Below are 57,671 nucleotides of genomic sequence, written 5' to 3'. Positions count from 1 at the left end.
CGGGCGGGAACGGCTGCGGATTGTCGAGGGGGAGACCCGCCCCCCCCTGCGGGACGTCTCGATCCCGGCCAACACCACCTACCTCAGCGAAGATTATTTTCTCAAGGCCCGCAATCTCCCCCCGGGGGAGATCCATGTTTCCCGTGTCACCGGCTGGCACGTCAACCGTCAAGAGCAGCTGCGCGGCGCCGGAACCCCCGAGGAAGCGGTCGAGGGGGGGATCTACCGCGGGGTGGTGCGCTTTGCCGCCCCGGTCCGGGACCCCGCCGGCACCCTTCAGGGGGTCGTCGTTCTCTCCCTCGATCATCGCCATCTGATGGAATTCACCCAGCACATCCTCCCCACCGCCGAGCGCTACGTCGTCTTCCCCTCCTACGGCAGCGGCAACTACGCCTTCATGTTCGACGACGAGGGGTGGATGATCGCCCACCCCAAATACTGGGACATCCGCGGCCTCGACCGCTCCGGGCGCCTGGTTCCCCCCTATCGGGCCGGATCGAGCGAAGAGGACATCCGACTGGGAAACATCCCCTACAACCTCTATCAGGCGGGTTTCATTCATCCCAATTACCCTCTGGTCGCCGAAGCCGTGCTCGAGGGGCGCAGCGGGGTGGTGGACGTCACCAACGTCGGCGGCTCGCGCAAGATCATGGCCTATGCGCCGATCCCCTTCGCCTCGGGTGAATACGGCCGCCACGGTTTCTTCGGCGGCGTCACCATCGGCGCCGAAGTCCGGGTCTTTCACAAGCCGGCGGCGGAAACCTCGGCGGTCATCCGCCGCCAGTTCACCCGTTTCGTCAGCGAAACCTGGATGCTGATCACCGTCACCGGCCTCCTGGTCTTCATGGTCGCCTGGCATCTGGCGGGGGGGATCGTCGACCCCCTGACGCGCCTCATCGAAGGGACGAAGGCGATGGCCCGCGGCCACCTGGCGACTCCGGTGCCGGTGACGTCCCAGGACGAGGTCGGCGAGCTCGCCGCCTCCTTCAACGCCATGGCCCGTGAACTCGTCCTGCGCCGGGAACGTCTCCTCAAGACCCTCAAGGACCTGCGCCGTTCCCGCCAGGACATTCTGCGGGAGCGCAACTTCAAGGAAACCATCGTCGAAAACATCGAGACCGGAATTCTCACCCTCGACGAGGAGGGGGGGGTGACTTCGGTCAACGGGCCGGCGCAGCGCCTTCTCGATCTCCTCCCCCGGGACGGGGTGATCCCCGTCGACGACCTCCTCTCCGCCTGGCCGGAAATCCTCGGAGCACTCCAGGAAAGCATCGCCGCGCCCCAGGAAACGCCGTGGAGCCGCTACGTGGAACTCGAACGGCAGGGGAAGAGCCAGACCTTCCGCCTGGCGACCTTCCCCCTGGTCTTCGGCAACGGCGGCGGCCGCATCGTCACCGTGGAGGATCTGACCGAACGGACGGGGATGCGCCATCGGATCGCCCGGATGGAGCGCCTGGCCTCCCTGGGGCGGCTATCGGCGGGGCTGGCTCACGAGATCCGCAACCCCCTCACCGGGGTCAGTCTCCTGCTCGACGAACTGCACGACCGCCTCCTCGGCCAGTCCGGCGACCAGGACCTGATCCGCAGGGCTCTCGGCGAGATGGAGCGTCTCGAAGGGCTGGTCAACGAACTCCTCAATTTTGCCTCCCGCCCCCAGGCCCGTCTCGAAAAGGGGGATGTGGGGGGGGTGCTGCGGGATATCCTCTTCCTGGTCAAGAAGCAGTGCCAGAATGCCGGAATCGTCCTCGAAGAGACGGTGGCCGGGGATCTTCAGGCGATGCAGCTCGATTCCGCCAAGCTCAAGCAGGCCTTTCTCAATCTCCTGACCAACGCCATCGACGCCATGCCCGGCGGCGGCCTCCTGCGCGTCGAGGCGCACAACGAACAGGGGGGGGTGCAGATCGTCGTTTCCGATACCGGCGTCGGTATCCCCGCCGACCGCATCCCCCTGGTCTTCGAGCCCTTCTACACCAGCAAGGGGGAGGGGACCGGCCTCGGTCTGGCCATCACCCACAACATCGTCTCCGACCATGGCGGTCGGATCGAGGTCCGCAGCCATCCCGGCCAGGGGAGCACCTTTCTCCTCTGGTTCCCCGGCACACCCTCCTGACCTCCCTTCTTTTTTCGCCTCCCCCTCCTTTCGAGCCGCGCCGCAGGTGGCGAAAATCCACCATTTTTTTATTGCCTTTACCGCCCCCCCTCCCTAGTATGAACGGGTCTACGACAAGTATTAAAAAAAACGTTTGTTCCCCTTCCCCCCTGCTGCGGAAGGGGACCGGAGTAGTTATGGACAAAATCCTGATCGTCGATGACGAGGCATTCATCCGTGAAAACCTCGAGCGGATACTGACCGAGGACGGCTATCGCCCCATCTCCACCGAAAGCGGCGACGAAGCGGTGCGCCAGGTCGGCGAGGAGGATGTCGACCTCGTCCTTCTCGACCTCAATCTGGCCGGCAAGAGCGGTCTCGACGTCCTGCGCGAACTGAGGGAGGTCGACCCCGAGGTGCTGGTGATCATCATCACCGGCTACGGCACCGTCGAGAGCGCCGTCGAGGCCCTGAAAATGGGGGCCTACGACTACATCAAAAAGCCCTTCAAGGCCGACGCCATCCGCCTTATCGTCCGCCTGGCCCTGGAGACCCAGAATCTGCGCCGCGAGGTGCGGAGCCTGCGGCGCAAGACCAAGGAGGGTGACCTGTCGGGGACCGGCGACATGGTCGGCTCGAGCCCCGAACTCCTCGATGTCTTTCGGCAGGTGCGGGAGGTCGCCAAGCACGAGACCTCGACGGTGATCATCACCGGCGAGAGCGGAACCGGCAAGGAGCTGGTGGCCCGCGGCATCCACAACCTCTCTCCCCGCCGGGACCGGCCCTTCATCGAGATCAACTGCGGATCGCTCCCCTTCAACCTCCTCGAGTCGGAGCTCTTCGGCCATGAGCGCGGCGCCTTCACCGATGCCAAGACCCGCAAGATCGGCCTCTTCGAAGAGGCCGGCGGCGGGACGATCTTCCTCGACGAAATCGGCGAGATGGATCTCGGGCTGCAGGTCAAGCTGTTGCGGGTCCTCGAGGATCGCAAGATCCGCAGGCTCGGCGGCATCCGCAATATCGACATCGATGTGCGGGTGATCGCCGCCACCAACCGCAATCTCAAGGAGGCGATCGAGGAGAAGGTCTTCCGTGAGGATCTCTACTACCGCCTCAACGTCTTCCCCATCCATGTGCCGCCGCTGCGGGAGCGGCGCCCGGATATCCCGCCGCTCCTGCACTCCTTCCTGCAGCGCTTCAATCGGGAATTCAACAAGCACATCCGGGAGATTTCCCGGGAAGCCCTGGATCTGCTGACGCGCTATGCCTGGCCGGGAAACGTCCGCGAGCTGCGCAACGTGGTGGAGAGGATCTGCATCATGAACCAGGGAGACGTCATTCGTCCCGATGTCCTCCCCCGGGAGATTCGCGGCGAGATCGCTCCCCGGGAGAGCCTCATTTCCTTCGAGATTCCCCCGGAGGGGATTCTCCTCGAGGCGACGGTCGAACAGCTGGAAAAGGAGTTGATCGCCCAGGCGGCGAAAATCACCGGCGGAAATGTGGCCAAAACGGCCCGTCTGCTCAACGTTCCCCGGGGAACGTTGCGCTACAAAATGGAAAAATACCAGCTCTCCGGCGTCGATTGAGCCCCTGGCGGCAGTGGCCGATTTCCGCCAGGGCCGCCAGGGGCCGTCTATCCCCGCCCGGCATCCGATCCTTTATTAAAGCGGCCAAAATCGGCCGCTTTTTCTTTGTCCGCCCGGCCGGAACCGGGAATGATTTTATAACGGAATTTTAAATTCGGTTTTTTTGTGTACACGACAAGTCACCGAAAACGATAAGAATTATACGGAATGTACTTCGCCGTCGGGGTCGCTCTATCCAGGCTTGGCACCTGTGTTGCTAAAAGTGAAAAGGTGTCTCGTCAAATCAGGTCGAAACTTAAAATCCCTGACCGAAGGAGTCTGTAAACGATGATGGCTTCAGTATGGAATCGCCTCTGGAAAATGCACGACGAAACCAAAGGGCTGGTCCTCTTCAGTCCCCGGGCTCTTCTCAAGGGGCTTGGCAGGCATCTGGCCTTCAGTAACGGCAGGCAGGAGCATGAAGTCGACCTGGCCGACGAGATGGAGGAGTCCCCGGCGGAGCACACCCGCCGCGTCACCTCCGGCCCCGGCGGCGTCGAGGAAGGGGAACCGCGGGAGTACACTACCCGGCAGAAGATCGGTCTCGTTCTCGGTCCCGTCCTTTTTTCCCTGATGCTCCTCATCCCCACTCCCGCCGGGATGGAGCCAGCCGCCCAGAAAATGGCCGCGGTGGCTCTGCTGATGGCCTGCTGGTGGATGTGCGAGTCGATTCCCATCCCCGCCACCAGCCTTCTCCCCATCACCCTCTTTCCCCTGATGGGGATCATGCATACCAGCAAGGCGACGGCACCCTACGCCAGTCATCTGATCTTCCTCTTCATGGGGGGGTTCATCCTCGCCCTGGCGATGCAGCGCTGGAACCTCCACCGGCGCATCGCCATGAACATCGTCAGAATCGTCGGCTTCTCTCCGAGCCGGCTGATCTTCGGGTTCATGGCGGCAACCGCCGTCCTCTCCGCCTTCGTCTCCAACACCGCCACCGCCGTCATGATGATGCCGATCGGTCTGGCGATCATCGCCCACGTCATCGAGGAGGGAAAAAAGGAAGGCCTCGACAAGGAGATCGATTTTTCCCCGGACAAGTTCGCCTTCGGCCTCAACCTCATGCTCGGGATCGCCTACGCCGCCTCCATCGGCGGCATCGCCACCCTCATCGGCACACCGCCCAACACTGTTCTTGCCGGGTACCTGCAGAAGACCTACGGCTACGAGATCACCTTTGCCAGGTGGATGCTCGTCGGTGTCCCCCTGGTGGTCATCCTCCTCCCCCTGACCTGGCTGTGGCTGACCCGTTTTGCCAACCCCATGAAACTCAAGAAGGTCCCGGGCGGCCGCGCCCTGATCAACGAAGAACTGCGGGCGATGGGGAGCATGAACACCGGTGAGCGCTGGACGGCCCTGGTTTTCGGCCTGACCGCCCTGGCCTGGATCTTTCGCGCCCAGATCAGTTTTCTCTTTCCCGATCCGAAACTGGTCACCGACGCCGCCATCGGCATGACCGGGGCCCTCGTCCTCTTCCTGATCCCGGTGAACATGAAAAAGAACACCTTCGTCATGGACTGGCACTGGGCCTCGAAGATGCCCTGGGGGGTGCTCATTCTCTTCGGCGGCGGCCTCGCCATGGCCGACGGCTTCAAGGTCACCAAGCTCGCCGAATGGGTCGGCAGCCAGGTCACCCTCCTCGAGCATGCCCCGATCCTCGTCCTGGTGATCGCCGTGACCACCCTGATCATCTTCCTCACCGAGCTGACGTCCAATACCGCCACCGCCGCCATGGTCATGCCGATCCTTTCGGCGGTCGCCATCGGCCTCGGCCAGAACCCTCTGCTGCTGGTGATTCCGGCGGCCATCGCCGCCTCCTGCGCCTTCATGCTCCCGGTGGCCACCCCCCCCAACGCCATCGTCTTCGGCTCCGGGTACGTGACGATCCCGCAGATGGTGAAGAGCGGCTTCGGCCTCAACGTCCTCGGCATCGTCCTGGTCACGGTTTTGACCTATGCCCTGGTCATCCCGGTCTTCGACGTGGTCCTCAACGAAATCCCCGCCTGGGCGACGATGGTCGTCAAGTAGCCGTCCGCAACCGTTTCTCCTTGGCCCTGCTCCCCCAGGGCCCCTTGCCCCGCCCGGACCCTCCTCCGGAGCGGGGCGTTTTTTTTAGGAAGAATGTAGAATACAGAATATAGAATACAGAAGGTAGAAGGAGGAATACAGAAGGAGAGGGAAGGGAAAACCGCTTTTTCAGCTGTCTTCTATATTCTATATTCTGTATTCTATTTTCTATGTTCTGTTTCCAGAAAAAGGAGTGCAAGTTGCAGCGAAAACGCATTGTCATCGAAGGGATCGTGCAGGGGGTCGGCTTCCGCCCCTTTGTCTACCAGCTCGCCCTTCGCAGCGGGGTGGACGGCTGGGTTTTGAACGACAGTTCCGGCGTGACCGTCGAGGTCGAAGGGGAGGGGGCGTCCCTGGCCTCCTTCGTCGCCGCCCTGCAGAGCGAGCTGCCCCCCCTGGCCTCCATCTCCCGCTGTGAAATCATCCATATCCCCCCGCGGGGGGAGAGGGGTTTTTCCATCCGCAGCAGCGCCGGCGACGGGCCGAAAACGGCCCAGATCGCTCCGGACAGCTGGGTCTGCCCCGACTGCCTCGCCGAGCTCTCCGACCCCCTGGACCGCCGGTATCGTTACCCGTTCATCAACTGCACCAACTGCGGCCCCCGCTACACCATCGTCACCGGTATCCCCTACGACCGACCCAACACCACCATGGCCCCCTTCCCCATGTGTCCTGCGTGCAGCGCCGAGTACCGGGACCCCGCCTCGCGCCGTTTTCACGCCCAGCCCAACGCCTGCCCGGTCTGCGGGCCGCGTCTGCAATTGAAGAACGGGGCGGGGGACGGAATCGCTGGAGAGCCGCTGGCGGAGTCGGTGGCCCTGCTGCAGGGCGGGGCGATCCTCGCCGTCAAGGGGCTCGGCGGCTACCACCTGGTGGTCGACGCCGCCAACGACCGGGCGGTATCTGAACTGCGGCGGCGCAAGGCCCGGGACGAAAAGCCCTTCGCTCTGATGGCCCGCTCTCTAGAGGACGCGGCCCGCCTGGCCGATTTCGATCCCCTGGAAGAGTGGCTGCTGACAGGGAGCGAGCGTCCCATCGTCCTGTTGCGAAAGAAACCGGGTCATACCCTCTCGCCCCTGATCGCTCCGGGGAACGGTTACTTCGGGATCATGCTCCCCTACACCCCCCTCCACTTTCTGCTCCTCGAAGAGTTCCCGGCCCTGGTGATGACCAGTGCCAACCTCTCCGACGAACCGATCGCCTCTGGCGACGGCGAGGCCGAGACGCGCCTTAAGGGGATCGCCGACGCCTATCTGAGTCACGACCGGGAGATTTTCACCGGGACCGACGATTCCATCGCCCGGATCCTGGCCGGCAGGGCCCTGCTCTTGCGGCGCTCCCGCGGTTATGTCCCGCGGGGGATCGCCCTGGCCGCTCCCCAGGTGCAGGTTCTCGCCCTGGGGGCCGAGATCAAGAGCGCCGTCTGCTTCACCCGCGGCGACAGGGCCTTTCTCAGCCAGCATATCGGCGACCTGAAGAACCCCGAAGTGTTCGCCTCCTTCGAGAGGACCATCGCCCATCTCGGGACGATTCTCGAGCTGCAGCCGGCCATCGTCGCCCACGACCTCCATCCCGACTACTATTCGAGCCGCTACGCCGAAGGGCTCGGCGGCGTGCGCCTGGTCGCGGTGCAGCATCACCACGCCCACCTGGTGAGCTGTCTGGCCGAGAACGGTTTCGGCGGCACGGCCATCGGGGTGATCTTCGACGGCATCGGCTACGGCGCCGACGGCACCCTCTGGGGGGGGGAATTTCTCGTCGGCGGAGCCGACGGCTATCGGCGCGCCGGGCACTTCGTCCCCCTGGCCATGCCCGGCGGCGACGCCGCCACGGCCGAGCCGCTGCGCATGGCGGTGAGCGCCCTGCAGCACGCTTACGGCGCCGATCTCCCCTCCCTGCCGGTGCTCGACGGGATTTCGCCGCGGGATCTGAAGATTTACCTGCAGATGATCGAAAAGGGGATCAACGCCCCCCTGACGTCGAGCTGCGGACGGCTCTTCGATGCCGTGGCGGCCCTGGTCGGGGTACGGTTGAGGGTCAGTTACGAAGGACAGGCCGCCCTCGAACTGGAGATGGCTATCGGCGATACGGTCGACAACGGAATCTACCCCTCTCCCCTCGGCGGCGCCGGCGACCGCATCCTGGTCGATCCCGCCCCCCTGATCCGCGGCATCGTCGACGATCTCATGGCAGGCGTTGCCGTTTCCCGCATCAGCGCCCGTTTCCACAACACCCTGGCGGCGGTGATATCCGCGGTCTGCCTCCTCATCCGACAGGAGTCCGGCCTCTCCTGCGTCGCCCTCTCGGGAGGGGTCTTCCAGAACCGTTACCTGACGGAAAAGACCATTTCCCGCCTGGAGAAGGGGGAATTTACCGTCCTCACCCACTCCCTCGTCCCACCCAACGACGGCGGCATCGCCCTCGGCCAGGCCGTTGTCGCCGGCCGCTCGGCCTCCTAGTCTCCTGTCGAAATTCTTTACATCTCTTCCTCCTGCCCAACCCTCAGTCTAAAAATTCAACAAAAACAATATTTTAATGTTGTGGCACTCTTTATGCTCTCTATCAGGGCAACAGGTTCAGGATCCTGGAAAAGGGAAATCCGGCTTTGGAATATTTCTCGAAGGAGGAGCCGGTAACCGCGCAGGCAAAACATTTCAGGAAGAGGAGGCGTCATGAAAAGAATATTCGGGTTATTCGTTATTGTTCTCATGCTCGTCGGGGTGACATCGGCGGCTCATGCCCTGATGATCGTCGACCCCTTCGGGGCTGGATTCGGACCGAGCGGGACATTCTTCGCAGGGTCGCTGAATATCACGCCCCCGGCCTTAAGCACCGTCGCCGAAGCCGTGCCGCTGACGATTATTGAAACCGGATACAGCGACCAATGGCATTCCACGACCTTCACCCTGGGGGCAGGCACCCTGGCGCGCCTTCTGGACGGCGTCTTCCTGACGGTGGCTATTGTCGAAGAAGGGGACATCTTTATCCCGGTGAACGGCGAGCTTCCCCCCGACACCGACAACGGAGCGCCCGTTCCGGAACCCTCCACTTTCCTCCTTCTCGGTGCCGGACTGGTCGGACTCGGCATCGCCCGCCGGCAGCGGAGCAAAAAGTGAGCACTGCGAACGGGCGTTGAGAATTAAAGATTAAAGCTTCAACGCAGAGAGCGCGGAGAAGAACAGGAGAACGCGGAGAAGGGCAGGGGCAGAACCGAAAAGCTTGGTTGGGTTTAACCTTAAGACTGGACTTTCTCAGCGTTCTCTCTCTTCCCTCTGCGATCTCCAGTTGTCGGCCAGTACGGGTTATAGCCTGTTTTATGAACGAAAAACCCCCGCAGCAGCGGGGGTTTTTTTGTGGCAGGAAAGGGTCGGATCCAGTGGGGGAGGGGGGTAACTTTTGTTTCACCGCCGCCGATGGTTAATCCATCGGAAAAGGCTGATTAAAAGGAGGTTTGTCGTAGGAGAAGGGGCGGATTCCCCATCGGGGTTACCCCTCCGGTGTGAAATTTATGCGCCGACAAGTGGTAAAAATCGTTGTAAAAACAAGGACCTGTGGGATGTTATGTGTCTTGGCACCCCTGTTGCTCTTGTAAGCATTGTCGATGCGGAGCAAAATCCGCCCATGGCCTGCCGGGTTGGAGGCGTTTTATTGCAGGAGGTTTCCATGTCACAGGGAGAAAAGTTGAAAAACCGGGGAAAGGCCCTTCATCACCTCGGATTGCACGAGGACCGCAATGTCCACCCGGGGGTGGACGTGTTGCGCGTGCCGGGGGGATGGATCTATCTCTTGATCCGCCCCGACGGAGAGGGGTGTATCACCGATGCCGGGGTGTTTGTCCCCTATAACGAAGAATTCAAGGAGGGTTGAGGGGGCGAGGCGGACCCCCGATCAGATCCCCAGGGTCCTGGCCAGCTTGAGCATCATCTCCTCGATGGGGCGGCGGCCGACGGCAAAAACCTTCTCCAGGGGGGTCAGTTTCATTTCTCCGCAGGAAAGGCCGATCATCTTCCCCGATTCGCCGGCTTGCAGAGCCTCCACGGCGGCGACGCCGTAGCGGGCGCCGAGGATGCGGTCGAAGGCCGAGGGGGACCCGCCGCGCTGATAGTGACCGAGGACCATGATGCGGGTTTCGAAGCCGATGCTGTCCTTGATCCGGTCGGCGATCTGCTGGGCGGAGGCCGTCCCTTCGGCGACCATGATAATGGAATTGTCGCGCCCTTCGCTGAAACGCCGCCGCAGGTTGCGGCAGATTTCGGCGAGATCGTAAGGGGTTTCGGGGATCAGAGCGTACTCGGCGCCGCAGGCCAGAGCCGAGGCGACGGCCAGGTAACCGCAGTTGCGGCCCATGGTTTCGACGACGAAGGTGCGGTCGTGGGAGGAGGCCGTGTCCTTGAGACAGTCGACGGCGTAAATGATGTTGTTGAGGGCCGTGTCGACCCCGAGGGACATGTCGGTAAAGGGAATGTCGTTGTCGATGGATGCCGGTATGCCCATGGTGCGTATCCCCAGGCGGTGCAGTGCTTCGGCGCCGCGCAGCGAGCCGTCGCCGCCGATGACGATCAGCCCGTCGACGCCGAGTCCCTTGAGGTTTCCGGCGGCCAGAAGCTGCCCTTCTTTTTCCACCATCCGCTTTTCGCGGGCACTCTGCAGAAAGGTTCCGCCCCGCTGCAGGATGCCGCTGACCGAACGGGTGGTCAGGGTTTCATGGTGGCTCTCCGGCATCAGCAGGCCATGATACCCCTTCTGAAATCCGATCACCTCCAGGTTGGCCACCAGGGCCGCCCGCACCACCGCCCGGATAGTGGCATTCATTCCCGAGCAGTCTCCCCCGCTGGTCAATACGGCAATTCGTTTCACGGCTCTCCCTTTTCCCTCGTCGCATCGGGTCGAGGGAGATCCTCGCGCCCGGCGGCAGTCCTGTCCCTGGAGTAAACCACCCGGTGCGCCCATTGTCAAAGCCCATTTTTAGCGGTCTTGACACCCCTCCCGCCACTGTTATTCTAATCTTGGAAAGTTCGAAAAGATTCCTCTCGCAGCCTGAGTGATGAATCTAAATGAAACTGTCAATCGCTCGAATTTGCCACCAAGGCACCAAGCCACCAAGAAAAACTGTTTAAACAAAGAGGTTTTACCTTTGTGTCTTGGTGCCTTGGTGGCCAAAAAAAAGGTTTTCGCGACTGACCCTGGCAGGAGAGCGAGATGTTTACCAAGGAACCGCCGAACTTATCCGTCGTTCCTGTCTATCCCATGCGGGAACAGGTCATGTTTCCGCACATGGTTTTGCCCCTCTTCGTGGCCAGGGAGGGGATGGAAATCATCGACGCGGCCCTGCAGGGGGATCAACTGCTGGTTCTGGCAGCCTGCCTGGAAGGCAAAGAGCCCTGTCCCTGGGAGGGCCTGTCGCGCATCGGCACCGTCTGCCGCATCAACCAGGTGCTGCGCTTCCCCGAAGGGGGAGGGAAGGTGGTGGTGGAGGGGCTGCAACGCGCCCGCCTTCTCGGCGCGGCCCAGCGATTCCCCTGCATTCTGGCCCGGATCGAAACGGTCTCGGAGGTCGACAGCCGCGGTCTGGTGACCGAGGCGCTGGTGCAGAGCGTCAACGCCCTGCTCAAGATCGCCCTCGCCTACGGCCGTCCCCTGCCGGGGGACGTGGTCAAGATGATCGACCAGATCGAGGATTCCGGGCGCCTTGCCGACCTGGTCGCGGTCTATCTCAACCTGGGGATGAAGGAGCAGCAGCACCTCCTGGAGCTCCTCGATCCCCTGGAGCGTCTCAAGGAGGTCTACCTTCTCCTGACCGGCGAGGTACAGAAACTCCAGGTGCGGGGGGAGGTGCAGTCCGAGGTCGCCAAGCGCCTGGGGCGCACGCAAAAGGAATATCTGCTGCGGGAACAGATGAAGCAGATTCAGGAGGAACTCGGCGACGAGGATCCGCGGCAATCGGAAATCAACGAATTGCACCGCCGCATCCGCCAGGCGGAGATGCCCGAGGGGGTGCGCGCTGTCGCCGAAAAGGAGCTGGCCCGTCTCGAGCGGATCAACCCCTCGTCCCCGGAACACACGGTGGCCCGCACCTATCTCGAATACCTGTGCACCGTCCCCTGGAACCGCGGCACGGAGGATCACCTCGACATCGGCCGGGCCGAGGTCATTCTCGACGAGGACCATTATGACCTTGCGGAGGTCAAGGAGAGGATTCTCGAGTATCTGGCCGTCCGTTCCCTGCGCAAGACGACCAAGGGGCCGATCCTCTGCTTCGTCGGACCCCCCGGGGTCGGCAAGACGTCCCTGGGGCGTTCCATCGCCCGCGCCATGGGGCGCAAGTTCATTCGTATCTCCCTCGGCGGGATGAAGGACGAAGCGGAGATCCGCGGCCACCGGCGCACCTACATCGGCGCCCTCCCGGGACGGATCATTCAGGAAATCTGCCGGGCCGAGTCCAGCAATCCGGTCTTCATGCTCGACGAGGTCGACAAGATCGGCCAGGATTTTCGCGGCGATCCCGCCTCGGCCCTCCTCGAGATTCTCGACCCGGAGCAGAACGACACCTTTACCGATCATTACCTCGACGTCCCCTTCGACCTCTCCCGGGTCATGTTCATCACCACCGCCAATATCCTCGACCCCGTTCCCCCTCCCCTCAAGGACCGGATGGAGGTCATTCGTCTGGCCGGCTACAGCGACGAGGAGAAGCTCAAGATCGCCTTCCGCTACCTGATCCCCAAGGAAGTGGAGGAAAACGGCCTCGAAGCCGCGGGAGTCTCCTTCGAGGAAGGAGCCATGCGAAAAATCATCAAGGACTATACCCGGGAAGCGGGGGTGCGGGGGGTCGAGCGGCAGATCGCCTCCATCTGCCGCAAAATCGCCCGGGATGTGGCCCAGAAGCGCCCCCCCCGCCTCCTGGTCACTCCGGCGGCCGTCGAAGAGATGCTCGGGCCGCGAAAGTTCTTCAGCGACGTCGCCTCGGAAGAGGACCGCATCGGAGTCGTCACCGGCCTGGCCTGGACGGAGGCCGGCGGCGACATCATCTTCGTCGAGGCTTCGCGCATGGTCGGCAAGAAGGATCTCCACCTCACCGGCAGCCTCGGCGAGGTGATGCAGGAATCGGCCCGGACCGCCCTCTCCTACGTCCGGGCCCATGCTGTGGAATTCGCCATCGAGGCGGATTTTTTCGAGAAAAGCGATCTGCACATTCATGTCCCCTCGGGGGCCATTCCCAAGGACGGCCCCTCGGCGGGGATCACCATCGCCACCGCCCTGATTTCCCTCCTCAGCCAGCGCCCGGCGCGGCGAAACGTGGCGCTGACGGGAGAGCTGACCCTCTCGGGACGGATTCTCCCCATCGGCGGCATCAAGGAAAAAGTCCTGGCCGCCCGCCGCGCCGGCGTCACCACGGTCCTTCTGCCGGAACGCAATCGGGAGAATCTACGCGATCTCGACGAAGAGACCCGCGCGCAGATGACGATCATTTTCGTCGACACCCTGCAGGAGGTGGTGGAGGCGACGCTTCTCCCCGGCCGTCCCAACCGCGCGATGGGGGATTTCGCCGGGCGGGGGGCGGTTCCCGGGAGTGCTGCTCTGTGAAAAGGGAGAAGGGAGAAGGGAAAAGGGAGAAAACTGAAGGCAGAAAATAGAATACAGAATACAGAAATGAAAACTGGGGAGAGTTGATTTCATCGGGGAATTTTTGCAGGTTCCGGCCCTTTATGATAATGTGGCCGATCTCTCCGGGCGGCTGCTCACCCTGGTCGAAACGGCCGCGGAAGGGGAGGGCAAGAGTCCCTTTTTTAAGGAGTCGTTTTCATGTTCCGTTTTTTCTTTCGCCGGGGGCTTCCCGTTCTGGTCCTCTCCCTTCTCTGGGCCGGCACCGCCTTTGCCCAGCCCCTCGAGGAGAAGGTGTATGAACACACCTTTGCCAACGGCCTGCGCCTCCTTGTCGTCGAGCGCCACGAATCCCCCACCTTTGCCGCCTATATCACCTTCGGCGTCGGCTCGGTCAACGAAACGAGCGAGACCCGGGGGGTCGCCCACCTTCTCGAGCACATGCTCTTCAAGGGGACCGAGACCCTCGGGACGAAGGATTTTGCCAGGGAAAAACCCCTTCTTGACGCCATCGAGGAGGTCGGCGAAGCCCTCGACGCCCAGCTGCGTCAAGCGCCGGCCGACCCGCAGAAGATCGCCGAACTTGAAAAGGAACTGGCGCGCCTTCAGCAGGAGCACAGCCGGTATGTGGTCAAGGACGAATTCTCCCGCATCTATTCGGAAAACGGCGGGGTCGGCTACAACGCCTATACCAGCAAAGACCTCACCACCTACCTGATATCCCTGCCGGCCAACAAACTCGAACTCTGGGCCTCCCTCGAATCGGACCGGATGAAGAACGCGGTGCTGCGCGAATTTTACACCGAGCGCAACGTGATCATGGAGGAGCGGCGCCGCTCCTACGAGAGCGAGCCCGACGGCCTCCTCTACGAAAACCTGCTGGCCGCCGCCTTTACCGTCCATCCCTACCGCAATCCGATCATCGGCTGGATGTCGGATATCGAGAATCTCTCCCTGAAAGAGACCCGGGGTTTTCTCCACAAATACTACGCCCCGGTCAACACCGTGATCACCCTGGTCGGGGACCTCGACACCGCGGCGGCCGTCTCCCTGGTCGAGGACTATTTCGGCACCCTCCCCGCCGGGGAGCCGGTGCCGAGGGTCACCGCCGTCGAACCGCCGCAGAAGGGAGAGAAGCGGATTCATATCCAGTTCGACGCCGAGCCGCAGCTGGCCATCGCCTTTCACAAGCCGACGCTGCCGGAGCGCGCCGACTACGTCTTCGATGTCATCGACCAGATTCTCTCCCAGGGGCGCACTTCACGGCTCTACCGCGCCCTGGTGGTGGAAAAGGGGCTCGCCGCTTCCGTCTCCACCTACTCGGCTCCCGGTTCCCGCTATCCCAACCTCTTTGTGGTGTCCGCCACCCCCCGCCATCCCCACACCCTGGCCGAGGTCGAAGAGGCGATCTATGCCGAACTGGAGCGCCTGGCGAAGGAGCCGGTGAGCGATGAAGAACTCGAGCAGGCGCGCAACCGCCTGCGCGTCGACCGCTTGCGCTACCTCAAGGGGAACAGCGGGCTCGCCCGGATGCTGAGCTATTACCAGAGCGTCGCCGGAAACTGGCGCTATCTCGTCGGCTACGATCAGGAAATCGCCTCCATGACCGCCGCCGAGATCATGGAGACCGCCCGTCTCTGGCTCGTTCCCCGCAACCGGACCGTGGCGATTCTCGACAAGGAAGAGGACTGATTCATGAAACTGCGATTTTCGCCTCTGTTGCTGCTGGCCCTCTCCCTTCTTCTCTCCTCCTGTTCTCCCGGGGCCGAGATGCTGCGCCCCGATCAGCTCAGCTTCCCCCCCCTCGTCTTTCATCCCCCGGAGGTTGAGCGCCTGGAGCTTCCCAACGGTATCCGCCTCTATCTCAAGGAGGACGCCGAGCTCCCTCTCCTCGAGGTGACGGCCATGATCGGCGCCGGCAGCATCGGCGATCCCCCCGGGCGCACCGGGGAGGGGATGCTCTATGCCGCAGCGCTGCGCACCGGCGGGGCCGGCAGCCGCTCCCCCGACGAGGTCGACCGGATGCTCGAACGGCTGGCCGCCGACTTCTCCGCGGGGAGCGACGACTATGCCACCACCCTTGAGCTTTCCCTGCAGAGCGGCGACCTCGACGCCGGCCTCGGGCTCCTCGCCGACGTCCTCCTCAAGCCCGGTTTCGCTCCGGAGCGCCTCGAACTGGCCCGCAAACAGGCCATCGAAGGGGTGCGTCGCCAGAACGACGATCCCGGCTCCATCGCGTCCCGGGCCCTGATGAAGGCTCTCTACGGCGATCATCCCCTGGGGCGGACTCCGACGGTGGAGACGCTCTCCGCCGTGGATCGGAACGATCTGCTGGACTTCCACCGCTCCTACGTCCATCCCGACAACCTGTGGCTTGCTATCTCCGGCGATTTCGACCGTGCCGCCCTTCTGGAAACGCTCCATCGCCTCTTTGGCGACTGGCCCCGGGTCCCCTTCACCCCCCAGGCGATCCCTCCCCTGACCGGCAGCCCCCGGGGGGCGCTCCTGGTCGCGCCGAAGGAGATCCCGCAGACGACGATCCTTCTCGGCGAAATCGGCATCGACAAGTCCGCTCCCGACCAGTATGCGGTGCGGGTGATGAACTACATCCTCGGCGGCGGCGGTTTCAATTCCCGCCTGATGAGCGAGATCCGTTCCGACCGGGGGCTGGCCTATTCGGTCTACTCCTACTACCAGATCGGTCGTCTCCTCCCCGGCCCCTTCGTCGCCGGCTGCGAAACCAAGAGTGCCTCCACCGTCGAGGTGGTGCAGCTGATGCGGCGGATCATGGAGGAGATGCGCAGCGAGCCGGTCGCAGAGCATGAGCTTCACCTGGCCCGGGAGAGCCTGGTCAATTCCTTCATCTTTGCCTTCGACGACAGTCACGACGTCGTTACCCAGGCGATGCGCCTCGATTATTACGGTTATCCCGAGGGGTACCTGGAGACCTTCCGCGACAGGGTGGCCGCCGTCACCGCCGCCGATGTTCTCGCGGCCGCCCGCGCCCGCCTCCACCCCGAGACCCAGACGCTGGTTCTGGTCGGCGACCAGGCCGCCCTCGAGGCCGTTCCGGCGGCGCTGGGGAGGCCGGTGGAGATCATTCGGGACGGAGAATGACCGCGGCGCTCGAACTTTTTCTCGCCTTTGCGGTGCAGCTCTTCATCATCGTCGACCCGGTGGCCGGTGTGCCGGTCTTTCTCGCCATCACCCCGGACAACAGTCGGGATGAGCGCGTCGCCATGGCCCGCCGCGGCTCTCTGGTCGCCTTTGCGGTGACGGCCCTTTTCATCCTCGCCGGTCCGGCGCTCCTCGGGTACTTCGGCATCGGTCCATCGGCGGTGCGGATCGGCGGCGGCGTCCTCCTCTTCGCCATCGCTCTCGAGATGCTCTACGGCCGGGTCACCGGCACCGAAACGAGCCAGCGCGAGGAGCGCCTCGCCCAGAAGAAGGAAGACATCTCCATCACCCCCCTGGCCATCCCCCTCCTGGCCGGACCGGGGACGATCACCACCGCCCTCATCTTCTCCGGGAGAGCCGAGGGCATACCGGCGCACCTCGCCCTCCTCCTGGCGGCGGCGGCCGTCTTCGCCCTCGGCTACCTCTTTTTGCGGCAGGCCGATACGGTCCTGAGGGTAATCGGTAAGCTGGGGATGACGGTACTCACCCGGATCCTCGGCCTCATCCTCGCCTTTCTCGCCGTCCAGTACATCGTCGACGGGGTGCGCATCGTTCTGGCGCCCCTTTCTTGATGGTCTCGCAAAAACCTCTAACCTGACCACAGAGTCACAGAGGCACAGAGAAAACCTCTTAATATGGAAATGGTCTCCTCCGTGATCTTTGCGCCTCCGTGGTGAGAATTGATTTTGTTGCGTTGTCATCTATCTTGACCGGCAGGAAATCCGGGATATCCTTGTGCCAATCCCCGCGGTCAAAGAGGATCGCAAAAAATTCAAATTCCCAGTGAATCGGGACGTTCTGCAAAAGGTCAAACCATGCTTCTTGAAAACTACCGGCACCTGGTGGGGCGGGTCGATGCGCTGTGCCGGCGCATTGAAGCGGCCTACGGGCAGCATCTGGCCTGCCGCAAGGGGTGCGATTCCTGCTGCCGTCACCTCAGCCTCTTCCGGGTCGAGGGGGTCGCCCTGGCCCGGGCCCTGGCCGGGCAGGACCCGGGTCTGGTGACGAGGATTCGGGAGCGGGCTCGAAAGGCGACACCTGACGGCCCCTGTCCTCTCCTGGAGGACGGCGCCTGCCTCCTCTATGCGGCGCGGCCGATGATCTGCCGCACCCACGGGCTTCCCCTCATCTTTTCCGAGGGGGAAGGGCGGCGTGTCGACTTCTGCCCGCAGAATTTTCAGGGACTTGCCTCCCTGCCGGCCTCCTCCGTGGTCGATCTCGATCTCCTCAACGCGACCCTGGCCACCATCGACGAGCTTTTCGTCGCCGAGGCCTTTCAGGGGACGCCCCCCGGCGGGGAACGGCTCAGCATCGCCGAGGCTCTCCTCCTCCAGGGGGATTAAAAACGGTTTAGGAACAGTCCCTTCGGAGATAAATAGTCAATTTTATTGCAATCGTAACGGTTTATGCTGTACTTATGACAGGTCCTAAAGACAGACGGAATTTTTTCCGGGAGGGGTTATGCCGATTCAGGTCGATATTTTTGCTTTAATCATCACGATCCTGTTTTTGATGATTGCCGTTTTTTTGATTCCGATGATGATTCAGGTCAAACGAACCGCACAACAGGTGGACGTCGTTCTCGGCGAGGTTCAGCGCGATCTTCTCCCCATGCTGCGGGAGTTGCGCCAGGCCTCCGAGAAGATCAACAGGGCGTCGGAGCATGCCGAACAGGGAATGGCCCAGGCCGGGCACTTCCTTGAATCCGTCGGTGAAGTGGGGGACTCCATTCACGGCGTCACCCGTTTTCTGCAGCACGATCTCGGCCGCTACGCCGGCAACGCCGCAGGACTCTGGCTGGGGATCCGCTCGGCCAGCAAGGTCATAATGAAACAGATGAAAAAACAACAGGGAGGTCAATGAGCCATGGCAGACGAATGCAGATGCAGCGGTGTGGGGAATGTTTTTCTGGCTCTCGTAATGGGGGCCGCGATCGGCGGCGGGTTGGCTCTGCTCACCGCCCCCCGTTCGGGGAAAGAAACCCGGGACAAGGTCCGGGACATGGCGGACGATGTACGGGACAAGGTCAACAAAATCACCGAAGAGGCTGAAGCCCGCATCCGTGAAGCGATCGAAGAAGGGCGGGAAGTCCTGGTTGAAAAGGGCGACCTGATCAAGACCGCCCTGGAGGCCGGAAAAGAAGCGATGGAAGCCGAGCGGGCCAAGCATCCGAAAACGGCCTGAGATAAAAACCACCGCGGTGAAAAAGCCCACGTTTCGTGGGCTTTTTCATGCCCGTACGCTGCCCTCGGGAGTCTGCCCAGGTCATGGTCGATGTGATAGAGAAGATCAAACGCTTCATGCGCCAGAAAATCTGGGAACTCGACCCTCGGGAACTCACCCGGATGCGCCTCGTTCTGCTGCGTCACCTGCAGGTCGCGGTTCTGGTCTGGCGGGATTTTTTTGCCGACCGCTGCATGTTGCGCGCCTCGGCCCTGACCTACACGACCATGCTGGCCATCGTCCCCCTTTTGGCCCTGATGTTCTCGGTCCTCAAGGGGCTCGGGGTGCAGAACACCCTCGAACCCTTTATTCTCGACAAGATCGCCATCGGATCCGCTGAAATCGTCAGCGCCATAATCGCCTATATCAACAACACCAACTTCGGTCGCCTCGGTACCGTCGGCCTTGTGGCCCTGGTCCTCTCGGTGCTGGCTCTTCTCTCCAATATCGAAGAAATGTTCAATCATGTCTGGGGGGTCACCGAGACCCGGTCCCTCTTCCGGCGCTTTTCCGACTATTCGTCGGTGGTCCTGATCGGGCCGGTTTTTCTCCTGGCGGCCATTTCCATGACCACCACCCTCAAGAGCCAGACCTTCATCCAGACCCTGATGGGGATGGCCTATGTCGGCGACCTGATCTTTTTGCTCTTCAAGGTCCTCCCTTACGTGGTGATGTGGGCTGCCTTCACCTTCCTCTATCTCTTCATGCCCAACGTCAAGGTCCAGTTCCGGGCGGCGCTGCTCGGCGGGATCTTCGGCGGCACCCTCTGGCAGCTGGCCCAGTGGGGGTACCTCAATTTCCAGGTCGGGGTGGCACGCTACAACGCCATCTATGGAACCATGGCGGCCCTCCCCATCTTCATGGTCTGGATCTATCTCTCCTGGGTGATCGTTCTTCTCGGACTCGAGGTGACCTACTCCATCCAGAACCTCCGCTCGATCCGCCGGGAAATCTGCGGGGAGGACGTCAATTTCGCCAGTCGCGAACTGGTGGCCCTGACGATTCTCCTGGCCACTGCGGCCAACTTCCTCAAAGGGGAGCGCCCCTGGGACCTGGAGAGGATCACCGAGGAGCTCGAACTCCCGCCGCGCCTGGCCCGCAGCATCCTCAACGAACTCGTGAAGCTCGGTTTTCTCTCCGTGGTGCACGACGCCGCCGACAACGACAATGCCTATCAGCCGGCCCGTTCTCCGGAAGCGGTTTCGGTGCACGGCGTGGTGCAGGCCCTCAAGGAGGACGGAGCCAGCGTCACGCGTCTGCGCAGGACCGTCGAATGGAAGACCATCGCCGGTCTCGAGGCGGACCTCGACGTGGCCGGCCGCGAGGCGCTCGGGAATCTGACCCTGAAGGATCTGGTGCTGAAGATGGAAGGGTCGCGGGAGAAAAAGGAGGAATCAGGCTGATTCCAAACGGAAGGCGCCGTCTTCGAGGACGGCGTAGGAGTACTGGTCGATCCAGTCGCCGAGTGCGACGACGGTTCCGGCCCGGTCGGAGCTGAGAAGGGGATGGTGAAAATGGCCCGTCACCACGGCCTGATGCCCCTCGGAAAAGCGCCGGCGGGCATGGGCCAGGATCAGTTCTTCCGGTTGGCGGCGGAGACTTCGGGTGCCGTATTGCTTGCGGCTCTGTCGTCCCATCCAGCGGGAGATCGCCCAGGGGAGATCAGGGGTGACGAGGCGGGCGAGAAAGAGGGTGAAGCGGCTGTGCAGCAGGCGCCGCAGCAGCCGGTACCCCCTGTCCGCCGGGTCGGCCAGGTCGCCGTGGGCGAGATAGATTCTCAGACCGTCGACGTCGACGGCCGCATCGTCGGCAATCACCCGGCAGCCGAGAACCTCCTCGAAAAAGGGGCCCATGTGAAAGTCGTGGTTCCCCTCGACGAAGACCAGCTCTGTGCCGGCCTCCCGCAGGCGCCGCAGGGCCTCGAGGACCGGCACGTAGGCGGAAAAGACCGCATGGCGGTAGCCGATCCAGAATTCGAAGATGTCCCCCAGAAGATAGAGGGTGCGGGTCTCCCCCCGCAGCCCCTCGAGAAAGGTCAGGAGCCGGCGGTAATTCTCGTCCCCGGGGTCGCGCAGATGGGCATCGGCTAGGAATACGTCTTTCATGGGGGAGGACTATAATAAGCGGCAGGGAGAAAGTCAACGATTCGCAGGGAAAAGGGAAAAGGGAGAAGGGAAAAGGGAGAAGGGAGGCAATCTCTGTGTCTCTGTGGTAATATTTGCAGGCTGTAACCTTCCGGAAAAGGATTCAACCAAAATATGTCCGACACCATCGATCTGCATCTGCACAGCACCTGTTCCGATGGCGGCTATTCTCCGACGGCGGTGGTCGAGATGGCTGCCGCGGCGGGGCTTGCCGCCATCGCCCTGGCCGACCACGACAATATCGACGGCATCGACGAGGCAAGGGGGGCCGGCGACCGGCTCGGTATCGAGGTTCTCACCGGGGTCGAGCTGTCGGTGGTCTGGGAGAATTTCGAGGACATCCACCTCCTCGGTTACGGTTTCGACCACAAAAACGCCGCCCTGATGGAGGCCCTGGCAGGTTTCCGGGATTTTCGCGAGCGGCGCAACGAGATGATCGTCGTCCGGGTCAACGAGAGGCTGGCCGTCGAGGGGCGGGCGCCCATCGATTTCGCCGAAGTGCAGGTCAGCGCCGGCGGTACCGTCGGGCGTCCGCATATCGCCATGGCCCTGCGGGAGAAGGGGTATGTCCGCAACAACGAGGAGGCCTTCAACCGCTACCTGGTCCCCTGCAATGTCCCCAAGCGCGCCTTCCCCATCGCCGAGGCTATCGCCCTGGTACATGGCGCCGGCGGGGTGACGGTCCTCGCCCATCCCCCCTTCATCACCACCGAGCGCAAGACGTTCCTGCAACTTCTCGACACCCTGATCCCCTTCGGGCTCGACGGCGTCGAGGCCTGGAACAGCGGCTCGAACAACGATGAAATTGACTGGTATATCACCGCTGCCCGCCGTCGCGGCCTCATCGTCACCGGCGGTTCCGACTTTCACGGCAACGAGGAGGGGAGTGTGCGCATCGGAAGCGGCCGCGGTAACCTTAAGATCCCCTACGCCTGCGTCGAGGAAATCCGCCGGCGTTTGAACCGGTGATTTCCCCGCTCCGGCCGACTTTAGCCTTGACTTTTTATTGAGACTAAAGGTATAGATTCCCAGTACTTTTTCTTTTTTTTGCCCTGGTTGCAGGTGCGATCGCCCCCTCCCGCCGTGAAACGGCAAGGATTTGAATCATGGCACGTTCTCCAGCTCTCTCCGTCCTTTTTTCACTCCTTCTGTTCCTCCTTGTTCTGGGCGGTTGCGCCTCCTACACCGATCTCCCTCCGGGGACGGTCCTGGCCGTTACCGGGTCGCCGGTGATCGAGCAGGAAGACGTCTCCGTCCCCCTTCTGGCCGCCGAAGAGCCCCCTCTCCTCGACTATGTCGTCGGCCCCGGCGACGTCCTTTTTGTCAACGTCAACGGTCGCCCCGAGCTGGGGAGCCCCGGCACGACCGGCGGCTCGACCCGCATCCCCGGGAGTCGCATCGACGGGGCCGGCAACCTGCGCCTCCCCCTGGTGGGGAGCGTCTTCGTCGCCGGGTTGACCGTATCCCAGGTCCAGGAACGGCTGCAGGAGGTCTTCGCTCTTTATCTCAACACCCCCTGGGTGGTGGTCGAGGTCGCCGAGTATCACAGCCAGCCCCTCTACCTCCTCGGCCAGTTCCGCAACGCCGGAACCTACTACATGGATCGCCCCCTGAACCTTCTTCAGGGGCTCTCCCTCGGCGGCGGCATGGTCGATTCCGCCAACCTGCGCAGCGCCCGGCTGATCCGCGACGGGCAGACCGTCCCGGTCGATATCTACGAGTTGCTCCGCCAGGGTGAAACCCAGGGGAATCACTGGCTCAAGCCGGGGGATACCCTCTTTGTGCCCGATGACAAGAACCAGAATGTCTTCGTCTTCGGCGCCGTCAAAAAGCCCGGACCGGTGCCGATGCCCAACGGCCGCCTCTCCCTGGCCCAGGCCCTGGCCTCCGCCGGCATCGACGGAACCACCGACAACGAGAAGCATCTTCGCATCATCCGTTCCCATTCCGCCGTCCGGGGGGAACTCATCGTCGTCGATCTCGAGCAGATCCTGCGCGGCAAGAGCCTCCCTTATCCGCTCTCCGAGGGGGACATCATCTTCGTGCCGCGCAGCGCCATCGGCAACTGGAACCAGGCTCTCGGCGAGATCCTCCCTTCGCTGCAGACGTTCAGCGCCATTCTGCAGCCCTTTGTCCAGATCAAGTTCCTCCAGGATAATTAGCCGGGGGGGTCACCCGCTCCCTTTTTCGCCGCAAGGATTTTTTAGCGCCATTCCTTTCAGGATTCACCATGGATAACCAGAACCCGCAATTTTCCACTCCGCCGACCGAGGAAATTCATCTTCAGGACTACCTCAATGTCCTGTTCCGCAGGCGGCGTGTTTTTCTCCTCGCCTTTGCCGCGGTGGTGATCTCCGTATCTCTCTACACCCTGCTCATGAAGCCGGTCTACGAGGTTTCGACGACCCTCCATGTACGGGACGAAAAGGTGCGGGGGGGCGGGGTCCTCGATGACCTCGGCCTTTCGCGTCAAAACCCGGTGGAGACCGAGATCGAAATCCTCAAGTCGCGGACCAACGCCGAGGATGTGGTGGAGCGTCTCAACCTCACCTGGCAGGTCGCAGAACGAAGTGCGGATCTCGATTTCCGGATTCTCGAATTTGCCAGCAGCGCCGAAATTCCTGCTTTTCGCGTGGAAATCACCGGACCCGATACTTTCCAGGTGCGCGACAGCACGAAGCAGATCCTCGGCCAGGGGACGAGCGGCAAACGGCTGCAGCAGGGGGATCTCACCCTGGTTCTCGACGGCCTGAGCGGAAAAGCGGGGGACAGCTTCAAACTGACCCTTCTCCCTTTCAATGACGTGGTCAGCGCCCTGCGCGAAGGGGTGCGGGCCTCGGAGGTCGGCAAGGGGACCAACATCATCCGCGCCTCCTACCAGAGCACCGACCCCGTCCGCGCCCGTCAGGTGGTCAACACCCTGGCCACCGTTTATCTGGAGCGCTCCATCCTCCTCAAGACCGAGGAAGCGCGCAAATCGGTGGAGTTCATCGAGAAGCAGCTCGAAGAGGTGCGCACCCTCCTCGATTCCGCCGAAAAGAGCCTCGAAGTCTACAAACGGGAGGCGGGGATCGTGCGCCTCGACAGCGAAGCCCAGTCCCTCATCGAGCGCCTCTCCCTCGCCGAGAAGGAGCGCAGCGCCGTCTCTCTGCGCCGCCGGCAGGTCGATTTCGCTCTCGAGACGCTCAACGCAGCCATCGAACTGGAGCAGGGGTATGCCCCTTCGGTCCTTCTCGACGATCCGGTGGTGGCCGCCCTCGCGCAGCAGCTGGCGGCTCTCGAAGTCGAGAGGCGGGGTCTGCTGGTCGAGGTCACCGAAGCCCATCCCTTGATGCAGGCGCTGCAGGACCAGATCCGCGAGATCCAGTCGAAACTCCTCAACATCTACCAGAGCACCCGGCAGAGCCTTTCGGTACGCATCGCCTCACTTACGGCGGACATGGACCGCTACGAGGCCGGCCTCCGCAAACTCCCGGCCGCCGAGCAGCAGCTGGCGCGCCTCACCCGCCTGGCCACGGTCAATGCCGACATCTACACCTTCCTCCTGCAGAAGCATGAGGAGGCGCGCATCGCCCGGGCCTCGACCATCAGCAACATCAGCGTCATCGACTCGGCCATCACCCCCGATCGGCCGGTCAAGCCGCAGAAGAAAAAGAACCTCCTTCTCGGCCTCATCGTCGGTGCCATGCTCGGCATCGGTCTGGCCTTTTTTCAGGAATATCTCGACGATACCATCAAGGACGCCGACACCGCCAAACGCATTCTCGGCCTGGCGATCCTCGCCGTCATCCCCCACATCGGTCCCCGTCCCGGAAAGCCGGAAAAAATCGGCGAGGGAGAGGAGCAACGGCCGCTGATCACCCACTTCGCTCCCCGCTCCCCCGCTGCCGAGGCCTTCCGCAGCCTGCGCACCAGCCTCCATTTCTCCGGCGTCGGCGGCGAGAAGAAGGTGGTCCTGGTCACCAGCTGCTTTCCCGGCGAGGGGAAGACCACCATCGCTGCCAACCTGGCTGAAACCCTGGCCCAGACCGACGCCCGCGTTCTGCTGATCGGCTGCGACCTGCGCCGTCCGACGCTGCATGCCGTCTTCGGCGCCAGCCGGACCCCCGGCCTCACCGAGATTCTCATCGGCGACGCCACCTTCGACGAGACGGTCCACCCCACGGGGATTCACCAGCTCGACTTCATCAGCGCCGGCACCACCCCGCCGAACCCCGCCGAACTCCTCGGTTCGCAGCGGATGGTCGATCTCCTGCAGGAGCTGCGCGGACGCTATGACACCATCGTCCTCGATGCGCCGCCGCTCCTGGCCGTCACCGATGCCTCGATTCTCACCTCCCTGAGCGACCGGGTCGCCGTCGTCCTCGAAGCCGGCGGCGTTCAGATCAAGGCTGCCCAGCGCCTCCGCGAGCTCCTCGATGAGGCCCAGGCCCCCGTCGCCGGCCTGATTCTCAACGACAAGACCGGCAAGGGGATGGAATACTACGCCTCCTACCGGGGACGCAGCGGCAAGTACAAGTACGGTTACGGCTACTACTCCAGCGGCTATTCCGACGAGTCTTCCGGTCCGGACTCCTCCGGATGGTGGCAGACCGTCAAGGAGTTCTTCCGCTTCCGGCGCTGATCGTAAGGGCTCAACGCTGTAGGGGCACCCCTTGCGGGTGCCCGATTGTGATTAATTTGACATCGATCTCCCGGAAAGGATACCCGCAAGGGGTATCCCTACAACAGGTCCGATCAAAGGCCTGTTTCTTCTCCCTTCTTCCCTCTCCCTTCTTCCTCATACGGATCTTCAGCCATGAACGACTGGCACTGCCATCTCCTTCCCGGCCTCGACGACGGGGCGCGAAGTCTCGATGAGGCGCTTCTCATGGCCCGTCAGTTAGCCGGCGCCGGTTTTACCGAGGTCTACTGCACACCCCACTGTATCCGCGGCACCTATGACAACACCCCGCAGACGGTGCGGCGGGGAGTCCTTGAGCTGCAGTCCGCTCTGGACGGGGAGGATATACCCCTGCGCCTTCATCCGGGGATGGAATACTACCTCGACGAGTATTTCCCCGAGGCCCTCGACGACCCCCAGCCCCTCGGCGGCACCTCCCTCCTCCTGGTCGAGGCTCCCTCCCGGGCTGAGCCCGCCCTGGTGCGCGAGAACATCCATCGCGCCGTGCGCTGCGGTTTTACCCCCCTCCTCGCCCATCCGGAACGGACGCTCTTTTTCGACCAGGCGCCGCCAGGAGATCTGAGCTGGACCCGGATCGGCCGTGCCCTTCGGTTTTTCTCTCCTCCCCCGTCCCCTGTTGCCACAGAACTCTCCCCCGATTCCGAGCTCGGTTACCTGCGGGACATGGGCTGTCTCTTCCAGGGGAACCTCGGCTCCTTTGCCGGCGTCTACGGAGCCAGGGTGCGCCGCCGGGCGGCGGCCCTGCACGGCTCCGGGATTTACCACTGTTTCGGCAGCGACGGACACAGTCCCGATTCTCTGGAAAAGGTTCTGGAAGGGCTTAAGGCTTTGTAAGAAGGGAGAGGGGAGAAGGGATTTAAACATTTACTCGAAGGAATTTTTCATGGCCAAAATTCTTGTGACCGGCGCTGCCGGCTTTATCGGCTTTCATCTCTCCAACCGCCTGCTGGCGCGCGGCGACACGGTGGTCGGTCTCGATAACCTCAACGATTATTATGACGTGCGGCTCAAGGAGGCGCGGCTCGCCCGACTGGAGGCGCATCCGGGTTTTCGTTTTGTCCGGATGGAACTCTCCGACCGGCAAGGGATCGAGTCCGTTTTTGCCGAAGGAGGGTTCGACAGGGTCGTTCATCTGGCAGCCCAGGCCGGGGTGCGTTATTCCATCACCCATCCCCACGCCTATGTCGAGAGCAACCTCGTCGGGTTCGTCAACATTCTCGAAGGGTGCCGGCATGGTGGGGTCAAGCATCTGGTCTTTGCCTCCTCCTCCTCGGTCTACGGCGCCAGTACCCGCATGCCCTTTTCCATCCACGACAACGTCGACCATCCCGTCTCCCTTTATGCGGCGACCAAAAAGGCCAATGAACTGATGGCGCACACCTATGCCCATCTCTACCGCCTCCCCTGCACCGGCCTGCGCTTTTTCACCGTCTACGGCCCCTGGGGTCGACCGGACATGGCGATGTTCCTCTTTACCAGGGCCATTCTCGAAGGGCGGCCGATCGACGTCTACAATTACGGCAAGATGCGGCGGGATTTCACCTACGTCGACGATATCGTCGAAGGGATCATCCGCGTCGCCGACAACATCGCCCGCCCCAACCCGGACTGGACCGGAGACGCTCCCGACCCCGGGACGAGCAGCGCCCCCTACCGCAACTACAATATCGGCAACAACAACCCCGTGGAGCTGCTGCACCTGATCGAGGTGATCGAGGACGCCCTGGGCAAAAAGGCCGAGAAGATCCTCCTCCCCCTTCAGCCCGGCGACGTCCCGGCGACCTACGCCGACGTCGACGACCTGGTCCGGGACGTTGGTTTCAAGCCGGCCACCTCCATCGAGGAGGGGGTCGGGCGGTTCGTCGCCTGGTACAGGGAATATTATGGGTGTTGAATGAGACATGGCACCTTGGAAAAATTTTCAACGTTGTAGGGGCACCCCTTGCGGGTGCCCGATTGTGATTGATTTGACACCGATCTCCCGGAAAGGATACCCGCATGGGGTATCCCTACAACAGGGCCGATCAAGGGCTTGTTTCACGCGACGACGCGACGAAAACCTTTGCTCCTGGCCCAGATCCTGAAGCGTTGCGACGTTGCGGCGTCGCGTGAGGCGGGGTTAGATTAGGTCTTCAACGCAGAGAGCGCAGAGAAGGACAGGAGAACGCGGAGAAGGGCAAGGTGATTAATAGAGAGGGTGAAGATGAACGAAGAGTTTCTGAAGCAAATCGATGAACTACTGGCTCGCAGGATCGGAACTCTGGAAGAGTCCCTGGGGGATAAAATGGATTTGCTGGCCGAAGGACAACAGATGCTTTCCGAGAGAATGGAGCGCCTGGAAATCCGCCTCGATGAGCGTATCGATGGGGTGGAGCATCGGATCGATAGTGTCGCAGCAGATCTCTCAGCGCATCGCCGCGATACGGAAGCGCATCGCAAGGGGTGGCGGGTGAGTGAAGGGGAATGAGGTCGGCGGGAAAATATATCTGTCACGAATGGAAAACCTTTGCCCCTGCTCCAGATCCTGAAGCGTTGCCGCGTCGCGTGAGGCAGAGTGCAGGTTTGGTCTTCAACGCAGAGAGCGCGGAGAAGGACAGGAGAACGCTGAGAAGGGCAGAATCAGAAGCTGTTTTGGTTAGACAGACAACTTCTCCCTTCTTCCCCAAACAAGGATAGGGAAAGGCTTGTTTCACGCGACGACGCGACGAAAACCTTTGCTCCTGGCCCAGATCCTGAAGCGTTGCGGCGTCGCGTGAGGCAGGGTTAGATTAGGTCTTCAACGCAGAGAGCGCAGAGAAAGACAGGAGAACGCTGAGAAGGGGAGAAGCAGGGGGTGTTTTGAACCTGAAAGCTGACTTGCATATTTACCCTTAAAGGGTTATGTTATGGAAAAGCGGAGGGCACATTACGATTTGCGGGCCATCCAGGCACAGATGTCGACTGTTGCTGGCCTGCGTATGACCGTGACCGCTCGTCATGATGCTTTACGGGCCGGAGTCAGTTTGCAGGCGGCAGTCTCGATTATCCAGACCCTTGATCAGACATGTTTCTATAAGTCGATGACAACGCATCGGAGCCATGATGTCTGGCAGGATGTTTACCATGGTTCATGGCGAGGCAGGATGCTGTACATCAAGTTTCAGCAGGATGCCACCGGATATTTCACGATTTCATTCAAGGATATCTAAAAGATGAATGCGACACGTCATGATCCTCGGCTGGTTTGTCCGGCCTGTGCAAACGGAAAGCTGGTGCGCGAGACGCGAACCGCCCGCTATGAGTATCGCGGCGAGATTCTTGACTACGAGCAGAGCGGTGATTGGTGTTCCTCTTGTGAAGAGGCTGTTTTGACTGGTGACGATATGGCGGCAACTGAAGAACTGCTTCTGGATTTCATGCGGCAAGTTGAGCAGAGGCAGGCTGGTGAGCTGGCACGCATCCGCAGAAAATTAAAGCTGACGCAGAAGCAGGCAGCGGCTCTGACCGGTGGCGGCCACAATGCTTTTTCCCGTTACGAAAGAGGGGAAGCCAGGCCACTTCCTGCGATCATGCACCTGTTTCGTATCCTCGACAGACATCCCGAGTTGCTTGACGAATTGCGAGAAGGCCGTAAGGCTGGATAGCAGGGTCAGGACAGGTCTTCAACGCAGAGAGCGCAGAGAAAGACAGGAGAACGCAGAGAAGGGCCGAGGCAGGGGCTGTTTCACTTCTTCCTTCTTCCTTCTTCCTTCTTCCTTAAACGACAGATCTGGTTTAACCCGCGTAGATCCGCGTCATCCGCGTGCTATTAAGGTTTTGATTTTGAAGGAGGAGGGAAATGGAAGAAAAAGATTTTCGGCGAATTGAAGAGATGATGTCCCGCATGATTGGGCAATTCAGGGGAGAGATTGGCGAAGACTTTCGTTATCATCTTGGTGTTCAGCGGGAAGACTTCCAGCACAAACTGGACCTGGTCGTCGAAGGGCAGCAGACCTTGGTTGAGGGGATAGACCGACTGGAAGGGCGGATGGACGGGATCGAAAATCGTCTGGAACGGGTTGAGGTGAGGGGCGCCGCAGTGGAGATGAAGGTCGACGCGGTGGAGAAAAAGGTCGACGCAGTCGCAGTTGATGTCGCTGCTCACCGCCGCGATACCGAGGCGCACCGCAAGGGATGGCGGGTGAGTGACGGAGAGTGAATAAGTGGGCTTAAGGATGGGGCACCTGACCCCGGGTCTTGCTGAAGCGTTGCGGCGTCGCGTGAGGCAGTGTTAGGTTGGGCTTTTTTCCCGCGGTAAAACCCGTTGCAGTTTCAAAAACTGGAATTGAAAACCTTCCACAGGAGTCGAATCCCGGATGAACATCACTATCGTCGGTACCGGATACGTAGGGCTCGTCACCGGGGCCTGTTTTGCTGAAATGGGGAACAGCGTCACCTGCGTCGATGTCGATGCGGCAAAGATCGACCGGCTCAACAACGGTCAGATCCCCATCTTCGAGCCGGGGCTCAAACCGATCGTCGCCAGCAACAGCAGGGAAGGGCGACTGCGCTTCACCACCGACCTCCCGGCGGCGATGAAGGAAGCCAAGGTCTACATGATCGCCGTCGGCACCCCCCCGGACGAGGACGGCTCCGCCGATCTCAAGCACGTCCTGGCCGTGGCGCGCACCATCGGCCAGAATCTCGAGAGCTACGCGGTGATCGTCGACAAGTCGACGGTCCCCGTCGGCACCGCCGACAGGGTGCGGGGTGCGATCGCCGTCGAACTGGAAAAACGCGGGGTGAAAATCCCCTTCGACGTCGTCAGCAACCCCGAGTTTCTCAAGGAAGGAGCGGCCGTCGAAGACTTCATGCGCCCCGACCGCATCGTCGTCGGCGCCGACACCCCCGAGGCCGCCGACATCATGCGCCGCCTCTATGCCGACTTCACCCGCAATCACGACCGGATTATCGTCATGGGGGTGCGGGATGCCGAGATGACCAAGTATGCCGCCAACGCCATGCTCGCCACCAAGATCTCCTTCATGAACGAGATCGCCGCCCTCTGCGACCGCCTCGATGTCGATGCCGAAAAGGTGCGCCAGGGGATCGGCTCGGACAGCCGCATCGGCTATTCCTTCATTTACCCCGGCTGCGGCTACGGCGGCTCCTGTTTCCCCAAGGATGTCACGGCGCTCGTCCGCATGGCCGAGGAGTGCGATCTCGATCCCCTCCTGCTGCAGGCGGTGCATCGCCGCAACGAGCGCCAGAAACACGTCCTCTTCGAAAAGATCGTCGCCCGCTTCGGCGCCGACCTCTCCGGTTTGACCTTCGGAGTCTGGGGGCTGGCCTTCAAGCCCGGCACCGACGATCTGCGCGAGGCGCCCTCGGTGGTCCTGCTTCACGAGCTCATCGGCGCCGGAGCGCGCATTCTCGCCTATGATCCCGAGGCGATGGAGGCCGCCCGCAGCCAGCTCCCCAGGGCCTGGTTCGAAAACGGACAGCTGCAGCTCGTCCTCCACCAGTACGCCGCCCTCGAAGGCATCGACGCCCTGGTGCTGGTCACCGAATGGAAACCGTTCCGCCACCCCGATTTTTCGGCGGTCAAGAAGATGATGAAACAGCCGGTGATCTTCGACGGCCGCAATCAGTACGAGCCGGCGGTGATGCGCGAAAACGGCTTCGACTACTTCGGCATCGGCCGCCGGGGGTAACTGATCCTGCTCCGGTTTTCAACGCAGGGAGCGCTGAGAAGGACAGGAGAACGCTGAGAAGGGCCGAAACAGAGGCTGTTTCGGTTTGACAGACAACTTCTTCCTTCTCCCTCAAACGGGCATAGGGAAAGGCTTGTTTCACGCGACGACGCGACGACGCGACGAAAACCGTTGTCCCTGTTTTAGATCCTTAAGCGTTGCGGCGTCGCGTGAGGCAGGGTTGGGTTCGGTATTCAACCCTGTAGGGGCGCCCTTGCGGGTGCCCGATGGTGATTGATCCGACCTCGGTCCTCGAAATTATGCCCGGATGAAACGAAGGGAAAAGCGCTCATGGAAGAAAAAGACCTGAAACAGATTGAAGTTATGATGACTCGCGTCGTCGGCGTCTTTGCCGAGGATGTTCAGCATAAATTCGAAATTCTGGGCGAAGGGCATCAGACGCTTTTAGAGAAACTGGATCGGGTCGAGTCCAGGATCGATCAGGTGGAGGTCACACTCACCAAAAAGATTGATGCTATTGTCAACGACTTGTATTCCCATCGCCGCGACATCGAGGCGCACCGGGCAGGGTATCGAGTGCGGGAGGACTGAACAGGGGTAATGAATTTTGGAGCTGGCTCCGCAGGGGCCTGGCCCATTGGGGGTTTCTGGTGCCAACTTGTCCTCTTGGAAGCCCGGGCAGGTTCAGGTTTCAGGTCAGGCCTTCAACGCAGAGAACGCGGAGAAAATCCGGAGAACGCGGAGAAGGGCCGAAGCAGAGGCTTTGTTTTGGGCTAACCCCAGGGTCAGGTTTCTCCGTGCCTCCGTGGTAAAAAAGGCATTTTTTTAAGTCAGGAGTCGTAAATGGCTATCGATGATAAACAACTGATCGCATTGCTGACAAACTTCAAAGAAGAAATCATCCAGTCTGTCGATCATCGGATCGGGATATTTCAAGAAGATTTTCAGCACAGGATGGATCTGGTCGTCGAGGGGCAGCAGTCCCTGGTCGAGCGGATGGACCGATTTGAAGATCGGATGACCGGTATGGAAAATCGCCTGGAACGGGTTGAGGTAAGGGTCGTCGCTGTGGAGATGAAGGTGGACGCGGTGGAGAAGAAGGTCAACGCCGTGGAGAAGAAGGTCGACGCCGTGGAGAAGAAGGTCGACGCCGTCGCAGTCGATGTCGCTGCACATCGCCGTGATACCGAGGCACATCGGGCAGGGTATCGAGTGCGGGAGGACTGAACAGGAGTAATGAATTTTGGATCTGGCTCCGCAGGGGCCTGGCCCATTGGGGGTTTCTGGTGCCAACTTGTCATCTTGGAAGCCCGGGCTGATTCAGGTCTCAGGTCAGGTTTTCATCGCAGAGAGCGCGGAGAAGGTCCGGAGAACGCTGAGAAGGCCAGGAACAGAAGCTTTTTTTGGTTTAACCACAAGGCGCATCAACGGCTGGTTTCACGCGACGACGCGACGACGCGACGAAAACCGTTGTCCCTGCTTTAGATCCTTAAGCGTTGCGGCGTCGCGTGAGGCAGGGTTGGGTTCGGTCTTCAACGCAGAGAGCGCAGAGAAAGACCGGAGGACGCTGAGAAGGGCAGAAGCCCCGGACCTCTTCTTCCTTCTCCCTTCTCCCTCGCCAGATGGAACGATTCTGACATCGGCCGAGCCGGATAATTTCCAGTGTTCTGGTGCCAATTTCCGCCCGGCGCCGCTATTCGACCGGATCAACCCCGAAAAACTCCCACCCGTTCCCCCTCGCATCGCGCCGGGCTCGCCAAAATCCGCCTCTCCTTCGAATTTTTATTCTTTGGGCATAAATTGGCACAAAAAAAGCATATTTAAACAACGCCAGAGAGGGGTCAGGGTGCGGATCTGTCCGTCTCCTCCGGTTTGCAAATACCTGAATCGCGGTTTCTTTTGCCCGACGGATTTTGATTAATCAGTTGACACAGAGAGAGCGCCTGGCATAACCTCAACAAAGAAAAAAAAAGATTTCGTCCTCTCCGATAAGGGCTAACCCGGAGCAATCCGGGGGCGCAGAGCCAAGGGTCCCACTGGGACAGCCGAGCTGCCGAAGAGAGCCATAAGGCCGTATCGTCTGCTGGTTTTTTTTACCGCCCTTCTGCCGTTCTGGAGAGGGGCGGTTTTTGTTTTTTTCCAGAAAACACGATTGTTTCGTCTCCAGGGGGTCGTCATGAACGCTCGTCGCACTGTCCGGTTCCTTCTTCTCCTTGTCCTCCTCTGTGCCCCCGGTTACGCCCTGGCGGTTTGTCCGGACGCGATATCGCCCACATCCGATGCCCCGGGGAAGGCGGCGATCAACGACCTGGGAGAAGTCGTCTGGTCGCAAAAAGTCGACACCCCTGAAGTCGGGATACATTACCAGCTATTCTCGAGCACTCGCGGGCAGTTGACTTTCGATGCGGCGACCAACGTCAACCCTTCGATAAACAAATTCGGCACCGTTGTCTGGCAAAAGGATGACGGTATTCGAAACTCTATCTGGGTCAACGACCTCGGCACAGTCAGGGAAATTTTCCCCGACGGACAAACCCCTGCCATCAACGATGGTGGAGAAATTGTCTTCGTCAAGTCCGGCGAGATTTTTTCCTCCCTGCGCGGTGTCCTCGGTACAGGCGCCGATCCCGACATTAATAACAATGGTGACGTGGTCTGGTCGAATTTGGATTCGACCACCGGATTTGTCCAGATATACGGGCTGAACAGCGGAGAGACACTACCGACACCGCTTACGTCTGACGGGGTGCATCACAACTGGCCGAGCATCAGCAACGACGGCGAAGTGGTGTGGGTTCAGAATGACGGCAGCGGCAACGACCGGGTCTTCTCCAGTGCCGGCCAACTGACCTCCGATTGCCCGGCCGTGCAATATCATCGGAACCCGTCGGTGAACAGTTGTGGCGATCTCGTCTTTACCTCCTGGGACAGCGGGGTGACAGGTCAACCGGGAGAGGTTTATCGCCTGGGGACCTCTGCCCCCTGCGGCGCTTCAGAACCCCCCGCCGGAGGGATGTGCGGCCAGCAGGGGCTGCCGGTCCCCATCCTGGCCGATCTCCCCACCCCCAGCAAACGCACCGCGATCAACGACCTTGGGGAAATGCTCTGGTCCGAACGCGATATTAACGGCTGGTTACAGATTCACTCGAACAAGCGGGGGCAGTTGACCTCCGACCCCTCTCATCATGAATTCCCGGCTTTGAACAATTACGGGGTCCTGGTGTGGCAGCAGTACGAACTGGATTTCTTTTCATCTTCCATCGTTAAGAGCGACGGGGGGACCCCGGTGACGGTGGCGGCGAGCGGGATGCACCCCTCGATCAACGACGCCGGCGAGGTGGTCTATGAGGACTGGGGGGCTATTTACTCAAGCATTCGCACATCCCTCGAAATTCCCGGCACTTTTCCCGATATCAACAATCGCGGCGATCTGGTCTGTTCTGCTTTCGATGCCAACGACAATTCCCAGATCTACCGGCTCGATTACGGGACCACCGTCCCTGTGCAGGTGACTTTTGAGCCGACCGAGCATTACAGCCCGTCCATCAACGACAGTGGCGAGGTGGTGTATGAACAGTTTAATATCAGCGGGCAGAACCGGATTGTCTCCAGCACGCGGGGGGCGTTGACCTCGAGTTGCCCCCTGGATGTCGTACACCTCTTTCCGGACATCAACAGCTGCGGCGATGTCGCCTTCCTCGGTGCCGACGATATGTTCGAGCCGACGACGGGGACCGTCTACCGCCTCGGCGAGACTCTCCCCTGTTACACCTTTTTGCCGACCTCCGCTCCGGCTCTCGATTCGGACAAGGACGGGTTACCCGATGTCTATGAAAACGCCCATGGTCTCGATCCCCTCGTCGCCACCGACGCCCTGAGTGACCTCGACGGCGACGGCATCAGCAATTTCGCCGAATTCGCCGCCGGAACCGACCCCAACAACAATCAGGATGAACCCGGCGTCCCCGGGCTCACCGTCCTTCCCTCCACGGTTGTCTCCGGCACCGGCCCGGTTTCTCTTACCGTCGGTAACCTCCCCACGGGGGGCGTGGTCATCCTCTCCCTGACCTTCGACGCCGATAACAGCGGCACCGTCAATGGCGACGAATGGCCGATGGTCGTCGAGGGGGTGGCCGACGGCGGAACGGCCGGCGAAAATTTCACCGCCGACAGCAGCACCGCCCTCGGCACCCTCGCCACCACCTTCGGCGCCTCCCCTCGCTGGGGGATGCTCGGTACGGGTCAGTACATCGTTCGGGCCGAGGTTCCCGGCGGCCTCTTCTCCCTCGGGACCTTCACCGTCACGGCGGCAACCGGCAGCAAGCAGATTAGCGGCTATGTCGCCAGCGGAAGCGAAGAGGGGACCCCGATCGGCAACGCCCTGGTCGTTTTTACCACCGGCAGCGCCCCGGAGCGCATCGTCTCCTTTGCCTTCACCAACGACACCGGCAATTACACCCTGCAGATCAATGACTCCCTGCCGGTCTCCGGCAAGCTTTCGGCCGTCAGGGGCGCCGGCGGATTTCTCCAGAGTCCGGCCACCGCCGTCACCGTCGAAACCACCTCCTCACTCGATATCCCCCTCGTCCTTTTGCCAAGCGATGCCACGGTGATCGGCCGGGTCCTCAGCTATGACGACGGCCGCCCGGTCTTCGGCGCCCGGGTGCGGGGTTCCTCCGCCCTGGGACACGCCGCCGAGGCCGTAACCGACAGTAACGGCGACTTTGTCCTGGCCGCTCTCGGCGCCGCTCCCCCCGGACTGAGCTGGACCCTCGAAACCGACGTCCCGCCCGGGTATTTTGCCGCCGTCGAGGCCACCTCCGGTCTCTTCCTCCCCCAGGCCTCCCTCGTCCTGAACCCGGGCGGCATCTCCCACCTCGGTTTCTGGGCCTTCCCGGACACCGCCTGGCTCAAAGGGCAGTTCAAGGATGAGACCAATCTCCATACGATTGCCGGGGCCGGCCTTTTTGTCTCCCGGGACGCCAATGAGCTCGATCCGGTGCAGCGCAATCTGCGCACCGACGGCACCAGCGACGCCAACGGATTGGCGATCATCGGTCTGAACCCCGGCAGCTGGTGGGCCATCGCCGAGACTCCCGGGAAGCTGATGGTCAACGGCGTCCCGCGCGACCTCGTCCCCCAGGCGGCCGTGGCCGTCGTTCCCGATCTGTTGCTCGGCCAGACTCGCGAAATGACCTTCAACCCCTACTATGCCGACGGCATCATCGAGGGGCATGTCTTTTACGCGGACGGCTCCCGCGCCGAGAATATCGTCGTCACCGCCGAGACCGGCCATGCCAAAAACGGCGTCGACAAAATTGACATCGGCCCTCTCTACAGCGAGGTCAAGACCGACGCCCTCGGCTATTTCCGCATTCCGGTCCTGGAAGGAATCTGGACGGTGCGGGCCACCGATTACGACAACGGCACCGGGACCATCTCCAAGGAAAAAATTATCGACGTCATCACCAACGGCGATGACATCATCGATGATGTCGAAATTTACGACTGGAACGCCCTCGTTCTCGTCGGCAACCTCTGCAGCAACGGGATACAGGATCCCGGCGAGACCGGCATCGACACCGGCGGCAGCTGCGACCCCGTCCTCGGCGGCCTGCCGCCCGTTGCCGCCTTTACTTTCTCACCCCTCTCCCCACTCTATTGCCAGAACGTCACCCTGAATGCCTCAACCTCCACCGGCGATCCCGAATGGCCCATCGAAAGCTATAAGTGGGATGTGACCGGCGACGGCCTTCCCGACTTCGTCGGCGAAATTCTGACCTACGGTTTCGGCTCGGCGGGAGACCATGAGGTCACCCTGTACGTCAAAAACGAGCTCGACCAGATCGATTTCATCAAGCACACGATCACCACTCAGGATCCCCATGCGCCGGTGGCCGATGCCGGCGGGCCTTACGTGATCAGCGCCGGGGCGAGTCTCGATCTCATAGGCTCCGGCTCCTATCATCCCGATGCCGACTGCAGCATTTCCATGACCTACGACTGGGAAGTCGACGGCGACAATTTATTTGACGACGCCAGCGGGGTGACCACCACCGTTCCCTGGGCCGATCTCGTGAACCTCCCCCGGGATCAGGCGTTGCCCCTGTATCTCGAGGTCGTCGACAATGCCGATGTTCCTCTCAGCGACGTCGACACCGCCACCCTGACCATAAAGATGCCGGTCGCAAGCTTTACCTTCACTCCCCCTTCAGCTCCGCCCTATTGCACCGGGGTCCCTCTCGACGGGTCCGGGTCCATCCATCCGAACGGGGAGACGCTCGTCAACTACGCCTGGGATATAAACAGCGACGGGACCTTTGAATTCAACTCGGCTACGCCGGGGTACAATTTCGAAGCCCCCGCCCCCGGGACCCACACCCTGACCCTGAAGGTCACCGACTCTTACGGCATGACCGCCACTTACAGCGACAATGTCATCACCGATACCTACCAGACCCCGGTCGCCGCCCACGGCGGACCCTACTTTGTCGACGACGGCCAGGAGCTGACCCTCGACGCCTCGGCGACGGTCCACCTCGACGGGGCCTGCGGCGACGGTCTCAAATATAGCTGGGATTTCGGCAAAGACGGCACCTATGAAGTCATCGACCAAACTTCGCCGACCGTCGCCATCCTCTGGACCCAGCTTTCGGCCTTCCCCCGCGATGTGCCGATTCCGCTGCGCGTCAAGGTCGAGCACAGTGCCGATCCGACCAGGTTCAGCACCGCCGATACCAATTTCACCATCAGCAAACTCACCGCCGCCTTCACCTCCGGGCCGGCGCCGGTCTCCTACTGCGGCGACTTCCCCTTCGACGCCTCGACTTCGACCCATTCCAACCCGGCGCGTACCCTCAGCTACGCCTGGGACATGGACAACGACGGTCAGTTCGATGATGTCTTTGGTGAGACGCCCACTTACAAATTCAGCACTCCCGGAGACCATTTGGTGACCCTTCAGGTCACCGACGACCTCGGCTGGACCGACACCATCGGCCAGACGATCACCACCGCCGCCGTCCGGGCGCCCGTCGCCTCCATCGGCGGCCCCTACGTGGCCGACGAAGGACAGCCTCTCCTTCTCAACGGCGAACTTTCGACCCATCCCGATGCCGCTTGCGGCAACACCCTGGCCTACAACTGGGATACCAACAACGACGGCATTTTCGGCGACCTGACGGGCGCTGCGCCGAGCATTCCCTGGACCCAGCTTTCCGGGTACACCCGCGAAGCCGCCCAACCCCTCGCCCTGCGGGTGGAGGACGCTTCCGATCCGGGTCTCAATTCCCTGGATACTACCGACTTTAAAGTCAGTCAGCTCACCGCCGCTTTCACCTCCGGACCGGCGCCGGTCTCCTACTGTACGGCCTTCCCCTTCGACGCCTCGACCTCGACGGTCACCAGTACGACGCGTACCATTTCCACTTACGAGTGGGACTTCGACAACGATCTCGTCTTCACGGACGCGGCGGGAATGACCCAGAGCCATGTCTTTGCCGCCCCTGACACCTCCTATACGGTGGGTTTGCGGGTCACCGATTCCAACGGCTGGAGCGCCGTTTACAGCGCTCCCGTCGTCACCGCCCCCTACCAGACCCCCGTCGCCGCCCACGGCGGACCCTACTTTGTCGACGACGGCCAGGTGCTGACCCTCGACGCCGGGGCATCGGTCCAGCTTGACGGGAATTGCGGCGATACCCTCGTTTACAGCTGGGACTTCAACAGCGACGGCACTTATGAAACGACCAGCACCACCGCGACCGTCGCCATCCCCTGGGAGCAAATCTCGGCCTTCTCCCGCAATGTAGCGATTCCGCTGCGCGTCAAGGTCGAGCACAGTGCCGATCCGACCAAGTTCAGCACCGCCGATACCACCCTCACCATCACCAAACTGACCGCCGCCTTCACCTCCGGTCCGGCGCCGGTCTCCTACTGCGGCGCCTTCCCCTTCGACGCTTCGACTTCGGCCCACTCCAACGCCATTCGCACCATTCAAAGCTACGCCTGGGATTTCGATAACGACGGCGCTTTTGACGATGGAACAGGAGAGTTTCCCACCTACAGCTTTTCCACCGCCGGAAATCACCTGGTGAGTCTCAAGGTCACCGACGACCTCGGCTGGACGGCCACCACAAGCGTAGAAATCACCACCGCCGCCGTCCGGGCGCCCGTCGCCTTGATCGGCGGCTCCTACGTGGCCGACGAAGGGCAGCCCCTTCTTCTCAACGGCGGCGCCTCAAGCCATCTCGATGCCGCCTGCGGCAACACCCTGGTTTACAGCTGGGATACCAACAACGACGGCATCTTCGGCGATCTGACCGGCGCTACGCCGAGCATCCCCTGGACCCAGCTTTCCGGCTACACCCGCGAAGCCGCCCAGCCCCTCGCCCTGCGGGTGGAGGACGCCGACGATCCGGGTCTCAACACCCTGGCGACCACCACCTTCCGAGTCAGTGAGCTCACCGCCGCCTTCACCTCCGGGCCGGCGCCGGTCTCCTACTGTACGGCCTTCCCCTTCGACGCCTCGAGCTCGACGGTCACCTCCGCGACGCGCACCATCGCCAATTACGAGTGGGACTTCAATAACGACGGCGTCTTCCCCGACGCCACGGGAATCACCCAGAGCCATGTCTTTGCCGACCCTGCGACCACCTACACGGTGGGCCTGCGGGTGACCGATTCCAACGGCTGGAGCACCACGACCACCCGCACCCTCACCACCGCCGTCGTCCAGACGCCGATCGCCGCCGTCGTCGGGTCCTACTCCATCAAGACCGGAGAAAATCTCGTTCTCAAGGGCGATCTCTCGAGCCACCCCGATGCCGGCTGCGGCAGAAGCCTGACCTACGCCTGGGATATCGACGGCGACGGCTACGACGACGCCTTCGTCCCCAACCCGACCATCTATTGGGCGGTGCTCAACGGCTATGAAAAGGGTGTAAATCTCCCCTTGAGCCTCAAGGTGACCGACAGCGCAATTTCCACCCTCTTCGGAACCAACGACGGCAGTTGGGCCATCACCAAGATCGACGCCCTGCCGCCGAGCGCTCTGATTGTCCCTGCGGTCTCCACCGGCACCCAGGTTCCCCTCTCCTGGACCGCTTCCACCACCCCCGGGGCGACCTATACCATCGTCGAGTCAAGAAATGTCGGCTTCACCGATATCTCCCGGACCCTGACCGGCTTTGTCGGCACTTCGACGACCCTGACCCAGAATACGGCGGGCCCTTATTTCTACCGGATCATGACGGTCGCCCCCGGCTACTTCGACAGCACCTGGGCCGTCGGAGGGAATTCGTGCAACGTGAATCCCTATGCCCCTACCCCGGGCAATGTCAGCGTCCCAATGACTTCGACCGGCAACCAGGTGACCATCAACTGGACGACCTCCGGGCCGACGGGGGTGACCTATACGGTGGTCGAGGCGCGGGATGCCGGCTTTACCGATATTTCCCAGACCGTTTCGGGAATCACCACGCCGCCGGCCAACTTGACGCAGGATGTCCAGGGGACTTACTATTACCGGGTGAAGGCAACGGCCGACGGCTATCTGGAAAGTACCTGGGGTGTCGGCAGCAATTCCTGCACCGTGGTGACCACCGCCGATCAGCCCGGCTCCTTCGTCGTGCCGGCCAGCAGCACCACCGGCGCCTACACCCTGACCTGGACGGTTCCGGCGATTGCCGAGGGGTTCGAGATCGAGGAGTCGACCACCGGGACCTTTACCGGAGTTCCGACCTATACCCTGCCGACAGCTGTGGCGAGCTTCGACGTCACCGGCAAGGCGCCGGGGACCTACTCCTACCAGATCCGCGCCACCAAAACCGGTCTGATCTCCAGCGCCTGGGTCAGCGGCGGAGCGATCGGCTGCAACGTTCCGGACGCCGACGGCGACGGCGTTGCCGACGGACTCGATATCTGCAACGGCAATGACGCCACCGGCGATACGGACGTCGATCTGACCTGCAACGATCTCGATACGGATGACGACGGCGACGGTCTGCCGGACGCCTGGGAGATCACCTATACCCTCGACCCCCTCGATGCCACGGGGATCAACGGCGCCGCGGGAAATCCTGATAACGATTCCTTCACCAACCTGGAAGAATTTATAAACGTGACCAACCCTCGCGTTGAAAATGATCTGCCGACAGCAGTCCTCACGGCTCCGGTGGCTGGGTTTTTGAATAGCACGACTCCGACTATCAGCTGGAATCAGGATGGGACCGGGTCGGAGATCGCCATAGCCGAGCTCTATGTCAATAGCAACGGTGGTGGCTATACCCTCTTTGCCAGTCAGGTGAATGGCGCTCCGATTGTCACCCCTCTTGCCCAGGGGTCGCATGATTTCAAGATTGTGGTCACGGATGCTGCCGGCAATATCGGTGAGAGTGCCGTGGTGACGGTCACTGTCGATTCGATCTCGCCTGTCCTCACGATGAGGATCAATGACCTTGCTGCTAGTCAGATCGCGACCAATAATGAAACCGTCACGCTTTATCTGACCTGTGACGAACTGGGTGGTTCAGCCTGTGACCAGGTGCGCTTTTCCAATGACGGCACCTTCGACTCCTTGCCCGAAGATTGGCAGACAGTCGGCCCGACCGCACTATGGACTTTGACTGCGGGAGAGGGGAGCAAGACGGTTTGGGGAGAAGGGAAAGATCTGGCTGGGAATATTCATCAGGTGACGGCGGTGATCGAGCTTGATCAGACGAAGCCGGTGATTACCATGGTGAACCCTTTGGATAATCCGCAGAATGTCTTCCTCGGTAATGCTTATGTTGAGGCGGGTGCGACGGTCAGTGACAATTTTGATACCGGCCTGAGTGCTGTGATTGATGCTTCGGCTGTTGTGACCTCGGTCGTTGGGGATTATCCGGTTTATTATGATGTGACTGATGCGGCGGGGAATGCGGCTGTTCGGGTGGTGAGGACGGTGCATGTGTTTAATCAGGCGCAGCAGCCGTCGCTCTTTACGGTTCCGACCAGTAGTACGACGGGTGATTTCACTCTGAGCTGGACCGCTTCGGCGGATGCGGAGGGGTATGAGATTGAGGAGTCGACCACTGGGACCTTTACCGGAACTAAGACTTACGATGTTCTTTTGGGTGCTGATGAGACTTATCTGGTGACTGGAAGGGCACCTGGGACATATTATTATCAAATTCGTGCGGTTCATAGTGTTATGACGCCGAGTGATTGGGTTCAATCAGGGAGTGGATGCCGGGTTGATGAACTAAAAGTCTTGTCACCGAATGGTGGTGAAACGCTTCAAGGGAGAAGCACTATAACGATTATTTGGCATGACACTTCTGAAACCGTCAGTTACGAAATCCGTTATTCAACGAATAGTGGGGCTAGCTGGACGACGATTGTAACTCTTACGTCTCCATCATCTACCTTTGATTGGACAGTACCGGATCTGGCTAGTGTCGCGAATCAATGCCTAGTACAGGTCCTTGCTTATGACGACCGGGGAGTCGTACTGAATTCCGACGTTTCTGATGAGACTTTCACCATCAACGTGCCAGTCACCGTGACCTATCCCAATGCTGCTGGCTTAGTTTTAAGCGGCGGGCAGAATACAAATGTGAACTGGTCGGCAGCGACGAATGCTGTGAGTTATGAACTTTCTTATTCAGTGGACGGCGGGACGACCTGGGTCGGTATCAGCACTGTAGCGGCTCCAACTTTGACGACTGTGTGGTCGATCCCGATTCTTTCAAGCCAAGCAACTCAGTGTCTGGTTCGCGTTCGTGCCCGCAATGACCTTGGGGTCGTGATGAACGCTGACGTGTCAAATAATTTCTTCACGATCAATGTTCCTGTGTCGGTGACCTATCCCAATGCTGCGGGCTTAGTATTAAGCGGCGGGCAGAATACGAATGTGAACTGGTCGGCAGCGACAAATGCTGTCAGTTATGAACTTTCCTATTCGCTGAACGGCGGGACGACTTGGGTTGGTATCAGCACTGTAGCGGCCCCAACTTTGACGACAGTGTGGTCGATCCCGATTCCTGCAAGCCAGGCGACTCAGTGTCTGGTTCGCGTTCGTGCCCGCAACGACCTTGGGGTCGTAATGAACGCTGACGTGTCAAATAATTTCTTCACGATCAATGTTCCCGTGTCGGTGACCTATCCCAATGCTGCTGGCTTAGTATTAAGCGGCGGGCAGAATACGAATGTGAACTGGTCAGCAGCGACAAATGCTGTGAGTTATGAACTTTCCTATTCGCTGAACGGCGGGACAACCTGGGTTGGTATCAGCACTGTAGCGGCCCCAACTTTGACGACAGTGTGGTCGATCCCGATTCCTGCAAGCCAGGTGACTCAGTGTCTGGTTCGCGTTCGTGCCCGCAACGACCTTGGGGTCGTAATGAACGCTGACGTGTCAAATAATTTCTTCACGATCAATGTTCCCGTGTCGGTGACCTATCCCAATGCTGCTGGCTTAGTATTAAGCGGCGGGCAGAATACGAATGTGAACTGGTCAGCAGCGACAAATGCTGTGAGTTATGAACTTTCCTATTCGCTGAACGGCGGGACGACTTGGGTTGGTATCAGCACTGTAGCGGCCCCAACTTTGACGACAGTGTGGTCGATCCCGATTCCTGCAAGCCAGGCGACTCAGTGTCTGGTTCGCGTTCGTGCCCGCAATGACCTTGGGGTCGTGATGAACGCTGACGTGTCAAATAATTTCTTCACGATCAATGTTCCTGTGTCGGTGACCTATCCCAATGCTGCTGGCTTAGTATTAAGCGGCGGGCAGAATACGAATGTGAACTGGTCAGCAGCGACAAATGCTGTGAGTTATGAACTTTCCTATTCGCTGGACGGCGGGACAACCTGGGTTGGTATAAGCACTGTAGCGGCCCCAGCTTTGACGACTGTGTGGTCGATCCCGAATCCTGCAAGCCAAGCAACTCAGTGTCTGGTTCGCGTTCGTGCCCGCAATGACAGTGGAGGATTTTTGAACCAAGACATCTGTGATAATACCTTCACCATTAATGTTTCATCGCCCTAAATTGTATTATTTCTGAGGTGTTTTTTGGTTTATTAACGACAATCAAATTACATATAGAAAGCCTCCTTTGTTAGCCAAGTTGGAATAACCGGGAGGCTTTCTATTGTTTTGGCTAGATATATTGAGCGGAAGTCTATGCCTTACCAACGGCACCACTGTTAGTGCATCATCGTTTCTGTAAATTTCGAGAGACCTGAAAAAAGACAGGTCACAGCTATCCTCTTTGGGTGAATCGCCAAACCCAACCAGAGAGGAGAGAAACCGTGACCTGTCCAGAGGATTATAGCCTACTTCAGGATGTCTTGGAATTGCTCGCTGCTGATCGCTTCAATGGCCTTGGCGAGGCCGTTCGCCACTTGCTCAACGAGGCGATGCGTCTGGAGCGACAAAACCACTTGGGCGTTGGACCTTACGAGCGTAGCGAGGCTCGCCAGGGGTACGCCAACGGCTTCAAGCCGAAAACGGTCCAGACCCGGCTCGGTGAGCTGGAGTTTTCCGTTCCTCAGGTTCGCGACGGTGGATTTTATCCCTCCAGCCTGGAAAAAGGACTTCGCTCCGAACGGGCCTTGAAGCTGGCATTGGCCGAGATGTACGTTCAGGGCGTTTCGACCCGTAAGGTCGCCCAGATCACCGAGAAGCTTTGTGGGTTCGAGGTGACCTCCAGCCAAGTCAGCCGAGCAGCACAAGAGCTCGATATTGTTCTTGAGCAATGGCGCAATCGCCCATTGGGTGCCTATCCCTATGTCTATCTCGACGCCCGCTATGAAAAGGTCAGAAGTAATGGCGCCGTTGTGGATATGGCCGTTCTGGTTGCCATTGGCGTTTCCGACACCGGTATGCGGCAGATTCTAGGCACCTCCGTCGCACTGTCGGAGCAAGAGGCCCATTGGCGCGACTTTCTCCGTCACCTGCAAGAGCGGAAGCTTCATGGCGTCAAACTGTTTATCAGCGATGCTCACGAAGGCCTCAAGGCGGCCCGCAAGGCGGTTTTCCCAAGCATCCCATGGCAACGCTGTCAGTTCCATCTGCAACAGAATGCCCAGGCCTATGTGCCAAAGCAGGATATGAAAAAGAGCGTTGCCACCGACATTCGGAGCATTTTCAATGCGTCCACGGAGATCGAGGCGAAGAGGTTGCTCACCCAGTTTATTGAGCGCTACGAAAAATAGGCACCGCGTCTGGTGGCGTGGGCGGAGAAAAACATTCCGGAAGGACTCGTTGTTTTTTTTGTTCCCTTCGGATCACTGGAGGCGCATCCGGACAAGCAATGTCTTGGAACGCATCAACAGGGAGATCCGCCGGCGAACACGTGTCGCGACCATCTTCCCGAATGATGCCTCCTGCCTGAGACTCATCAGCGCGGTTCTGATGGAAATCTCGGAAGAGTGGGAAACAGGTCGGATTTATCTCACCATGTGATAACCGAAAGTGTCACCCTAAAGAGGGACGCCGAATTTACAGAACGAATGTTGCTTTATCGCACCACTTACACTTTAGGTGTAGTCCAGAGTCGATAGCCTGCGCGCATTTTGCATATTGAATTTGCCAAGGATCATAATGACCCCTGAATTAATAGATAAAAAATCCTCACGTTGGGCCATGTTTTACTCCACCTCAATAATCGGGTCTGCCTCAATTCTGAGTGTAGTGGTCGGCTTAGTTAGGATTAAAGTTGCTGCCATATTGCTTGGTCCCATCGGAATAGGGATGATAGGTTTGCTGCAGAGTATCGTTGCATCTGTATCTACGATGGCGGGGATGGGTGTGACTAACTCAGGAACACGCTATGTCGCACAGTCTCTATCGGACCAAAAGCAGCTTTCTACTGTGCGCGCAGCCTTGTTCTGGGGCACGTTTTTCCTCGCAGGGGTAGGTGGTTTTTTTGTTTGGTCCTTCCGTGAGCAAATTGCAGTAAATATTCTCGGCGAATCTGGTTATTCCTTAAAAATGGGATGGATCGCCCTTGGGGTGGTTCTTTCAGTCGGGACTGGTTCGCAAACGGCTCTGATTCGAGGGATGCATCGTCCAAGAGATATTGCATTGGTTACAGTCTTTGGCGCTGTATTAGGAACCCTTTTTGCCTGTACAAGTATATTAGGACTTGGTGAAAATGGGGTTTTTCTTTTTGTTGTGTCAGCCCCTCTTGCGACTTTTTTAGTCGGGCACTGGTTCGCGAGGAAATTGCCTAAAGTCGAACGGCATGTGGGAATAAAATATGTATGTAGTGATTTTTTTAAGATAATCCGTCTTGGCTTTGTATTGATGTTGGCAGGGCTCGGGGTTGTACTTGGCCACCTCTGGCTCAGAACAGAAATTAGCCAAGAACTTGGGGTGACCCAGCTTGGGTACTTTCAAGCAGCATGGATGATTTCGTCAACATACATTGGGTTTGTGCTGACTGCCATGGGAAATGACTATTATCCGAGGATCGCTGCAAGAATCAACGACTCGCGGTGTATAAATCAGATGGTTAATCAACAAACTGAAATTGCTCTTTTGCTCGGCGCTCCGATCCTGTTAGGGATGTTTCTTTTTTCTCCCGTGGCCGTCATAATACTCTATTCGCCTGAGTTTTTGCCGGCGGCTGAACTTGTGCGATTGTTTGTTTTTGGTGATTTGATAAAAATGACTGCATTTCCTCAGCGTTATGTTGTTATGTCTTCTGGCCGAGGTATCTATTTCCTGTTCGTCGAAACGCTGCCTATCTGTTTATTATTATTGGTCGTCATGATGTTTAAAGGAGCTCATGGTTTATATGCTGTTGGTTGGGGTTATGTCGGGATGAATGTATTGATACTGGTAATGTCGGCTGTGTTTGTGAAGGTCAAGTATGGTTTTGTATGGGATGGTTTTGCTTTGCGCATTTTTTATTTAACTTTAATATTATTGTTGTGCTCATTTTTTGTGGTAAATATTGACAATAAATTGTTATTTTTAGGTTTTTCGATGCTTATCATGTTAATAAGTGTCGTATTTAATATACGTCGTCTATTATTTTTATGCGCTGAAAATCAACCAAAAATATCAATTTTCAATGCCGTAGACAGAATTTATTTTTTATTAAAAAAACAGTTTTCTGTTTTTCGATGACTGTATAGTGGGGGTTTGATGAAGGTAGGTCTTCTTACAATTCATGATATCTATAATTACGGCTCAGTTCTACAGGCCTATGCGACGCAGAGATCATTGGCCTCTCTCGACTTAGACACTTATATTATCGATTATAAATATCCGAATGCCCTTCATAAAACTAATAGAAGTTTAATCTCAGAATTGAAGGCACGTAGTCTTTCCTTTGCAAACTCTGCACTGAAAGATCTTATCCTCGATAGAAAATATTCAACCTATTGCCGTAATTACGCCGAGTCTAAAAAAGCGTGGTATCAGTTATCGGAAAAGGGTTATCCGACGAGAAAGGCCCTCCTCGAGAATGCTCCGATATGTGATGCTTACGTCGTCGGTAGCGACCAAGTTTGGCATCCTCGTAGTGCGGCCAATGACCCGTCTTTTTTTCTAGATTTTGCACCGGCGGGATGTCGGAAAATTTCATATGCATCAAGCTTCGGTGCTACTTCTATTCCTCGAGAGTTATTCGACAATTACCGTGCTGGTCTATTGTCATTAGATTTCATCAGCGTCAGAGAAAAATCGGGAGTAAAACTTGTCAGGGAGTTAACGGGGCGTAATGCAGAACTCGTTCTGGACCCGACGCTGTTGTTGACGAGGGAGGAATGGATGGCACAGGCGGTTTTTCCTCCGATCGATAAGCCCTATATTTTGTGTTATGGGGCGAATTCGCGGAGCACCTACATGGAGCGACTTGCCTTGCACATCCAACGACATACCGGCTGGAAGATCGTCAGGATCAACGGCACTTTTTTCGATGCCTTTGATCGAAAGATTGATTATGTTCTTGATGCAGGGCCTAGGGAATGGTTAGGTTATATGAGTAATGCCGCTCTAATAATAGGGCAATCATTCCATGCTACTGCTTTTGCGGTGAATTTTGGCAAACCTTTTGTATCACTTCTACGTGGCTTACCAGATCACGATTCCCGTCAACGTGATTTCCTAGATATGGTTGGGTGTGGTGAAAACATTATTGTTTGTGGAGAACCAATGCCTGACATTAAATCTATTAATTTTTTTCCTGAAAAACCCCGCACAGAGTCAATTCTCTGTGAACTTCGTGAGTCGTCATTCGAATTTTTGGCTAAAACCTTGTCCTGATTGTCTGAGATGAGAATTGGTATATTTCTATGCACACATGCATACTCGGGGCAGGACTTGTTTTTTTCAATTTGATCCGCGTTTCCATTCTGACCCTCTGGCTTAACCCGACGGTAGTTCAGTTGTTAACGCAAGGCGTTCGCGCAATGCTGGTTGTTGCCTTGTTGGTGGTTCTTTTGGATAGAAGAGGGGTCCGCTTTAACAGGGCGGGTGCGTTCTTTGTGGCAATGACGTTCCCGGGAACACTGATATTGGATGAACCTTTCCAGTCACTGTTGAATTGGACTGGTTGGGTCCTGATTTTTCTTGTTCTCGGTCCGGGCATCAAAAGTGTTTGTGCACAAGAGATCCGTCTAGCTGCTTGGACCACCTTCAAATATGCGTTTATTGCTATTGCTATCCTCTCGTCAATATGGTTCGCCACCAAAATGCCCTCGCTAGGGCGTGGAGTTTTCACTGGCGTCATGATACATAGCATGCTGGTTGGACCAATAGCAGCGATGGCGGTGGTCTTCTGCGTCCACATGGCAATCGCCAAACGGTCCTTGGTTTACTGTTTCGCCACCTTTTTGTCACTCATACCATGCATTCTTTCAGGATCGAGGTCTGCGGTTACGGCGATGACGGCAGTAGTGCTTGTCTTGCTTTTGAAGACGATCAACAGCATCGGCATGAAAAAGAGTTTACCTATGGTCGCCATCGCCCTCCTCTTGGGTGGAGGCGGTGTATATATTTATACGGCTGTTGAATTCGAAACTTCTTACCGGATACTTTCCAACCTCGAGGCAAAAGGGTTACAAAATACGCGGGAAGACCTATGGGCTGCGAGGTTGAATGAATTTCAAGAATATCCATTGACCGGTGTTGGGATGGGTGTGGGAATCTTGCAGTCACAGGGAATGGTTGTGCATACTGGCGTTGTTCAGACCGAATCAAATGAGATTAATATCGAGCCTGGTTCATCTTGGCTGGCATTGCTCTCCATGACTGGTTTGTCCGGCACTATGGGGTTTGTAATCTTATTGATTGGGCTTTTCAGAGATTTAAATTTTAAGGCTCTGCTGAAAAGCACAAATTCACACATCGTGGAAATATTTGCCACTGTTGTGTTTCTTACACTTCACATGGTAGCTGAAGGGTATATATTCGCGTCCGGAAATGCCTTTTGTCTGTTGTTCTGGCTGACGCTTGGTCGGATGCAAGACCTCGCTTCGGTGCGGTCAGATAAGTGTTGTAGGTATTATTTGGCAGAGAGATAATGACATTTGTGTCGGGAAGGTACATTGTTTTTTGGCAGGGAATTGTCAGCCCCCATATGGCCTTTCTTGCCAAAGAGCTGGTGGCGATGGGGTACAATGTCGCCTACATTGTTGGTGCTGTCATGTCGGAGGAAAGAGCCGCGATGGGTTGGCAGGCGCCAAGCATTCCTGAGGTGCGTCTCGAGTTTGTTGAGAATGTCACGCAAGTCGAAACCTTGTTAAATACTTTTCCAGAAGATACGATTCATATCGTTCAAGGTATCAGGGGGTGAGGTAAGTTGAAAAAATCGGACACCAATGTTAAGAAATCTATCTTACGGAGGTGTCAACATGACAAGAGGTTCTAATGGCCGCTATTCGAAGGAATTTCGCATTGAGGCCGTAAAAATGGTGGTTGAAGGAGGTGTCGCTGTCTATGAGGCATCGCGCCAGTTATCCCTGCCGAAATCCACCCTTGAGAATTGGGTAAGGGCGTTCAAGGCCGGAAAGCTCAGTAATATCGGTGGCAAAGGCCAACAGCGCCCGCTGACCGAAGTCGAGCTGGAACTTGACAGGGTTAAACGAGAACTGGCCCAGGTCAAGCAGGAGCGCGACATCCTAAAAAAAGCCGCCGCGTACTTTGCCAAGGAGTCGCTGCCCGGTACGCGGTAATAAATCAACTTCGACCTGAGTACTCTGTCCCTCTGCTCTGCCAGAGCCTGGAGGTTTCACCCAGTGGCTATTACACCTGGCTGAAGCGCCCGGACTCACCTCGGCAGAAGGAGGAGGCACGGCTCGCAATCGAAATCAAGGCGGCTCACAAAAGAAACCGGGAAACCTACGGTCCCGAACGATTACAAACCGATCTCGCCGAGCATGGCGTTCAGGTCGGGGTCCATCGGATCAAGCGAATCCGCAAGAAACACGGGATTCGTTGCAAGCAGGTGAAGAAGTTCAAGGCGACAACAAACTCCAACCATTCACTGCCTGTCGCCGAGAACCTTCTGGACCAAAACTTTGCTGTCGAAGCTCCCAACCAGGTCTGGGTAACTGACATTACTTACATCCCCACCGCCGAAGGCTGGCTGTATCTGGCCGGGCATAAAGACCTCTTCACCGGAGAGATCGTGGGATATGCGATGGGCGAAAGAATGACGAAGAATCTGGTGAGTCAATCCCTATTCCGTGCCGTGTCAGTCAAGCGCCCGGCGACCGGGTTGATCCATCATTCGGATCGGGGCAGCCAGTATTGCGCCTTGGAGTTTCAGAAACTACTGAAGCAGTTCAATATGCAGACTTCGATGAGCCGCCGAGGTAACTGCTACGACAACGCCCCCATTGAGAGTTTCTGGGGGACACTGAAAAACGAATTGGTCCACCATCGTCGTTACGCCACCCGGTGGGAAGCGATGCGAGAAATCACGGAGTACATCGAAATCTTCTACAATCGTCAAAGGCGCCAGAAGCGGCTGGGCTACCTGTCGCCTGCTGCCTACGAACAGGAATATTACAAAGAGCTAAGCGCAGCATAAGAACTTTGGTGTCCGCTATTGACGACCGACCTCACAGGATTATCACTTCCTCTTCATGGCTTGCCGGGTCGGACTCGTGCAAATATACGAATTGGGGTATGCACTTAACTCCACCTCCCACTACGTTTTGATATGAGTTGTGTATGTTAATGTGTGAAAAGTTTTATGGTGATACTTAAAGCTCTAATAAAAAAAAGGGGGGGGCGAATGTCTCAAAATCAAGTCGCACACCTAAAGTATCGTCCCGATATCGATGGTTTGCGTGCTGTTGCCGTTCTGTCTGTTTTCTTTTTTCACCTCAACCACCAATGGCTCCCTGGAGGTTTCGTAGGCGTAGACATCTTCTTCGTCATATCCGGATACCTCATCACATCAGTTCTTTACAACGATTGTAAAACTGGACGGTTTAACCTCAATCGTTTTTATCAACGCCGAGTCGCTAGGATTTTCCCAGCACTCTTCACTGTTGCATTAGCAACACTTGTTGGCGCCGCTTACATCTATACACCACAGGATTTTGCCTCCACCGGTGCTGCTCTGGTTGCGGCGACACTTTCTTTAGCTAACGTAAAATTCATGATGCAGGGCGATTATTTCCATATATCCCAAGACGCCCAACCGTTCCTTCATTACTGGTCACTTTCCGTTGAAGAGCAGTTTTATCTAATCTTTCCGCTGTTCTTATTTCTCATCTTTCGTTATGCACGTCGCTATTTGGTACCTATTCTATTGCTTCTCGGCATTGGAAGTCTCTTCACATGCGTAATCCTTACTCAAATCAAACCTATTTGGGCTTTCTACCTATTGCCGACTCGTGCATGGGAACTATGTGCTGGCTGTCTTTTGGCCGTCACTCCGTTGACTACAATTAATGGTCGTTTTGTCCGAATCCCTCATTGGCTACCCGCTCTAGGACTATTGCTGATTGGATGTTCTTTTGTTTTGCTACATGAAGGCCCTCAGTTTCCTGGTTGGCAAGCTGTCTTGCCTGTCGTGGGTACAGTTGCGATTATCTGGCCACGAGAGACTTTACACGGACCTGTTGCGAGATTTCTTTCGGCCCGCCCAATGGTCAACATCGGGAAGCTTTCTTATTCTCTTTACCTTTGGCATTGGCCTGTGTTTTCCCTGATTGACTACCGACTATACCTCATGCTGGATGAGATGCGTCTTGTGCTGAAAATTAGTCTTAGTCTTCTACTCACTATCTTAACTTATCACTTCATCGAAAACCCAGCACGGACCTTTCTCAATCGCCCACAGAGTCGCCGTGTCGCCTATGTAGCTTTAGGTGCGGTGTTGGTTCTGTGCGTTCCTCTGGGTCTGTCTGTCAGACAAAATAACTTTGTTGATGCAGAGATTAGTGACGTGGCAAAAGGTGGTTTGGAGTTCCCTGGAAATATTGGGGCAGCTACTGTAGTGCTTATGGGGGATAGTAACGGTTCAATGTACGGCAAAGAGATAAAACGAATCTGCTCAGAGTTGGGATATAAATTAAATGTAATAAGCGTTTCTGCTGGGGATTCTCTTCCGGAGCGAAAAACGGATTCGAGTCAACTCTGGCGAGATTCATTGGATGCAGTTAGCAAAATCAAACCTGACTACCTCCTTGTCGCTAACTCTTGGAGTGGTAAACTTCGCAATGACCCAAAACGGTTGGTGGTGGCGCTCGACAAGCTCAAGCCATATGCAGGGCAAATTATTCTGCTTAATCAACCACCCATACTACCGAAGATCGCAAATCGTAAATCTATTCGAGAAGGCGCACGACCACCATTTTTGGAAAATACTGATGTTAGAGCAGAGCGCCTTAAAGTTAACGAATTTCTCATTAATATGCAGACCTCAGGTGTCTCCGTTGTTGATATCTCGCGACATTTTGAAGGTAAAAACGGAGAAGTGCTTTTTCTAGATGAACACGGACGCATTCTCTATCATGATCCTGGTCACCTGTCTGGTTATGGTGCGGAGAAAGTCCACGACGTTCTTAAGCAAGCACTCAGAGAACGACCTGCCGGGTCGGACCCGCGCAACGATCTGAAATTGTTTGGGAAAGTTCCAATTTGACCCCCTAAAATGGCCTTAGAAGCATATTTTTGGGGGTAAAATGGATTTTAATGCAATCTGCCATGCAACTATTGGGAGGGACGCATGCCGCGAGCACACCGTTATTACCTACCTGGCCATGTCTGGCACATCACCCACCGTTGTCATCAGAAAGAATTCTTCCTGAAATTCGCCAAAGATCGCAAGCCCGATGAGTCCCCAGGGCCGATCAAAGGCTTGTTTCACGCGACGACGCGACGACGCGACGAAAACCTCTGATCCTGGTTCAGGGGGCGCGGGGTCAGGCTTCCTACCTTGACACATTGCACCCAGTTGTTATCATCCCCCATGGCACGTAAACCAAGAATACATTTCCCCGGCGCCGTGTATCACGTGATTTTCCGCGGCAACGCAGGCCAGCCCGTCTTCTCTACAGATGAAGACCGAACGCGATTTTTCCTTCTCCTTCAAGAAGGAACCTGTCGCTTTGGCTACCGCGTTCATGCCTTCTGCCTCATGCACAATCACATCCATATGGCCCTGCAGGTCGGTCAGGTAGGACTGCCGGGTCGGACCCGCGCAACAAGCTGAAATTGTTTATGAAAGTGCCAATTTTACCCCCAAAAAAAGGCCTTAGAAGCATGTTTTTGGGGGAAAAATGGATTTTAATGCAACCTGCCATGCAACTATTGGGAGGGACGCATGCCGAGAGCACACCGTTATTACCTGCTTGGCCATGTCTGGCACATCACCCATCGTTGTCGTGACCACTTGTTATCTATATCACCAGGTGCTACAGTATGTCATGTATGATCCTGAAGACCCGGCATTTCAATCGCTGGGCGAAAAAGGCTGGGTTGTCAGACAAAGCATTGTCCGAAGCAGTTGTCGAGATGGTCGGCGGATTGATCGATGCCGTCCTTGGGAACGGGATCGTAAAAAAACGGATCGCTCTCCCGGGACAAGGGAAACGCGGCAGTACACGGACGCTTCTGGCAACCAATCGTGGTGATCGATGGATCTTCGTGTATGGCTTCGAAAAGAACCAACGATCCAATATTTCGGATCGGGAACTGGAAGCCTTGAAGATGTTGGCAGTCGACCTGCTGAGCTTAAGCAAAGAGCAAATTGCCGCTGCGATCGACAGTGGGGCTCTGCTGGAGGTGTTGCATGAAACAAACAAAAATTGACAAAAACCGGATTCTTGATGCAGTACATGAAGTTGCTCGGGATCTGCATACCCTGGATTTTATCGACAAGCGCGCCATGCGTCGTTACGATGCCTTGTGCCTTGAGCCGGTTCCTGACTATACCGCCACGGACATTCGCGCTCTGCGTGAGCGTTATCGGCTCAGCCAGGCGGTGCTGGCTTCCATCCTCAATACCAGCATTTCCACTGTGCAGAAATGGGAGATTGGCGAAAAGCATCCCGGCGGGCCGTCGCTGAAACTGCTGAACATTCTCGATCGCAAGGGGCTGGACAGCCTTATCTGATGCGTTCTACCATCTCAAGCAAGCCTGCCGGGTCGGACCCGTACAACGCCTGCCGGGTCCGTTCAACTGATTCGGGTCGGACCCGTTCAACCGATTGAACTTGCTAGATAAAGTGCCAATTTTACCCCCAAAAAAAGGCCTTAGAAGCATCTTTTTGGGGGTAAAATGGATTTTAATGCAAACTGCCATGCAATTATTGGGAGGGACGCATGCCGAGAGCACACCGTTATTACCTGCCTGGCCATGTCTGGCACATCACCCACCGTTGTCATCAGAAAGAATTCTTCCTGAAATTCGCCAAAGATCGCAAGCGCGCTGAGTGACCCCAGGGCCGATCAAAGGCTTGTTTCACGCGACGACGCGACGACGCGACGAAAACCTCTGATCCTGGTTCAGATCCTGAAGCGTTGCGTCGTTGCAGCGTCGCGTGAGGCTGGGTTTGGTTTGGTCCTCAACACAGAGAACGGTGAGAAAGACTGGAGAACGTTGTGAAGGGCAGAAGAAGAGGCTTTGTTTTGGTTTAACCCCAAGGGCAATCAACGGCTTGTTTCACGCGGGGCTTCCTGCCTTGACAGTTTGTGGACCCGGGGTGTGACCAGCTCAACTGATTGATATTGTAGGAAAAAGTCTGAGGATTGCCTTTGAGATGGCTTGGAGGTATGTTTTTAGAGGAGATAAACCAAAAGTTTCCGCTTGAAGATTTACGCCACACTTCTCACGGATGGATTCGGCTGTACGTGGAACTTTATGAAGAAATATCTTCCTGTAAAGATCGAATGGCTTTTTCTAGGGGAACGAGGTCGCTCTTGGCAGTTTCCCAAAGAATCTGCAGATCAACACCGAAATATTCGTGGATCAGTTTGTCACGTGTTCCGGCGATCTCCTTCCAGGGAAGATCATTGTGTTTCTGTCGCAAACCGGTGGGGATCTTCTTGACAGCCTCTCCAATGACCTCAAGACTTCGAATCACCGCATTGACAGTTTTCTTGTCCGCAGCGAATCCTTCATAATTCATCCCGGCGATGAAAGAAGAAATGTCGCTTATCGCTTCGATGATGTCCGCCAGATAATCGTCAATCGGCCGATCAGTTGACATAACGAACCTCATCAAGAATGCGCTTGCCTATGCCGGGCTTGAGGGCATTGGGCGTGACCAGGTCGACTTTTGCACCCAGAAGGTCGGAGAGCTGATTTTCCAGTTCGATGAATTTGAACATGCCCACGGGCCGCTTGAATTCGACCAGAAGGTCGATATCACTTTCGGAGTGCTGGCTACCGCGGACCAGCGACCCGAACAGGCCGATCCGTTCAACCCCGTATTGCATTCGCAGGATCTCAAGGTGCTTCTCCAGCTTTTCCGTGACCTCGTTGGTATTCAGCATGACGCTCATCCTTTTTCGAGACTGCATAACCATTGTCTGGTTGTTGCTTTGATATCGCAGATACTTTAGCAGAATTCTTCCTGGATGGGAATGCCATGCAACTATTGGGAGGGACGCATGCCGAGAGCACACCGTTATTACCTGCCTGGCCATGTCTGGCACATCACCCATCGTTGTCATCAGAAAGAATTCTTCCTGAAATTCGCCAAAGACCGCAAGCGCGCTGAGTGACCCCAGGGCCGATCAAAGGCTTGTTTCACGCGACGACGCGACGACGCGACGAAAACCTCTGGTCCTGCTCCAGATCCTGAAGCGTTGCGGCGTCGCATGAGGCTTTGGTCTTTACCTGCCGGTTACCTGCCGGGTCGGACCCGTACAACCATTTGAAATTGTTTCGGAAAGTTCCAATTTGACCCCCTAAAAAAGACCTTAGAAGCATGTTTTTGGGGCTAAAATGGATTTTAATGCAAACTGCCATGCAATTATTGGGAGGGACGCATGCCGAGAGCACACCGTTATTACCCGCCTGGCCATGTCTGGCACATCATCCACCGTCGTACTTGTTGACTTGACAGGGTACGGCTATGACGTATAATGTCCGCATGATTACTTTTATTGAATCCCCGCTCTTTACAAGGCAGGTAGCTGATTACCTGAGTGATGAAGAGTTTGCGGAATTTCAGGCGTTTTTGGCTTCGTCTCCCGACGCCGGGGATGTCGTGAAAGGGTCCGGTGGGGTCCGTAAGGTCCGCTGGAAACGAAAGGGAGCTGGCAAAAGCGGCGGGGTAAGAGTCATGTATTTTACGCGCCTGCAGTGCGGTGAGATCTGGCTCCTGCTGATCTACGCGAAAAGCGCTGTTGACAGCATCCCCGGGCATATTTTGAAAGCCCTTAAAGAGGAGATTGAACATGACGCTCAATGACAAAGAACTTCTCAAGCGCGATGCCAATCGCAATATCGGTGAAGAGTTGCTGCAGAGCATCCGGGCGATCAAGTCCGGCAAGGTGGGCCGAACCACTCCGGTTGAGATCTCACCCATCGCCGAGGCCCGACACAAGCTCGATCTTTCCCAAGGTGAATTTGCTAAACTTCTCGGCGTTTCGCCGCGCACTCTCCAGGAGTGGGAGCAGGGGCGCCGCCAGCCTTCCGGTGCCGCAAAATCCCTGATCGCTATTGCCATCAAACGTCCGGAAGTCCTCAAGGAGATCCTGGCGGCGTAAACCGTTCTGGGGACACTCACCTTTTAACCTTGTTTTGGTTTAATCCCAAGGCCGATCAAAGGCTTGTTTCACGCGACGACGCGACGACGCGACGAAAACCTCTGCTCCTGGTTCAGATCCTGAAGCGTTGCGGCGTCGCGTGCTTTGCCTTACTCTTGCCGGGCCGACAGGCAGGGAAGCAGCTGGCGCAGCGCCGCTATGACTTTGGCCTG

The 57,671-nt window shown here is 58.3% G+C and carries 43 protein-coding genes, 4 pseudogenes and 1 riboswitch (2 of these 48 running past the window's edge); of the genes and pseudogenes, 42 read left to right on the top strand and 5 right to left on the bottom strand.

Features of this window, described 5'->3' with window-relative positions:
- The 6 genes from DSOUD_RS11280 to DSOUD_RS11255 all read left to right on the top strand — a co-directional run.
- Nucleotides 1-2,110, top strand: partial view of a PAS domain-containing sensor histidine kinase gene (locus tag DSOUD_RS11280; protein WP_053551107.1) — the 3' portion only. The gene continues 392 nt to the left of window position 1, outside the view; the window shows 2,110 of its 2,502 coding nt (coding positions 393-2,502); the start codon falls outside the window, past its left edge; its stop codon occupies nt 2,108-2,110.
- Between the two features lie 176 nt (nt 2,111-2,286).
- Nucleotides 2,287-3,675: a sigma-54-dependent transcriptional regulator gene (locus DSOUD_RS11275; RefSeq protein WP_053551106.1), complete on the top strand. Its 1,389-nt coding sequence runs from the start codon at nt 2,287-2,289 to the stop codon at nt 3,673-3,675.
- Between the two features lie 327 nt (nt 3,676-4,002).
- Nucleotides 4,003-5,745 carry an SLC13 family permease gene (locus tag DSOUD_RS11270; RefSeq protein WP_053551105.1) on the top strand — a complete coding sequence of 581 codons (1,743 nt, stop codon included), beginning with the start codon at nt 4,003-4,005 and terminating at the stop codon, nt 5,743-5,745.
- 209 nt (nt 5,746-5,954) lie between these two features.
- Nucleotides 5,955-8,243 carry a carbamoyltransferase HypF gene (gene hypF, locus DSOUD_RS11265; RefSeq protein WP_053551104.1) on the top strand — a complete coding sequence of 763 codons (2,289 nt, stop codon included), beginning with the start codon at nt 5,955-5,957 and terminating at the stop codon, nt 8,241-8,243.
- A gap of 213 nt (nt 8,244-8,456) precedes the next feature.
- Nucleotides 8,457-8,900: a PEP-CTERM sorting domain-containing protein gene (locus tag DSOUD_RS11260; RefSeq protein WP_053551103.1), complete on the top strand. Its 444-nt coding sequence runs from the start codon at nt 8,457-8,459 to the stop codon at nt 8,898-8,900.
- Between the two features lie 547 nt (nt 8,901-9,447).
- Entirely contained in the window at nt 9,448-9,651 is a 204-nt protein-coding gene (locus DSOUD_RS11255) for a hypothetical protein (protein ID WP_053551102.1), read from the top strand.
- Between the two features lie 21 nt (nt 9,652-9,672).
- On the opposite strand, the gene pfkA is transcribed toward DSOUD_RS11255, so the two are convergent.
- On the bottom strand, nt 9,673-10,641 hold the full coding sequence (gene pfkA / locus DSOUD_RS11250; protein WP_053551101.1) for a 6-phosphofructokinase: 969 nt from the start codon (nt 10,639-10,641) through the stop codon (nt 9,673-9,675).
- Nucleotides 10,642-10,983: 342 nt separating this feature from the next.
- Between pfkA and lon the strand changes: the two genes are divergently transcribed.
- From lon to DSOUD_RS11210, 8 genes are all read left to right on the top strand, one after another.
- A complete protein-coding gene (lon, locus tag DSOUD_RS11245) occupies nt 10,984-13,368 on the top strand; it encodes an endopeptidase La (RefSeq protein WP_082351233.1) in 2,385 nt (794 codons plus the stop codon).
- A 219-nt stretch (nt 13,369-13,587) separates the two neighbouring features.
- Nucleotides 13,588-15,078 carry a M16 family metallopeptidase gene (locus tag DSOUD_RS11240; protein ID WP_053551100.1) on the top strand — a complete coding sequence of 497 codons (1,491 nt, stop codon included), beginning with the start codon at nt 13,588-13,590 and terminating at the stop codon, nt 15,076-15,078.
- A gap of 3 nt (nt 15,079-15,081) precedes the next feature.
- The gene (locus DSOUD_RS11235; protein ID WP_053551099.1) at nt 15,082-16,503 is read left to right on the top strand and encodes a M16 family metallopeptidase; all 1,422 of its coding nucleotides are present in this window, start codon (nt 15,082-15,084) and stop codon (nt 16,501-16,503) included.
- The gene (locus tag DSOUD_RS11230; protein WP_053551098.1) at nt 16,500-17,135 is read left to right on the top strand and encodes a MarC family protein; all 636 of its coding nucleotides are present in this window, start codon (nt 16,500-16,502) and stop codon (nt 17,133-17,135) included. The genes DSOUD_RS11235 and DSOUD_RS11230 overlap by 4 nt, the downstream gene beginning before the upstream one ends.
- 243 nt (nt 17,136-17,378) lie before the next feature.
- The gene (locus tag DSOUD_RS11225; protein WP_053551097.1) at nt 17,379-17,906 is read left to right on the top strand and encodes a YkgJ family cysteine cluster protein; all 528 of its coding nucleotides are present in this window, start codon (nt 17,379-17,381) and stop codon (nt 17,904-17,906) included.
- A gap of 118 nt (nt 17,907-18,024) precedes the next feature.
- Nucleotides 18,025-18,426, top strand: coding sequence for a DUF948 domain-containing protein (locus DSOUD_RS11220; protein ID WP_053551096.1), 402 nt, complete (start codon nt 18,025-18,027; stop codon nt 18,424-18,426).
- 3 nt (nt 18,427-18,429) lie between these two features.
- Nucleotides 18,430-18,747 (top strand): YtxH domain-containing protein, encoded by a 318-nt coding sequence (locus tag DSOUD_RS11215; RefSeq protein WP_053551095.1) that lies wholly within the window; start codon nt 18,430-18,432, stop codon nt 18,745-18,747.
- Nucleotides 18,748-18,830: 83 nt separating this feature from the next.
- On the top strand, nt 18,831-20,189 hold the full coding sequence (locus DSOUD_RS11210; RefSeq protein WP_053551094.1) for a YhjD/YihY/BrkB family envelope integrity protein: 1,359 nt from the start codon (nt 18,831-18,833) through the stop codon (nt 20,187-20,189).
- Here DSOUD_RS11210 and DSOUD_RS11205 read toward each other — a convergent pair.
- Nucleotides 20,181-20,891, bottom strand: coding sequence for a UDP-2,3-diacylglucosamine diphosphatase (locus DSOUD_RS11205; RefSeq protein WP_053551093.1), 711 nt, complete (start codon nt 20,889-20,891; stop codon nt 20,181-20,183). The two genes, DSOUD_RS11210 and DSOUD_RS11205, sit on opposite strands and share 9 nt — an antisense overlap.
- 153 nt (nt 20,892-21,044) lie before the next feature.
- Between DSOUD_RS11205 and DSOUD_RS11200 the strand changes: the two genes are divergently transcribed.
- The 25 genes and pseudogenes from DSOUD_RS11200 to DSOUD_RS19180 all read left to right on the top strand — a co-directional run.
- On the top strand, nt 21,045-21,899 hold the full coding sequence (locus DSOUD_RS11200; RefSeq protein ID WP_053551092.1) for a PHP domain-containing protein: 855 nt from the start codon (nt 21,045-21,047) through the stop codon (nt 21,897-21,899).
- Between the two features lie 137 nt (nt 21,900-22,036).
- Complete coding sequence (locus DSOUD_RS11195) at nt 22,037-23,092, top strand: polysaccharide biosynthesis/export family protein (protein WP_053551091.1); 1,056 nt, start codon at nt 22,037-22,039, stop codon at nt 23,090-23,092.
- 68 nt (nt 23,093-23,160) lie between these two features.
- Nucleotides 23,161-25,554 carry a GumC family protein gene (locus DSOUD_RS11190; RefSeq protein ID WP_053551090.1) on the top strand — a complete coding sequence of 798 codons (2,394 nt, stop codon included), beginning with the start codon at nt 23,161-23,163 and terminating at the stop codon, nt 25,552-25,554.
- Between the two features lie 174 nt (nt 25,555-25,728).
- Nucleotides 25,729-26,448 (top strand): tyrosine-protein phosphatase, encoded by a 720-nt coding sequence (locus tag DSOUD_RS11185; protein ID WP_082351232.1) that lies wholly within the window; start codon nt 25,729-25,731, stop codon nt 26,446-26,448.
- Nucleotides 26,449-26,497: 49 nt separating this feature from the next.
- The gene (locus DSOUD_RS11180) at nt 26,498-27,508 is read left to right on the top strand and encodes an NAD-dependent epimerase (protein ID WP_053551089.1); all 1,011 of its coding nucleotides are present in this window, start codon (nt 26,498-26,500) and stop codon (nt 27,506-27,508) included.
- A gap of 309 nt (nt 27,509-27,817) precedes the next feature.
- Nucleotides 27,818-28,081, top strand: coding sequence for a hypothetical protein (locus DSOUD_RS11175; RefSeq protein ID WP_232426436.1), 264 nt, complete (start codon nt 27,818-27,820; stop codon nt 28,079-28,081).
- Nucleotides 28,082-28,499: 418 nt separating this feature from the next.
- Nucleotides 28,500-28,802: a type II toxin-antitoxin system MqsR family toxin gene (locus tag DSOUD_RS11170; protein WP_053551087.1), complete on the top strand. Its 303-nt coding sequence runs from the start codon at nt 28,500-28,502 to the stop codon at nt 28,800-28,802.
- A 3-nt stretch (nt 28,803-28,805) separates the two neighbouring features.
- Entirely contained in the window at nt 28,806-29,237 is a 432-nt protein-coding gene (locus tag DSOUD_RS11165; RefSeq protein ID WP_096335439.1) for a type II toxin-antitoxin system MqsA family antitoxin, read from the top strand.
- Between the two features lie 194 nt (nt 29,238-29,431).
- Nucleotides 29,432-29,791: a hypothetical protein gene (locus tag DSOUD_RS11160; protein ID WP_232426435.1), complete on the top strand. Its 360-nt coding sequence runs from the start codon at nt 29,432-29,434 to the stop codon at nt 29,789-29,791.
- Between the two features lie 157 nt (nt 29,792-29,948).
- Nucleotides 29,949-31,286, top strand: coding sequence for a UDP-glucose dehydrogenase family protein (locus DSOUD_RS11155; protein WP_053551085.1), 1,338 nt, complete (start codon nt 29,949-29,951; stop codon nt 31,284-31,286).
- A 330-nt stretch (nt 31,287-31,616) separates the two neighbouring features.
- On the top strand, nt 31,617-31,877 hold the full coding sequence (locus tag DSOUD_RS11150; protein ID WP_053551084.1) for a hypothetical protein: 261 nt from the start codon (nt 31,617-31,619) through the stop codon (nt 31,875-31,877).
- Nucleotides 31,878-32,129: 252 nt separating this feature from the next.
- A complete protein-coding gene (locus DSOUD_RS11145; RefSeq protein ID WP_053551083.1) occupies nt 32,130-32,513 on the top strand; it encodes a hypothetical protein in 384 nt (127 codons plus the stop codon).
- Between the two features lie 756 nt (nt 32,514-33,269).
- Nucleotides 33,270-33,344: riboswitch (cyclic di-GMP riboswitch) on the top strand.
- A gap of 118 nt (nt 33,345-33,462) precedes the next feature.
- Entirely contained in the window at nt 33,463-44,316 is a 10,854-nt protein-coding gene (locus DSOUD_RS11140) for a PKD domain-containing protein (RefSeq protein ID WP_053551082.1), read from the top strand.
- Nucleotides 44,317-44,579: 263 nt separating this feature from the next.
- Nucleotides 44,580-45,735, top strand: a pseudogene (locus DSOUD_RS11135) (IS256 family transposase).
- Nucleotides 45,736-45,873: 138 nt separating this feature from the next.
- Entirely contained in the window at nt 45,874-47,406 is a 1,533-nt protein-coding gene (locus DSOUD_RS11125; RefSeq protein ID WP_053551079.1) for an O-antigen translocase, read from the top strand.
- An 18-nt stretch (nt 47,407-47,424) separates the two neighbouring features.
- The gene (locus DSOUD_RS17935) at nt 47,425-48,546 is read left to right on the top strand and encodes a polysaccharide pyruvyl transferase family protein (protein ID WP_082351230.1); all 1,122 of its coding nucleotides are present in this window, start codon (nt 47,425-47,427) and stop codon (nt 48,544-48,546) included.
- A 146-nt stretch (nt 48,547-48,692) separates the two neighbouring features.
- A complete protein-coding gene (locus DSOUD_RS11120) occupies nt 48,693-49,805 on the top strand; it encodes an O-antigen ligase family protein (RefSeq protein WP_053551078.1) in 1,113 nt (370 codons plus the stop codon).
- Nucleotides 49,806-49,861: 56 nt separating this feature from the next.
- Nucleotides 49,862-50,077: a hypothetical protein gene (locus tag DSOUD_RS11115; RefSeq protein WP_157671848.1), complete on the top strand. Its 216-nt coding sequence runs from the start codon at nt 49,862-49,864 to the stop codon at nt 50,075-50,077.
- A gap of 58 nt (nt 50,078-50,135) precedes the next feature.
- Nucleotides 50,136-51,316 (top strand): IS3 family transposase gene (locus DSOUD_RS17930; RefSeq protein WP_423739487.1). Its coding sequence is split into 2 segments (ribosomal slippage): nt 50,136-50,412 and nt 50,412-51,316, totalling 1,182 coding nucleotides; the frame shifts between segments, so codons are not numbered across the junction.
- Nucleotides 51,317-51,523: 207 nt separating this feature from the next.
- Nucleotides 51,524-53,383, top strand: a complete 1,860-nt coding sequence (locus DSOUD_RS17925) for an acyltransferase family protein (protein WP_157671847.1) — start codon at nt 51,524-51,526, stop codon at nt 53,381-53,383.
- Nucleotides 53,384-53,467: 84 nt separating this feature from the next.
- Nucleotides 53,468-53,569: pseudogene (locus tag DSOUD_RS19190) on the top strand (transposase); the annotation flags it as partial.
- Nucleotides 53,570-53,710: 141 nt separating this feature from the next.
- A complete protein-coding gene (locus DSOUD_RS19185; protein ID WP_423739486.1) occupies nt 53,711-53,953 on the top strand; it encodes a transposase in 243 nt (80 codons plus the stop codon).
- A gap of 218 nt (nt 53,954-54,171) precedes the next feature.
- Nucleotides 54,172-54,552 (top strand): type II toxin-antitoxin system RelE/ParE family toxin, encoded by a 381-nt coding sequence (locus tag DSOUD_RS11100; RefSeq protein WP_053552370.1) that lies wholly within the window; start codon nt 54,172-54,174, stop codon nt 54,550-54,552.
- Nucleotides 54,533-54,856, top strand: coding sequence for a helix-turn-helix domain-containing protein (locus DSOUD_RS11095; protein WP_053551076.1), 324 nt, complete (start codon nt 54,533-54,535; stop codon nt 54,854-54,856). Before DSOUD_RS11100 ends, DSOUD_RS11095 begins: the two co-directional genes overlap by 20 nt.
- A 209-nt stretch (nt 54,857-55,065) precedes the next feature.
- Nucleotides 55,066-55,167, top strand: a pseudogene (locus DSOUD_RS19180) (transposase); the annotation flags it as partial.
- Nucleotides 55,168-55,601: 434 nt separating this feature from the next.
- Here DSOUD_RS19180 and DSOUD_RS11090 read toward each other — a convergent pair.
- Both DSOUD_RS11090 and DSOUD_RS11085 read right to left on the bottom strand, forming a co-directional pair.
- On the bottom strand, nt 55,602-55,952 hold the full coding sequence (locus tag DSOUD_RS11090; protein ID WP_053551075.1) for a HepT-like ribonuclease domain-containing protein: 351 nt from the start codon (nt 55,950-55,952) through the stop codon (nt 55,602-55,604).
- On the bottom strand, nt 55,942-56,238 hold the full coding sequence (locus DSOUD_RS11085) for a nucleotidyltransferase family protein (protein ID WP_053551074.1): 297 nt from the start codon (nt 56,236-56,238) through the stop codon (nt 55,942-55,944). Before DSOUD_RS11085 ends, DSOUD_RS11090 begins: the two co-directional genes overlap by 11 nt.
- Nucleotides 56,239-56,355: 117 nt before the next feature.
- On the opposite strand from DSOUD_RS11085, the pseudogene DSOUD_RS19175 reads away from it, so the two are divergent.
- From DSOUD_RS19175 to DSOUD_RS11075, 3 genes and pseudogenes are all read left to right on the top strand, one after another.
- A pseudogene (locus DSOUD_RS19175) lies at nt 56,356-56,457 on the top strand (transposase); the annotation flags it as partial.
- Nucleotides 56,458-56,822: 365 nt separating this feature from the next.
- Nucleotides 56,823-57,161 (top strand): type II toxin-antitoxin system RelE/ParE family toxin, encoded by a 339-nt coding sequence (locus DSOUD_RS11080; RefSeq protein WP_053551073.1) that lies wholly within the window; start codon nt 56,823-56,825, stop codon nt 57,159-57,161.
- Nucleotides 57,148-57,459 carry a helix-turn-helix domain-containing protein gene (locus DSOUD_RS11075; RefSeq protein ID WP_053551072.1) on the top strand — a complete coding sequence of 104 codons (312 nt, stop codon included), beginning with the start codon at nt 57,148-57,150 and terminating at the stop codon, nt 57,457-57,459. The genes DSOUD_RS11080 and DSOUD_RS11075 overlap by 14 nt, the downstream gene beginning before the upstream one ends.
- A 149-nt stretch (nt 57,460-57,608) precedes the next feature.
- Here the strand turns inward: DSOUD_RS11075 and DSOUD_RS11070 are convergent, their stop codons facing one another.
- Nucleotides 57,609-57,671 carry the 3' end of a type II toxin-antitoxin system PemK/MazF family toxin gene (locus DSOUD_RS11070; protein WP_053551071.1) on the bottom strand. It continues 285 nt past the right edge of the window, so the window shows 63 of its 348 coding nt (coding positions 286-348); its start codon lies off the right edge, out of view; its stop codon occupies nt 57,609-57,611.

Source organism: Desulfuromonas soudanensis (assembly GCF_001278055.1).
GTDB classification, from domain to species: domain Bacteria; phylum Desulfobacterota; class Desulfuromonadia; order Desulfuromonadales; family WTL; genus Deferrimonas; species Deferrimonas soudanensis.
Note: the sequence above shows the minus strand (reverse complement) of the source record. Positions and strands in the feature narration are given on the sequence as shown.

What these genes read in the sequence shown, in the direction of transcription:
- DSOUD_RS11275 (WP_053551106.1), top strand. Translation starts at nt 2,287, where the DNA reads ATGGACAAAATCCTGATCGTCGATGACGAGGCATTCATCCGTGAAAAC.
- DSOUD_RS11270 (WP_053551105.1), top strand. Translation starts at nt 4,003, where the DNA reads ATGATGGCTTCAGTATGGAATCGCCTCTGGAAAATGCACGACGAAACC.
- hypF (WP_053551104.1), top strand. Translation starts at nt 5,955, where the DNA reads ATGTTCTGTTTCCAGAAAAAGGAGTGCAAGTTGCAGCGAAAACGCATT.
- DSOUD_RS11260 (WP_053551103.1), top strand. Translation starts at nt 8,457, where the DNA reads ATGAAAAGAATATTCGGGTTATTCGTTATTGTTCTCATGCTCGTCGGG.
- DSOUD_RS11255 (WP_053551102.1), top strand. Translation starts at nt 9,448, where the DNA reads ATGTCACAGGGAGAAAAGTTGAAAAACCGGGGAAAGGCCCTTCATCAC.
- lon (WP_082351233.1), top strand. Translation starts at nt 10,984, where the DNA reads ATGTTTACCAAGGAACCGCCGAACTTATCCGTCGTTCCTGTCTATCCC.
- DSOUD_RS11240 (WP_053551100.1), top strand. Translation starts at nt 13,588, where the DNA reads ATGTTCCGTTTTTTCTTTCGCCGGGGGCTTCCCGTTCTGGTCCTCTCC.
- DSOUD_RS11235 (WP_053551099.1), top strand. Translation starts at nt 15,082, where the DNA reads ATGAAACTGCGATTTTCGCCTCTGTTGCTGCTGGCCCTCTCCCTTCTT.
- DSOUD_RS11230 (WP_053551098.1), top strand. Translation starts at nt 16,500, where the DNA reads ATGACCGCGGCGCTCGAACTTTTTCTCGCCTTTGCGGTGCAGCTCTTC.
- DSOUD_RS11225 (WP_053551097.1), top strand. Translation starts at nt 17,379, where the DNA reads ATGCTTCTTGAAAACTACCGGCACCTGGTGGGGCGGGTCGATGCGCTG.
- DSOUD_RS11220 (WP_053551096.1), top strand. Translation starts at nt 18,025, where the DNA reads ATGCCGATTCAGGTCGATATTTTTGCTTTAATCATCACGATCCTGTTT.
- DSOUD_RS11215 (WP_053551095.1), top strand. Translation starts at nt 18,430, where the DNA reads ATGGCAGACGAATGCAGATGCAGCGGTGTGGGGAATGTTTTTCTGGCT.
- DSOUD_RS11210 (WP_053551094.1), top strand. Translation starts at nt 18,831, where the DNA reads ATGGTCGATGTGATAGAGAAGATCAAACGCTTCATGCGCCAGAAAATC.
- DSOUD_RS11205 (WP_053551093.1), bottom strand. Translation starts at nt 20,891, where the DNA reads ATGAAAGACGTATTCCTAGCCGATGCCCATCTGCGCGACCCCGGGGAC.
- DSOUD_RS11200 (WP_053551092.1), top strand. Translation starts at nt 21,045, where the DNA reads ATGTCCGACACCATCGATCTGCATCTGCACAGCACCTGTTCCGATGGC.
- DSOUD_RS11195 (WP_053551091.1), top strand. Translation starts at nt 22,037, where the DNA reads ATGGCACGTTCTCCAGCTCTCTCCGTCCTTTTTTCACTCCTTCTGTTC.
- DSOUD_RS11190 (WP_053551090.1), top strand. Translation starts at nt 23,161, where the DNA reads ATGGATAACCAGAACCCGCAATTTTCCACTCCGCCGACCGAGGAAATT.
- DSOUD_RS11185 (WP_082351232.1), top strand. Translation starts at nt 25,729, where the DNA reads ATGAACGACTGGCACTGCCATCTCCTTCCCGGCCTCGACGACGGGGCG.
- DSOUD_RS11180 (WP_053551089.1), top strand. Translation starts at nt 26,498, where the DNA reads ATGGCCAAAATTCTTGTGACCGGCGCTGCCGGCTTTATCGGCTTTCAT.
- DSOUD_RS11175 (WP_232426436.1), top strand. Translation starts at nt 27,818, where the DNA reads ATGAACGAAGAGTTTCTGAAGCAAATCGATGAACTACTGGCTCGCAGG.
- DSOUD_RS11170 (WP_053551087.1), top strand. Translation starts at nt 28,500, where the DNA reads ATGGAAAAGCGGAGGGCACATTACGATTTGCGGGCCATCCAGGCACAG.
- DSOUD_RS11165 (WP_096335439.1), top strand. Translation starts at nt 28,806, where the DNA reads ATGAATGCGACACGTCATGATCCTCGGCTGGTTTGTCCGGCCTGTGCA.
- DSOUD_RS11160 (WP_232426435.1), top strand. Translation starts at nt 29,432, where the DNA reads ATGGAAGAAAAAGATTTTCGGCGAATTGAAGAGATGATGTCCCGCATG.
- DSOUD_RS11155 (WP_053551085.1), top strand. Translation starts at nt 29,949, where the DNA reads ATGAACATCACTATCGTCGGTACCGGATACGTAGGGCTCGTCACCGGG.
- DSOUD_RS11150 (WP_053551084.1), top strand. Translation starts at nt 31,617, where the DNA reads ATGGAAGAAAAAGACCTGAAACAGATTGAAGTTATGATGACTCGCGTC.
- DSOUD_RS11145 (WP_053551083.1), top strand. Translation starts at nt 32,130, where the DNA reads ATGGCTATCGATGATAAACAACTGATCGCATTGCTGACAAACTTCAAA.
- DSOUD_RS11140 (WP_053551082.1), top strand. Translation starts at nt 33,463, where the DNA reads ATGAACGCTCGTCGCACTGTCCGGTTCCTTCTTCTCCTTGTCCTCCTC.
- DSOUD_RS11125 (WP_053551079.1), top strand. Translation starts at nt 45,874, where the DNA reads ATGACCCCTGAATTAATAGATAAAAAATCCTCACGTTGGGCCATGTTT.
- DSOUD_RS17935 (WP_082351230.1), top strand. Translation starts at nt 47,425, where the DNA reads ATGAAGGTAGGTCTTCTTACAATTCATGATATCTATAATTACGGCTCA.
- DSOUD_RS11120 (WP_053551078.1), top strand. Translation starts at nt 48,693, where the DNA reads ATGCTGGTTGTTGCCTTGTTGGTGGTTCTTTTGGATAGAAGAGGGGTC.
- DSOUD_RS11115 (WP_157671848.1), top strand. Translation starts at nt 49,862, where the DNA reads ATGGCCTTTCTTGCCAAAGAGCTGGTGGCGATGGGGTACAATGTCGCC.
- DSOUD_RS17925 (WP_157671847.1), top strand. Translation starts at nt 51,524, where the DNA reads ATGTCTCAAAATCAAGTCGCACACCTAAAGTATCGTCCCGATATCGAT.
- DSOUD_RS19185 (WP_423739486.1), top strand. Translation starts at nt 53,711, where the DNA reads ATGGCACGTAAACCAAGAATACATTTCCCCGGCGCCGTGTATCACGTG.
- DSOUD_RS11100 (WP_053552370.1), top strand. Translation starts at nt 54,172, where the DNA reads ATGATCCTGAAGACCCGGCATTTCAATCGCTGGGCGAAAAAGGCTGGG.
- DSOUD_RS11095 (WP_053551076.1), top strand. Translation starts at nt 54,533, where the DNA reads ATGAAACAAACAAAAATTGACAAAAACCGGATTCTTGATGCAGTACAT.
- DSOUD_RS11090 (WP_053551075.1), bottom strand. Translation starts at nt 55,952, where the DNA reads ATGTCAACTGATCGGCCGATTGACGATTATCTGGCGGACATCATCGAA.
- DSOUD_RS11085 (WP_053551074.1), bottom strand. Translation starts at nt 56,238, where the DNA reads ATGCTGAATACCAACGAGGTCACGGAAAAGCTGGAGAAGCACCTTGAG.
- DSOUD_RS11080 (WP_053551073.1), top strand. Translation starts at nt 56,823, where the DNA reads ATGACGTATAATGTCCGCATGATTACTTTTATTGAATCCCCGCTCTTT.
- DSOUD_RS11075 (WP_053551072.1), top strand. Translation starts at nt 57,148, where the DNA reads ATGACGCTCAATGACAAAGAACTTCTCAAGCGCGATGCCAATCGCAAT.